The organism is Nonomuraea antimicrobica, from assembly GCF_039536965.1.
Taxonomy (GTDB): domain Bacteria; phylum Actinomycetota; class Actinomycetes; order Streptosporangiales; family Streptosporangiaceae; genus Nonomuraea; species Nonomuraea antimicrobica.
In genome coordinates this window covers 1-57,671 of sequence record NZ_BAAAZP010000077.1, presented here as the reverse complement: position 1 = coordinate 57,671, position 57,671 = coordinate 1, and the positions used below count along the sequence as shown (strand labels likewise).

Genomic DNA, 57,671 nt, shown 5'->3' with positions numbered 1-57,671 from the left:
CCTGCTGTGCGGCCCGATCCGATACTTCCTGCCGAACGCGGTGGTGATGTTGGCCAGCGATCGGTGGTCGATCATCGTCCCCTTGGGACGTCCGGTGGATCCCGAGCTGAACACCACGTAGGCGAGGTTGCCGGGACGCACCCGCCGTTCGAGGGCCGCCCCGTCCGTCTCGGGGAGGTCGCGGTCCAGGCAGATCGCCGTCACCTCGCTGCCCGCCAGGCGGTCGAGGAGCCGCGTGTGCGTGAGCACCAGCGCCGCGCCCGAGTCCTCGACCATGAGGCTCAGCCGTCTGTCCGGATAGTCGGGGTCGAGCGGCAGGTACGCGCCACCCGCGACGAGCACGGCCAGCGCGGCGACCACCTGGTCAGGCCCGCGTTCCAGGCAGACGCCGACCACGACCTCCGGCCCGACGCCGTGCCCGGTCAACTGCCGCGCCAGTCGTTCGGCCCGCGCCATCAGCTCGGCGTAGGTGAGCCGGTGCCGCCCGTGCACGACCGCGACGGCGGACGGTTGCCGCCGTGCCCGCTCGGCCACCAGCTCGTGCACGCACCGGTCCGCCGGGAACTCCCGCGCCGTGTCGTTCCACTCCACGAGCAGCCGGCGCTCCTCACGCTCCGGCAGCCAGGGCAGCCGCGACAACGTGCGCCCCGCTCCCGCCATATCGGTCGCCGGGCCGGACGCCGGGCCGGACGTCATGCCGGTCAGCAGGACCCGCAGGTGCTCGGCCAGCCGCTCGATCGTCGACGCGTGGAACAGGCCGGCGTCGAACGTGAACCGCAACGCCAGCCGTTCGTGCGGGTAGACCGCGACGACGAGGGGGAAGTTCGCGCGTTCGCGCACCCGTAGCTCCGACAGCCGCAGGCCGTACCTGGCCGCCGCGTCCTCGTCGACCGGATAGTTCTCGACCACCACGGCGCTGGTGAACAGCTCGGTGCCCGCGGGAGCCTCGCTCCAGGCGCGTACCTGCGCGAGCGACACGTGCTCGAACTGCCCGGCCCGCGCCTGCTCCGCCTGGAGACCGCGCAGCCAGGCCGTCAGGTCGGCGCCGGGGTCCACCGTCACGCGCACCGGCAACGTGGTGAGGAACATCCCCAGGATCTCGGCGGCGCCGGGCAGGTCCACGGGGCGGCCGGAGAGCGTCTTGCCGAAGCACACCTCGGATCTGCCGCTGTGGCGTGACAGCGCCAGCGCCCAGGCGCCCTGCGCCAGCGTGCCCACCGTGACCCGGTTGCCCCTGGCCCACTCGTACAGGGCCGCGCTCTCCCGTTCGGACAGGGCGAGCACGAACCGGCCGGTGGCGCCGGACGGCTGCCCGTCGACCGGCAGCGGCGTCGGCTCGTCGAACCCGGCCAGCGCACGCCGCCAGTACGCCTGCGCGCCCGAGGTCTCCTGGCCGGTCAACCAGGCCACGTGGTCCCGGAACGGCCGCCGCCTGGGCAGGTCCGCCGACCGCCCGCCGCACAGCGCGGAATAGGACGCGAAGACGTCTTCGAGCATCCGCGCCCCGCTCCACCCGTCCATCAGCAGGTGGTGGAAGCTCATGAACACCCGTACCGAGGTCTCCGACAGCCGGGCGATCGTCACCCGTGTCAACGGCGGCGCGGACAGGTCGAAGGGCTCGGCCAGGTCGCGCTCGAACAGCGCGTCCAGTTCCTGGGCCCGTTGCCGCTCGGACAGGCCGGTCCAGTCGGCGTGCCGGATCGGCACCACCGTGTGCCGGTGGACCATCTGCAGCGGCTCCCCGGCCTCCCGCAGGACCACCGACGTCCGCAGCACCGGCGTACGGTCCACGACCGTCTGCACGGCCCGGCCGAACAGCTCCGGATCGGCCACCCCGTGCAGGACGAACGCGTTCTGCTCGTGGTAGAAGCCGGACCCTGGCTCGTCGAGGCTGTGGAAGACCATCCCGGCCTGCGTCGAGGTGAGGGGGTAGACGTCGTCCACGCCGCGCCCGTCCCCGACCAGCCGATCCAGGGTGGCCTGGTCGAGGCGCGCGAGCGGGAAGTCCGACGGAGAGCGACCACCGGCGGCGGGCGACGCGCAGTGCCCGGCGATCTCCTCCAGCGCGGTGGTGAACGCCTCGGCCAGCCCGTGCACGGTCTCCTCGGTGTGGCACTCGGCGGAATACACCCAACTGGTCTCCAGCCGGCCGCCCCGGACCTGGCAGATCACGTCGAGCAGGTGCGGCCGGACCTCGGCGGGATGCTGGTCGAGCCCGAGCTCCACCTCCGTGCCGGGATCGAACTGGCCGAGATAGTTGAAGCCCACCTGGGCCCCCGGGGCGTCGAGACGCCCGCCGAACTGGCGCAGCGCGCCGAAGCCGAGCCCACGGCCGGGGACGGCACGCAGTTGTTCCTTGACCGACAGCAGGGTCGCCCGCCAGCCGCTCTCACCGGGTACGCGCAGGGCCACCGGATACTGGCTGGTCAGCCAGCCGACGGTCCTGGACAGCTCCGCGTCGTCGAAGATCGTCTCGCGGCCGTGTCCCTCCAGGTCGATCAGCACCCGGTCGCGGCCCGCCCACGAGGTCAGCGTCCGGCCGAGCGCGGCCAGCAATACCTCCTCCGCACCGGCGCGGTACGCCGCGACCGCCCCTTGGAGCAGGGCCCGGGTCCCGGCCTCGGACAGCCGTACGGTGTGGCTGCGCATGTCCGCCACCGTGTTGCGGCCGTGGCCGTCCACGGGAACGCGCGGGTCGCACCCCTCCAGGGCGGCCGTCCAGTACGCCACCTCGCCGTCGAACCCGCCGGAGGCGGTGTGACCGGCCAGGCGGGCCGCCCACTCTCGCGCCGGCATCCCGGCGGCGCCCAGGTCGGGAGCCTGCCCGCGAAGGGCCTGCGCGTAGGCGGTCTTCAGGTCGTCGAGCAGGATCCGCCACGACACGCCGTCCACGACGAGGTGGTGCGCGGTGAGCAGCAGCCGCGGCCGCCGCCCGTCGCCCAGCAGGAACAGCACCGCCGCCAGCAGCGGTGCCCGGTCCAGCGCGAAGCCAGGATCGTGGCCGCGCATCCGGCGGGACTGCTCGTCGGCCGCCAGCCCGGACAGGTCGACGCGCTGGAAGGGCACGTCCGTCTCAGGACCGGCATCGTGCTGCGCCCAACCGCCCTCGACCCGCCCGAACCTCGTCCTCAGCGCGTCGTGGCAGGCCGGCAGCGCGCGCACGGCCACGCGGAGCGCGTCCTCGTCCACGTCCGGGTCGAACTCGACCAGCGCCCACTGGTTGAACCGCTCGGGAGCCACTTGGAAGGTGTCGAAGAACCAGTGCTGAATCGGCGTCAGCGGCGCGGGACCGGTGTCCGCCTGACGGTCGCGCTCCACCGTCCGGTACGGCTGAGCCGCCGTGGCCAGCTCCGCGACCGTCTGCCCGAGGAAGACGTCCTTGGCCGTCACCGCGAGCCCGGCCTGGCGGGCCCTGGAGGCCACCTGCATGCTCAGGATCGAGTCGCCGCCGAGTTCGAAGAAGTTGTCCTCGACGCCGACGTCGTCCACCCCGAGCAGCTCTGCCCAGATCCCGGCGAGCAGTCGCTCGCGTTCGGTGCGCGGTGCGACGTACCGGCCCGAGGCGACGCCGGGGTCCGGCTCGGGCAGCGCGCGGCGGTCGACCTTCCCGTTGGGCCCGAGCGGCAGCCGCGTCAGCGTCACGAACGCCTGCGGCACCAGATGGGCGGGAAGTGACCGGCCGAGCGCCTGCCGAAGCTCGGCCGGGCTCGGCGCCCGGCCGTCGACCGGCACCACATATCCGATGAGCCGCTGGTCGGCGTGCACCGCCGCGACGGCCGAGGCCACCGAGGGGTGTTCGCGCAGCGCGGCCTCGACCTCGCCGAGTTCGACCCGCAGCCCCCGCACCTTGACCTGGTCGTCGCTGCGGCCGACGAACTCCAGGTTCCCGTCGGGTCGCCATCGCACGATGTCGCCGGTGCGGTACATCCGCTCGCCCGGCGGCCCGTACGGATCGGCGACGAAGCGCTCCGCGGTCAGCCCAGGCCTGTGCAGGTATCCGCGGGCGAGCCCGATTCCCGAGACGTACAGTTCGCCCGCCGTGCCGGGTGCGACCGGCCGCAGATGGGCGTCCAGGAGGTGGACGCGCACGTTGGCGAGTGGACGCCCGATCGGCACCGCGCCGCCCTCGTGCCGCCCGGCCCACCAGGTGGCGTGGATCGTGGTCTCGGTCGGGCCGTAGCCGTTGACGAACAGCCGCTCACGGGACCAGAACTCGGCCAGCTCGTCCGGCACCTGCTCCGCGCCGGTCAGCACCGCCCTCAGCCGGGGGAGCGCGACCCTGGGCAGGCTCGCCAGCACCGAGGCCGGGACGTGCACATGGGTGATCTCCCGTTCGGCGAGGAAGTCCGCCAGCTCCCGCCCCGCCAGCGCGCCCGGCGGGATCACCAGGCAGGCCCCTGACAGCGACGCGAGCAGCAGTTCGGCGACGGACACGTCGAAGCTCGGCGAGACGAACTGCATGACCCTGCTGGTGGGGTCCACCCGGTACGCGGCCCGCTGGTGCGCCGCCACGTTCGCGATCCCTCGGTGGGAGACGACCGTCCCCTTCGGCCGCCCGGTCGACCCCGACGTGTAGATCACGTAGGCCGCGTCGAGCAGCCCTGACCTGCCCGGCGGGCGGGCGGACGAGCGGGCGCGGATCGCGCCCGCGGTGGTCTCGTCGTCAAGCACGACGCGCGCCGGCCCGGCGTCCGGCAGCGTCGCCGCGATCGCCGCCGTGGTGATCAGACCTGCCGGTCCCGCGTCGGAGAGCAGGTATGCGATCCGTTCGGCCGGATACTCCGGGTCCACCGGGAGGTAGGCGGCGCCGGCCTTGAGCACGCCGAGCACGGAGACGAGCAGGTCCGCGGAACGCGGCAGCGCGAGGGCCACGAGGTCCCCTGCGCCGAGTCCGCTCGCAACCAGGTGCCACGCCAGCCGGTTCGCCCGCGCGTCCAGCTCCCGGTACGTGACCCGGAGCCCGTCGGCCTCCAACGCGTCCGCCATGGGTGTCCGGTCGGCCTGTGCCTCGAACAACTCCTGCCAGGTCGCCCCCGGCACCGCGCGCACCGGCCCGGTCAGCTCGGCGGCGACGCGGTCTCGTTCCGCCCCGGTCAGCGTCGGCAGGCCGGCCACCCGGCGGTCGGGGTCGTCGGCGATCGCCCGCAGCAGCACGCTCAGGTGCCCGGCCAGGCGGTCAATCGTACGGGCCTCGTACAGGTCGGTGTTGTACTCGATCACGAGCGTCAGCGAGTCGCCGTTGGGCCAGAACTCCAGCAGCAGGTCCAGCCGTGAGCCCACGCGCGGCATCTCGTACTCGCTGATCCGCACGTCGCCGCTCGGGCGCGGCTCGCACAGCGGGTTCTGCAGTGTCACGCCGACGTCGACCAGCGGGTGCCGGCTCGGGTCGCGTTCCGGCCCCACGGCGTCGACCACCTGCTCGAAGGGCACGTCGTGCTCGAAGGCCCGCAGCGTCGTCCCCCGCACCTCGTCGAGGAGTTCGCCGAACGACAGCGCCGGGTTCACGTCGCTCCGCAGGACGACCAGGTTCACGAACAGTCCGACGACCCGCTGCAGCTCCGCGAGGTCGCGGCCGGAGGTCACGGTGCCGACCGCGACGTCCCGTTTGCCGCTGTACCTGGCCATCAGCACCTGCACCGCGGCCAGCAACGTCATGAACGGGGTCGCGTGGCGCGCGTGGCTCAGCCGCCTGAGGTCCGCCATGAGTCCGGCCGGGAGCCGGAAGCTGCGGATCGCGCCCGCGGACGTCGACACCGCCGGGCGCGGCCGATCCGTGGGCAGGTCGAGCGGTTCCAGGCCCTTCAGCTCACCCTTCCAGTACGCCGCCGAGCCGGTGGTTCCCGTCCTGGCCCGGTGCCAGGCGGCGTAGTCGGGGTAGCCCACCGGCGGTTCCGGCGGCCACGTGTCCGCGTACAGGTCGCCCAGCTCGTCCACGAGCACCTCGGCCGATCGGCCGTCGCCGACGATGTGGTGCAGGGTCAGGCCGAGCACGTGCGCGTCGGCCGCCAGGCGGATGAGCACGGCGCGGATCAGCGGCCCGCGTCGCAGGTCGAAGGGGTGGGCCGCGTCTTCGGCCAGCGTCCGGCGCACCAGGGCGGCCCGGTCGTCGCCGGCGCCGGACAGGTCCAGCACCCGCGTCGGCACCTCACCGGCCTCGTGGACGATCTGGATCCCCTGGCCGTCCTGCCAGTCGAAGGTGGTGCGCAACGACTCGTGCCGGGCGACGAGGGCGTCGAGCGCCCTGGTCAGCGCGTCGGTGTCGAGCACGCCGTCCAGGCGCAGCGCGACGGAGGCGTTGCTCCCCCCGGCCTGGGAGGGGAACTGCTCCAGGAACCAGAGCCGCTGCTGCGCGAACGACATGGGCAGCGGCTGGTCCCTCGAAATCCGGGGGATCGCCGTTTCCTGCCCTGCCGTTTCCTGCCCTGCCGTTTCCTGCCCTGCCGTTTCCTGCCCAGCCGCGTCTTGGCGGGCCCGCAGCGTGGCCGCCAGCGCGGCGATCGTCGGGTGGTCGAACAGCGTGCGGGTGGTCAGCTCCACGCCGAGTTCCGCCCGTACGCGCGTCACCAGCCGCAGCCCGAGGATCGAGTCGCCGCCCAGCTCGAAGAATCGGTCGTGCACGCCGGGTTCCGCCACCCCGAGCACCTCGCTCCAGACCCCGGCGAGGGCCTTCTCGACGCGGGTGCGCGGCGCCGCGTACGCCGTGCTCGTCTCCGGCTCGGGCGCGGGCAGGCCGCGCCGGTCGACCTTGCCGTTCGCGCCGAGTGGCAGGGCCTCCAGCGCGACGAAGGCGGAGGGGACCATGTAGCCGGGCAGGGTGCGGCCGAGGAACTCCCGCAGCCGCCGCGGGCTCGGTGCGGCACGGCCCGGCCGGGGCACGACGTATCCGACGAGCCGCCGGTGGCCGCGCGTGCCTTCGACGGCGGTGACGGCGGCCTTGGCCAGGTCGGGGTGCCGCCACAGCGCGGCCTCCACCTCGCCCGGCTCGACCCGGAACCCCCGCACCTTGACCTGGTCGTCCACCCTGCCGACGAACTCCAACTGCCCGTCCGCGCGCCACCGCACCAGATCGCCGGTACGGTACATGCGCGTTCCCTTCGGCCCGTACGGCGCGGCCACGAACCGCTCCGCGGTCATGGCGGGGCTGCCGACGTACCCTCGGGCGAGCCCGGCCCCGGCGATGTACAGCTCGCCCGCGACACCGACGGGAACGGGGCGGAGCCTGCCGTCGAGCACGTAGTGCCGCACTCCCGCCAGGGGCGAGCCGATCGGCAGGCTGGTGTACGTGCCGACCTCGTCCAGCGGCCGATCCAAGGGGAACATCGTGGACACGAGGGTCGTCTCGCTGGGCCCGTAGATGTTGGCGAAGGAACGCCCTCGTGACCAGGCCCGCGCCACCGCGACCGGGCAGACCTCCCCGCCGGACATCACCGTGCGCAGGCTCGGCACGGTGTCGGGGTCCAGCTCCGCCAGCCGCATCGGCGGCAGGCCGACGACCGTGATCTCCTCCTGCCGGATCTGCTCGGCCAGGTCCACCTCGCCGTGCCGGTCGTCCGCGCGGCTCACGCACAGCGTCGAACCCGACAGCAGCGTCACGAGGACTTCCCACACGCCGCCGTCGAAGCTGAACGACAGGTGCTGGAGCACGCGGCTGGCCGGTCCGAGCCCGAACCGTCCGGCGAAGTCCGCGACGCTGCCGCAGAGCGACCCGTGCCGCACCATGACGCCCTTCGGCCGGCCGGTCGAGCCGGAGGTGAAGACCACGTAGGCGAGATTGTCGGGCCCGATCCGCGGGTCCGGCGCCCGCGCCGGGCGCCCGGCGATCCGGCCCTCGTCCCGTTCGAGGCACACGACGGCCACGTCGTCGCCGACGGGCAGCCGGTCGAGCGTCCGCTCCCGGTCGACGACCAGTACGGGCACGTCGCCCACGCCCACCATGTAGGCCAGCCGCTCGGCGGGATAGCCCGGGTCCAGCGGGACGTAGACCCCGCCGGCCTTGAGCGTGGCGAGGGCGCCGATCGCGAGGTCGAGGCCGCGTTCCATGGCGATCCCGACCAGGACCTCCGGGCCGACACCCAGCTCGACCAGGTGGTGGGCCAGGCGGTTGGCCCGTTCGTCCAGTTCTGCGTAGCTCAGGCGGTGCTCGCCGTGTACGACCGCGGTCGCGTCCGGGTGGGCGCGTACGTGCTCGGCGAACAGCTCCGGCGCACACGTCAGCGCGGCAGGACCGGTGTCGTTCCAGGTCACCAGCAGGCGGCGTTCCTCGGCGGGCGTGAGCAGGCGCTGCCGCCAGAGCGGCCGGTCGGGTGCGGCGGTGCCGCTGGCGAGGATCTCCCCGAGGTGCCCGGACATCCGCTCGATCGTCGCCGCGTCGAACACGTCGGCCCGATACTCGATCACCAGCGACGTGCGCCGGCACCGGATGACCAGGTCCACGGAGCCGGGCAGTTCCGGCGGGTCCCCCGCCCCGAACGTCACCACGCCCCGCGCCCGCTCCGCCACCTCCGCGTCGGCCCCGAGTTCGGTGCCGAGTTCGGCCCCGAGTTCGGCGCGGATCCGGGCCGTCAGGGCGGCGAACGACTCCTCCGGCGCGTACCGGCAGCGCAGCACCCGGAGGCGCGCGGCCTCAGGAGTCCACACGCCCAGCGCGAAATCGTCCTGGCCGAGGTGCCGGGCCAGCACCACCTGGCACGCGCCCACGATGACGGCCGCCGCGCAGCCGCCGAGGTGGTCGGGCAACCGAAGCTCATGGATGACCCGGCCGAGGTCGGCCGACGTCGCGTTACCAGTGATCACAATCCGTCCCCTTGTCGGCGTGCCAGGCGACCGCCCACCACGATCCGGTCGATCCGTCCCGTCCCGGCCTCACCGAGGAACCGGCCGGTGAACATCACCTGCTCCGTACGCAGATCCGCCATCGCGAACACCAGGCCGGGATAGAACGTCAACCGTGCGAACGGCTTCCCGTTGTTGGCGAGGTAGCAGCCGCCGTCCTGGTCGGTCACGAAGGTGTACTCGGTCTCACCGTTGACGTAGCGGCCGAGGCACTCCTGCGGAGGTTCGATCGGGCTGCCGTCGGGAATCCCCGCGTGGCTGCCCACGTCCAGCCCGGCCATCCGCAGCTCCGCCACGAGGTCCTCCCACAGGGCCAGTCCCGTGTTGGCATTGGTGGTCAGCGCCACCACGTGACGTCCCGCGGGGTCGAAGCGCAGGTGGCAGGACGTCCCGTCGGCCGTTCCTTCGTGGCCCCACCAGTCCGCCCCGCCGGTGCGGAACAACGCCAGGCCGAGGCCCCAGCCGTCGGCCGCGCCGAACGGCTCGGCCGACGGGCTCGCCGTCCGCATCTCGGCCAGGTGCGCGGCGTCGAGCGGCGCGGACCCGCCGCCGGGCAGGTGCAGCCGGGCGAGCCGGGCCAGATCGGCGGCGCTGAGTGCCAGCGCACCGGTCGGCCCCTCGGCGTACGAGATCATCTGATCGACCCGGACCGCCCTGCTCCTGGCGGTTGTGACGGAGTGCCCCGACACGTACGGACCGCTCGCGACCCGCGAAGGGGCCACCACGAAGGACGGTTCGATCCCCAGGGGCCGCAGCAGGATCGACTCCATCGCGGACCACCAGCTCATCCCGGTGATCACCTCGATCAGGTGCCCGGCGAGCACGTACCCGATGTTGGAGTACGAGAACGCGGTGCCCGGCTCGAACAGGGGTCCGCGAGCGCAGCACCCCATCGCCAGCCGCCGGGGCGTGGCGTGGTCGGCGCTCGCCGGTCGGTTCGCTATGACGCCACCGGTGTGGCTCAGGAGGTGGCGCAGCGTGGCGCGGGTCGCCAGCTCCCGTGAGGCGCGGTGCAGCTCCGGCAGGTACTCGCCGAGGGGAACGTCGAGCTCGATGTCCCCCTCGGACACCAGCGCGATCGCCAGCGTCGCGGTGAACGCCTTGGTGATCGAGCCGATCGGGAACCTGGAGTCCGCGGTGACGGGCTCGCCCGTTCCCGACTCCACCTCGCCCACGGCCGCGACAGCGCGCACGCCGTGGTGCTGGAGGACGAGCTGGGCGCCGGGCACTCCGTGCCGGGCGGTCAGCTTGGCCAGCAGCTCCGGCAGATCGAATTCGGTCACGTATCCCTCCCAGCCGGCTCAGTCGTCGGGCCACTCGGCATATCTGCGCAGTCCGTACAGCAGTGGTCGCCGCATCGACACCACGGCCACCCGGAGCACCTCGCCGAAGACGACCACGTGGTCGTTGATCAGCTCGGCCCTGCTGACCCGGCAGTCGGCGATCACGTGCGAGTCGTCCGGCAGGTGCGGACCGCCGCTGTCGGCGGGCTCGCTCCACCGGACCCGCGCGAACCGGTCCTGCGCGCCGGAGGCGAACAGCTCGGCGGTACGGCGAGCGCTGTGATGCAGCAGGTTCACCGTGAAGGTCTCCCTGCGCACCAGCGCGTCCAGGGTCGGGCTGCCGTCCCGCAGGCAAACCAGCAGGGTCGGCGGATCCAGCGAGACGCTGCACAACGACGAGCAGGTCATCCCCCACGGCCGCCCCTGCGCCCCCATCGTCGTCACCACGCAGACCCCGGTGGGGAACCCGGCCATCAGGGAACGGAACCGGTCGGCGGTGGCCCTCGGCTGGTCGACCGGCTGACTGATCGGTTTCACCATGACGCGCTCCGCTCCGACGCGGAAACCCGCAGGGCGGGCACCGGCACTCTCCCGGGCCGGTCGATGAGAGAGAGCAGCGGCCCGGTCATCGCGGTGGTGGTCAGCGCCATCACGACCAGGGCGAGGTACAGGACGGGCGTGAGGACGCCCAGGCTGTAACCCGCCTGCAGCACCGCGATCTCGGTGAGGCCGCGGGTGTTCAGCAGGACGCCCAGCCGGACCGCGGTCACCCGCGGCTCGCCGCCCCGCCGCGCGAGGACGTACCCACCGCCGATCTTGGCCAGGACGGCCAGGACGGTCGCCGCGACCGCCGTGACCAGCACGACCGGCAGGGGCACGCTCGCCGAAGCGGTCCACATCGTCAGGCCGGTCTGCACCAGGAAGACCGGCATCAACCAGCCGCCGACTCTGGACACCATCCCGGCCGGCAGCCCCCAGCGGGCCCCCTCGGGCCCGGTGGGAATCGCCAGTCCCACCACGAACGCCCCGAACACGGCGGTCAGTCCCCACGATTCGGCGGCGGCCGCGGCGCCGAGCGCGCACCCGGCGATCACCACGCCCACGCTCCTCGGTGCCCTAGCGCAGCCCGCCAGCACCCGAGGGGCCGTGAGCAGGCGGCGGACGAGCAGGGCGACGGTCAGGCCGACCACCACGATGCCCGCCGCGACCACGACGCCGCCCGCTCCCCCCTTGACGATGCCGGCCACCACCGCGAGCAGCAGCCACGCGACGGCGTCGACCGCGACGGCCGCGGTGATCGCCAGCCGGCCGGTCCGCGTCGCCGACAGGCCGCGGTCGACGAGGATCCTGGCCAGCACCGGCACGGCCGACACCGCCAGCGCGATCGTCATCAACAGGATGAAGGCCGCGGGCGGCGCGTCGCCGCGGAGCTCGGAGCGGCCGGTCCAGAGCACGACACCGCCGAGCAGCGCGCCGGCCAGCGCCGACGGCACCAGCGCGCCCACCGTCACCCACCCGACGGCCCTGTCCCGCAGCGCCTCCCGGTCGAGCCGCAGCTCGTGGGCGACCCCGACGATGAAGAGGGCGAGCCCCGCCTGCCCGACCAGGTGCACCAGGTCCATAACCTGCCCCGGCAGCACCACGTCACGGGCCAGCGGCCCGGGGGCGGTCAGCAGCGCGAGACCCAGCAGCAGACCCACGGCGATCTCGCCGACGACCGGGGGCTGACCGAGCCGGCGGGCGGCGGCCCGCCCGCCGTACGCGGCGAGCAGCACCGCGCCCAGCACGACCACCGCGTGGCCGACCGTCATCACGAGGCGTCCGCTCGTCGCTCCGGCGGCAGGTCGTGCAGGTGGGCGAAGTAGCTGTACTGGGACGGCAGCCGGTTGACCAGGTCGCGGGCCTGGTCGCCGATCGCCTGGAACTCCTTGGCCGCCGCCGTCCCGTCGAGGAGGCCCAGCGCGGGCGGCGGCCGCAGCGGGATGCCGCCGAGCCCCAGCAGCATGCTCGTGTAGGAGTAGGGCTCGAAGCCGTGGAAGTACGGGAAGATCGACTCGGTGTCGGGCAGCCTGGTCTGCCACTGTTCGAGCCGCTCGGCCAGCCCGTCCGGCAGCGTCCGGGTCTTCGCGTCGCGCCAGTAGGCGTTGTCCGCGCGCGCCGCGCCTCGATAGTGCAGCACCAGGAACTCGCGGACGCCGTCCATGCACCGGGCCATCCGCTGGTTGTAGGAGTCGCGCTGGCGCTCGTCCCAGGACTCGGCGGGGAAGTGCTTCACCAACTGCTCGATGGCGTGCTGGATGAAGAAGATGCCGGTCGACTCCAGCGGTTCGACGAACCCGCTGGACAGCCCGACCGCCACACAGTTGTGCACCCACGACCTGCGGCTGCGGCCGATCCGCATCCGGATGTGGTTGGCCTCCAGTTCGTCCGCCGCCGGGCCGACGAACTTGCGCAGCGTGCTCTCGGCCTCCTCGGGCGTGCAGTAGTCGCCCGCGTAGACGTATCCGGTGCCGATGCGGCCGTACAGGGGGATCGTCCAGATCCAGCCGGCGTCCATCGCGGAGGCGGTGGTGCACGGCCGGATGCCGGTCTTGGCCATGTCCACCGGCACCCGCAGCGCGACGGCGCGGTCGTTCGGCAGCGTGTCCTGGTAGGACACGAACGGCTCCGCGAGCGCCTGGTTGATCAGCAGGCCGCGGAAGCCCGTGCAGTCCACGAACAGGTCGCCCTCGATCTCGCCGAAGTCGCGCGTGACGATGTGGCTGATCCAGCCGCGCTCGTCGAGCACCACGTCCACCACGTCGTCCACCACGTGGACGGCGCCGCGCTGCTTGGCGTACTTCGCGAGGAAGCCCGCCAGCAGGCTCGCGTCGAAGTGGTAGGCGTAGGGGAACTGCGTGTCCTGCTCCGCCAGCGTGGTCCGGTACACCGGCTGGTCGCCGTTCTCCACGAAGTCCTGCTCGAACAGGCGGCCGCTCTGGTGCCGGGGCGAGCGCATGGCGTCGCACAACGACGCGATGACGAAGACGTCCTGGTCGAAACGTTCCGACGGCCGCTGGTGCAGCCACCACTCGCTCAGCGGGAACCCGTCGACCACGCGCAGCCGTTCGAAGGGGTGGTAGAAGTGGTGGCCGGGCCTGCGCCAGTTCTCGAACCGGATGCCCAGCTTGTAGGTGGCGTGGCACTCCGGCATCCACTCGCGCTCGTCCAGGCCGAGATATTCGAAGAAGTGGCGGATGGTGCTGAACGTCGCCTCCCCGACCCCGATGGTGGCCACGCCCGACGATTCCACCAGGGTCACCGAGATCCGGTCGCCGAACGTGGCTCGCAGGTAGGACGCTGTCATCCAGCCGGCAGTGCCCCCGCCGACGATCACCACTCTGCTTTGCATGTCACATCTCCTCCGACTGTGTCGGGCGACTTGGTCAGGACTTTTCGTGATTTGCTGGGTGGCTCACTCTCGGACGAGCAGATACAGCCAGGTCGACGGCGAGCCGAACTGCTCGCGGCGTTCGACCCGGAGCCCCGCTCCGGCGAAGGCGTTCAGGTACGTGTCCGCGCCCACGATCGGCGTCTCCATGTACGCGTGCAGCAGCTCGAACCCCAGCGAGAACGCCGGCAGCGGCCCTTCGTGCCCGGCCCAGTTCACGGCCGCGGTGTCGGCGATGAGGAATCGCCTGGCATCGGGGAACACCTCGATCAGCTTCCTGACCGCGTCGGCGGGCTCCTCGACCGCCGCGAACAGGTCGTGCAGCATCAGGAAGCAGGTCACCAGGTCGACGCCGGGGAAGCGACGGCCGTCCCACCGCCGCGCGTCGTCGCGAACGATCGTGACGCGATCGGAGAGCCCGGCCTCCGCGACGGACTTGGTGGCCGCCTCGCAGGCCCGCTCGTCCGCCTCGACCCCGAGCCCGCGCCGCGAGCCGTCACGGCACATGCGGATCAGGCGCGAGCCGTCCCCGCAGCCGAGATCGGCGACCGACTCGAACGCGATCCCGTCGAGCACCTTCTGCTCTATCGGACGCGTCAGCATCCGGCCGACCAGGCCCGACCCCTCGGCCACCTTCTCTCCGTCCCTGCCGAGGTCCCGCCCGAACGTCGCGGCGCCGAGCGCCACGTCGGCCAGCCTGCGGAGCAGCTCACCGTGGCCGCCGACGGCCCAGGTGAAGAAGCCCCGCTGGGCGGCGAGATCACGTCCTGCCGCCGTCAGGGCGACCGAGCCGGACCGCCACTCGACGTAGCCCAGCAACGCGGCCACCCGCACCAGTGGGAGGAGCTTGGCCGGATCCGCCCACGTCTCGGCGGCCAGCGACGCCACCGTCCGCGCGCCGTCGAGCAGGTGCTCCCAGACGCCCAGCTCGTTCAGCGCGAACACCGCGTTGGCTCCGACGTAGCTGTTGAACAGCTCCGTGGGGCCGACGGGCGCGAGCGTCGGGACCGGCGCGCCTGATCGGTCGCCCAGTCCCGCCGACGCCGCCGGCGAAGAGGGCTTCGACGTCGTGGCGGCCAGGGCGGCGCAGAACCGGTCCACCTGCTCCGGCGTGCCGACCGTCACGCGCAGGTGGCCGGGCAGTCCGAAGGCGGCGAGGTCCCGTACCAGCACTCCGTGCTCGTCGGCCAGACGGGCGGCCAGGGCGGTGCTGTCGGAGGACGTGCGGACCAGCACGAAGTTCGCCGCCGACGGCACGAACTCCGCCCCGAGCAACTCCAGCCCGGCACACAGCCGTTCGCGCGCCGCCACCGTGCGTTTCCGCATCTCCTCGACGAAGCCGTCGTGGTCGAGGGCGGCGATCGCGGCGCGCTGCGCGACCCGGTTGACGCCGAACGGCAACGTCTGCCGGCTCCGGCCGATCCGGCCGATCAGGTCGGGCGGGCCGAGCGCGTAGCCGACGCGGAGCGAGGCCAGCCCCCACAGCTTCGAGAACGTGCGCAGGACCAGCAGCCTGCGCCCGGCGCGAACCGCGTCGACGGCGTACTCGTACTCGGGCCCCGCGAACTCCATGTACGCCTCGTCGAAGACCGGGATCACGCCGGCCGCCTCGGCGCTGGTGAGGATCCGCTCCACCTCGGCCCGGTCGAGCACGGTCCCGGTGGGGTTGTTCGGGTTGCAGATGAAGACGAGCTTGAGCTCTTCGGTCAGGGCCGCGCAGATGGCCGGCGCGGAGATCCGATATCCGTCGGGGGGAACGGTGCGGACCTCGGCGCCCGCCATGGTGGCCGCCATGGCGTAGCCGGGAAAGCTCATCTCGCTCACCAGCACGGGGTCGCCGGGCCGCAGGAAGGTCAGCGCGGTCAACATGATCAGGTCCTCGGACCCGTTGCCGATCGCCACCGACTCCGGGTCCACGCCGACGTGCCGCGCGACACGGGCGCGCAGCGCCGTGCACCCGCTGTCCGGATACGCGGCGCACCAGTCCTCCAGCTCGGCTCCGGCCGCCAGGACGGCTCCGGGCGGCGGGCCGTACGGGTTCTCGTTGCAGTGCAGCCTCAGCAGGTCGGCGGCCGGGGCGCTCATCGCTCCCCCACCGGCTCCAGCTCGAAGACGACCTCGCCGACCGCGATGTCGATCAGGTTCCGCTCGACCACGCGCCAGCCGCTCTCCGCGAACGCGGATTCCCACTCCTCGACGGTCGGCAGGTAGACGCCCATCAGGTCATGACCGAACTCGAAGCCGAGCGTGAAGACCGGCAGCCGGTCGTCGGGGACCCCCACGGTCCTGGTGGCGTCGCCGAGCACGAACCGCCGTACGTTGGGGAACGCCTCGCGCAGCCCGCGCAGCAGCGGCACGCACCGCTCCTTCGGCCAGAAGTCGTGCCCCATCATGAAGCAGGTGAGCAGCTCGACCTCGGCGAAGTCCGGACGGTTCGGCAGGTCGAGCACGTCGGCCTCGATCAGCGTGACCCGGTCCGCCAGCCCGGCGGCCTCGACGTCCGACGCGGCCACCGCCAGGGACGGTCTGGCGATGTCGATTCCCAGCGTGCGGGCCTTCGGATAGCGCCGGCTCAGTTGGATGACCCGGCCGCCGCTGCCGCAGCCCAGATCGGCCACGGTCGTGACGTCGAAGTCCACCCGGTCCAGCGCGGCCAGGAACGCCGGGTCATAGCAGTGGATGTTGATCTCCCGGCAGGCGAAGGCGATCGCCGCGGCGTCCCGCTCGAAGAACTCGCCCGTCCTGTTCTCGTTGCGCATCACGTGGGGTATCTGGGTGAACAGCGCGGCGGAGCCGCGGCAGAGCCAGTGGAAGAACGCGCGGTTGCGCAGGACCTCCTCGAAGTTCGCCCCCACCCTGACCGTGTTCTCGCCCCGTTCGACCACGTGCACCGCGGCGAGCGAGCGCAACAGCCCGATCGTCGAGCGCAGGTCCAGGTCGTGGTCCTCGGCGAACTGCTCGACCTTGAGCTCTCCGCACAGATCCAGCTCGTCCAGCAGGCCGACCTCCCATGCGGCGCTGATCGCCCAGGCCGCCACGGTGGAGTTGTAGATGTCCGCGACGGCCCTGCTCCGGTCGTCGCTCACGATGTCCGTCACTGGCCCGGCCTTTCGCTCCGTCCGTCATGGGCAGTTCCGGCCGCGGTCTGCGCCATCGCGTCGCGCAGACTCTTCGGCCGCAGGTCGGTCCAGTGCTCGTTGACGTAGTCGAGAGCAGCGCTGCGCGCGGAGGGGCCGTACAGGGTCCGCCATCCCGCCGGGACGTCGGCGAACTCCGGCCACAGCGAGAACTGCTCCTCGTCGTTCATCAGGACGAGGTAGCTGCCCTCGGGGTCTTCGAACGGATTCGTCGTCACCAGTAGCCCTTTCCCGTGATCCGGAGAGACCCCAGGCGGCAGCGAGCCACCGCAGGGGGTAGCCGAACATTTGTCTGCATGCGTTTCCGGCCATGCCGCGGCCGACTTTGTCCGGGTTTACCAGGCGAAACGCGCTCTCAGTTCGTGCCTGTCCGTCCAAGCACGCCGAACCGATCTGGGGCAGACGTTACCCAGAGGGTGGGCCTAAAGGCACGACACTTGTTCAGGGAACACGGCGAAAAATGAAGAAGCAGCTTTCCACCGCTCATGTACTGTATTAACAGCAAAGCGTGCAAATCACTCCTGGGAAGCCGTGGCCGAGTGGAGAGCTCGACAATGACCCAGAGAACTGGTAGCCACCAAGCCCCCGAAGGTCCGGCGGCCGCCGGGGTTCAGCGGGTGGCGACGAACATCGCGGTATGGATACGACTCAGCAGCGCCGCGGTCGGGGGTCTCGTCGCGGTGATCGGCGCTGCGCCGCCCGCCCGTCCTGACTGGGTCACGATTAGCGCGACGACTTTTCTGGTGTGGGCGGGCACGTTCGCCTACATCGCGCTGAAACGCGGCCTGTCGATTCCCTTGGTCGGCGTCGATGTATTGGTGGTCGTGGGGATCTGCCTGGTGTACGGCAACGTCGTGCCCGCCGGAGCGCTGGCGTCCGTGGCCGGCACGAGCTGGGTGGATCTGATCGCGAGCACCGGCGTCTTCGTGGCGCACACCGGCCTGCGACTGGCGCACGGCGCGCTGGCCACGGTGATCATCGCGGTCGCGGCTGCCATCGGCAGGTCCGTGGTCAGCGAGGTGCCGGTCGTCCTGGTGCTCCAGGGTGTCCTCGCCGGCGGGATGATGGTGCTGCTGCGCAGCGGCGCGGAGGCTGCGGACACGGCGCTGGCGAAGCGGGCCGCCGCGTTCGTCGACGCGGCCTCGCGCGCCGCGGTGCGCGCCGACGAGCGCGACCAGCAGCGCCGCCTGCACGACACCGTCCTGGCCACTCTGACCATGATCGGTACGGGCGCGATCTCGCGGGGCTCCCCCATCCTGCGGGTCCGCGCCGCCGAAGACCTGGCCACGGTGAACCAGCTTCGCTCGTATCCCGACATGGAAGCAGGCGGCTCGCAGTGTTCGCGGCTCGATCTGGCCCTGCTCGCGGCGAGATCCGTGCCGCGGCCGGGGCTCAGGCAGCTCGACGTGGACCTCGACGCGCCGCCGATCGAGTTGCCCAGGCAGGTCACAGCCGGGTTCGCCGACAGCGTCGCCGAGGCGTTGACGAACGTGGCACGACACGCCGACACCGGCTCGGCCGTCGTACGCGCCAGCGATCGTCCTGACGGCGTCGTCGTCGAGGTCATCGATTCGGGCCGCGGGTTCGCCACCGACTGGATCCCCCCGTACCGGCGGGGATACCGCGACTCGATCGCCGCCAGGATGAGGGCGATCGGCGGCGACGCGCGGATCACCTCCCGCGAAGGCGTCGGCACCCTGGTGACGCTCTGGTGGCCGCATGATTAGCGGTCACGGCGATCTGGTCGCGGTGCGCATCACCCGCGCCGTGAACATCGGCGTGGCCGGGGTGGTCTCGATCTGGCACTTCGGCTACCACGGGTCGAAACTGATCACGCACTGGTCCGACTACCAGTCGCAGGCGACGACGCTCGCCTCGTGGACGGCCCTGGCCGTGATCGACGTCATAGGCTCGGTCGCCCTGCTGCGCCGCCAGTCGCACGCCGCTCTCGCCCGCACGCTCGCGGTGGCCATCCTGGTCGTCGGCTCCATCGGCACGGCGGCCGGTCCGCCGGGCGGCGCGATCGCCGACTCCAGTTGGGCGTGGAGTTCCGTGGGCTGGTTGGGAGTGCTCGTGCTGCTCCGCCGGCCGATCGTGGAGCTGGGCGTCCTGCTGACCGCCAACCTCGGTGTCACCGCCGCCTTCCTGGCACTCGACAACGCCTTCGACGAGCCGATGATCATGCGATTCGTCACCGTGACCTGCATCGCCGTCGGGGCGAACGTGATCGTCGCGCTGGCCGGCCGGTTGATGCAGGAGGCGGCCCAGCAGACCACGGAGATCGCGGAGGCGGAGGTCGAGTCGTACGCACACAAGCAGGCCGCGGACGAGGTGCACGCCAGGAGGCAGGAACGCTACGAGTACCTGCGCGGCCAGGTCGAATCGGTGCTTCGTGGCCTGGCCGACGGAACCCTCGACCCGGCCGACCCGGCGGTACAGCGCCGATGCGCGATCGAGGCTGCGCGGCTGCGCCGGCTGTTCGCGGAGAACGACGACGTGCCCAACCCGCTCCTGCACGAGCTGCTCACCTGCGTGGACATCGCCGAACGACGGCAGGTCGAGGTGGACCTGTCCACGTTGGGCGACCTGCCGTCGATACCCATCGCCATCCGCCGAGGGCTGACCGAGACTCCCCTGGCCGTCCTCGCCACAGCGGTGTCGAGCGCCCGGGTGACCGTGGTCAGCAACCGGGACGAGGTCATCGTCAGCATCGTCGCCGACGCTCCCCCCGATGCCCAGATCACCTGGACCACCTGCCCCGCTCTGTCCACAGTCCGCTATCGGGAAGGAGCCAATTTATGGGTGGAAACACGCTGGAAGCGCCCGTCACCGTTAGCATCGTTGACGACCATCCCGTAACCATCGAGGGAATCCTCACCTGGTTGCGGGCGGAGCCCAGAATTCAGGTGATAACGACCGGGGCGACGATTGAAAGTCTTGGGCCCAGTGCCATTCCACGGGCGCGGGTGCTGCTACTAGACCTTAACCTGGATGGCCGACTCGCCATCCCTCATGTTGCCGAGCTGGCCGACGCGGGGCACCGGATAATCGTTTATTCGCAGTTCACGGAACAGAAATTGATTATGGCGGCGCTGGACGCGGGCGCCCGGGAGTTCGTGGCCAAACGCGAAGGCCGAACCCACCTGGTGAATGCCATTCTTGCGGTCGCCGCCGACCACCCCTACGTGACGCCGACCGAAGCAGGGGTGCTGGCCGAGGACCACCGCGAAAATCGTCCCGTGCTGTCCGATCGCGAACGGACCGCGTTGCTGCTGTGGTTTCGTTCGACGTCGAAAGCGGCGGTGGCGCGCCGGATGGCCGTCTCACCGCACACCGTCGACATGTTCATCAGGCGCGCGCGGCTGAAGTACGCCCAGGTGGGCAGATCCGCGGTCACCAAGTCGGACCTGCTGGCCCGCGCCATCGAGGACGGCCTGATCAGTCCCGAGGAGCTGGCGAGCTGACGCTCCGCGGCCTCCCGGTCCCCGGAGGCCGCGTCACGCGCCCGCCAGGACCCTGATTCCGGCCGGGCGGCCACCCGACGACAGACGTCGCCGTTTCGAGGAGCTGTACCGGGCCAATCACGATCCGGTGCTCGGCTACGTGGTACGCCGGACGGCGAACGGCCACGACGCGGCCGACGTCTTCGCCGAGACCTTCCTGACCGTGTGGCCTGACCGTGTGGCCTGACCGTGTGGCCTGACCGTGTGGCCTGACCGTGTGGCCTGACCGTGTGACCTGACCGTGTGACCTGACCGTGTGACCTGACCGTGTGGCCTGACCGTGTGGCGGCGGCTCGACGACGTGCCCGCGGGCGAGAGTGCCCGCCCGTGGCTGTTCGGGGTCGCGCGGCGGGTACTCGCGAACCATCACCGCGGCGAACGGCGGCACACCGCGCTGACCGCCCGGCCGGCCTCCGAGCTGACCGCGTTCCGGCACCCCGGTCAGGAACCGGCCGGGACGGACGCCCTGGCGGAGGCGTTCGCGAAACTGCCCGACGGCTACCGGGAGGTGCTGTCGCCGGCCGACTGGGAGGGCCTGTCCGTCGCCGAGATCGCCGTGGTGCTGGGCTGCTCGGCCAACGCCGTACGGATCCGGCTGCACCGGGCCCGCCGCCGCCTGGCGCGCGCCCTTCGGGAAGACCCCGCGCGGCGCACGTCCCGCGCCCACGTACAGGAAGGAGACCTCGCATGACACGGATCTCGGTCGGCCGTCTCAACCCCGTCACCGACGACGAGGCCGCCGCGCTGGTGAGCACGCGGACCAGGGACGAACTGGCGGAGCACGTCATGGCGACCACTCCGGCCCTCGCGCCCCGGCCCCGGTGGCGCCGGCGCCTGCTCGTCGGCCTGCCCCTCGTGGCGGCGGCGACGGCCGTCGCGGTGGCCGCGTTCTCGTCCGGGTGGGTCGGGCCGCAGCGCGCCGAGGCGGCGGCCCTCTCGTTCCAGCGCGAGGACGGCTACCTCGTCGTCCGGGTCCAGGACCCGAACGCCGATCCCGAACGTTACCGGGAGGAGTTCCGGCAGCGAGGTATGGACATCCGACTCAAGCTGGCCCCCACGAGCCCCGACCGGGCCGGCAGGGTCCTCTTCCTGGAGGATCGTGCCGACGACCCGGCCGGCCGGATCGAGGCGGTCGAGGGGTCGTGCGGGGAGCACGCGTGCTCGGTGGCCGTCAAGGTGCCAGTGGGCTACCGGTCGTACGCCGGCATCGTCTTCGGCCGTGCGGCGGAGCAAGGGGAGATGTACGACACGGGTGCGGGCGACGAGCCGGGCGCGGGCATCGGCCTGCCCGGCATCGACAGGTACACCGTGGCGGAGGCGGTGGCCATCCTCCGCGCGAACCAGGCCATCCTGTTCGTGGGCCCGGAGCCCGAGGGCTGAGGCGGCACGCGGCGGGCTGGGCGATCGCCGGGCCCGGCCCGCCCGTGCTCTTCAGTGCGCGTCAGTGCTCGCCAGTGCTCGCCAGTGGTCTTCAGTGCTTGTCAGTGCCGCAACAGCCCGTCCACCTCGTCGGCGAACAGCAGCGAAGGGTCGATGCCCATCCCGCCGAAGTGGCCGGCCAGCTCAAGGGACAGCACCCCGTGCAGCCGGGTCCAGAAGGTCAGCGCCCGGCGCAGGACCGCCGCCGGCACCGACGGGTCGGCCACCCACTCGCGATGGCCGTCGAGATGGGCCTCCAGCGGACTTCCCGCCGACGGGACACCGGCCTTGCGGAACGCGTCGATCAGCACCGTCATGATCTCGTTCGAGATCGCGGTGGTGTCGGCGGGGGCGCGATAGCCGGGCACGGGGGTGCCGTAGATCAGGAAGTACCTGTGCGGGTCGCTCAGCGCCCATTCGCGCACCACATGAGCCAGCCCGGCGACGTCGGCGCCTGAGTCGTACGCGGCGCGGACGGCGTCGGCGAGGCTGCGGTAGGCGTCCCGGATGAGCTCCGTGACCAGTTCGTCCCGGCCGGCGAAGTACCGGTAGAGGGCGGGGCCGCTCATGCCCAGGTGCTTGGCGATCGCTTTGAGCGACAGCGCCGACACGCCCGTCGTGGCGATCTGCCCCCACGCGTGCTGCTTGATCTCCGCCTGCACCTGCGCTCGGTAGCGCTCGCGCGGGCTCGTCACGTCTGCGTCCATTGGCGCCTCGCCGTCCACTGCTCACCATGGCCGGTTACAGGCTATCACCGTTGTTATTGACGGCAACGGACTACGATTATAGCGTATAACTAACGCGAGCCCAGCTAACCAAGCCTCTCCGGATCCCACCCCTTTGCATCGAGGAGAAAACGCATGTCCAGCTTCCGCCGCCAGATCGGCCGCTCAGCCGCGCTGCTCCCCCTCCCGCTCGTCATGGCCGGCACCCTCGCCGTGGCCGCACCGTCATCCGCCACCACCCACCAAGCCCCGAACGCCACCACCAGCCCAACCCCGAACACGGCCGCCTCCGACCAGGCGCGGAACGCCACGGCGGAGAGCCACAGCCAAGCACCGCTGACCTGCGGCGGCCAGGGCGTCGACCCGGCCGCCAAGATCCGCTACCGCGCCGAGACCCTGATCAAGGCGCCGCCGCACACCATCTGGAAGCTGCAGACCGACGTGGAGCGCTGGCCGTCGTGGCAGCCGCCGGTCACCGGCATGAAGCGCCTGGACCCGGGCAGGCTGCGCCCGGGCTCACGGTTCCAATGGACCACCCCGGTGCCGGAAACGCCCACCACCCCCGCCACGACCCTGGTCATCACCTCCACCGTCCAGCAGATCAAGAACAACCGGTGCATCCGCTGGACCGGCCCCGCGATCGGCGAGGGACTGCGCATCGACCGGGGCGTCCACGTCTGGACCTTCACCAAGGTCAAGGGAGGCGTGCTGGTGCGTACCGAGGAGACCTGGACCGGCAACCAGGTGGAGGCCGACGTACCCACCTCCACCGCCTACCTAGGCGCCGGTCTCGAAGCCTGGCTGACCGACCTGAAGACCACCGCCGAGTCCATCCACCTCGGCCACCGGGCCAAGAGCTGAACGCTCCCCCGCCGAACGAGCCGCGGTGCGCGAGGCACCACTCGCGCACCGCGGGCCGAACATCAGACCGCCGAGGACATCCGGAACGCTGCGACAATGGCCGCGAGCAGCCTTTCCGCACGCCCTTCTCCGGTTTTCGCACCACCGAGACGGACTGCGCTTCGGGTCACCGACAAGGGCTCAAGGAATGAGCGGAAATTCCCCTGCCGCACAATTACCTGCGCGACCGCATCGGCGCACGGGCTCCGTCAGGGCTGAATATTGATGTAGGGGTCCCAGTAGTAGTAACCCTGCTTCTCACCACGGTGGTCGAGAATCATGAAGCTGAAGTTGTAGGTGACCGTCCCCGTGTCCAAGACCTCGCATTCCCAGTAGTAACTGCTGACCTTCTGGATCGTGGGGTTCAAAGGGTCATTACTGTTCGGCACCGGCTCGTTGAGAGCCACCGACCTCGGTACGGGGGCGCTGATCAGATCCTGTCCGGACAGGGCGTTGAACCTGTAGAGGACGCTGGTGTACTCCGAGTTCAGGGACAGCGTCGTCTCTCGCCATCTGATGATGTCCATGGGAGACGCGTTGACCGTCAGTTCGCTGCCCGGGCTGCTCCCGAGCTGGTTCTGCCGGGTGGTCATGTAGATCAGGTTGCTGCTGTCGGGGATCGACGTCGGCTCGTCCGGATCGGCGTTCTTGCCGAACTTTCCGATGATGGTTTCCGCGTCGATGGCGATGAGGACGTTGATGAACTCCGACATACAGAAATTCTCCCTGTCGTATCCGAAAACAGGCCGTAGCACAGAATCCGGCAACCATGAATGGGCCGCACACGTCACCACGAAGCACGCGGGAAGTGGGGGCGACGCGCGGGGCCGAAGGCTGCTGGACGAACTTCTCCACCATGAACTTTGCGTAAAGTGCTGTCAAGGCCGCATATCATGACGTAATAGGGTCGCATATCCTGTAACGCTTCGAGCCGACGCGATGAGCAGCTGGAATGCGTCATTGGAGACCACGAGCACGCGCCCCGCCCCGGGCAGATGTGGCAGGCAAGTCAGATGTGCATCACCTGGGCGTTCGACTCCGCTTTTAATATGTAAGTTTTTCAGGTTGAGAGGTGGAGCATTTCCCTATCCAGCGTGCGGGTTTTCCTGGGCCGTACGCCCGAGGTCTCCGGCCAGCAGGGCGCTGCCGCTCGGCGCGACCGCCTGCGGATCGCCGGCCCGTCGGTCACACCCGGCGCCCCCTGGGGCGGATCTTGATCTCGCGCAGGTCGGTCACCGCGAGCTGCAAGATCTCGTACGGGTGCCCGTGCGCCTCCAGCGCGACCATCGCGCCGAGCGCCGCCTCGTCCTGACCGTCGTCCGGGCCCGCCTGCACCTGGCAGCGGAACGTGAAGGCCGTGACGCCCTGGTCATGGGTGAACGTCCCGGCCTCGGTGTAGGCGGTGCCTCCCGCGTCGAGGACGGCGGCCCGCCCGGCGTCGTCGAGCCCGGTGAACTTCCCTCTGATCGTCACCCTGAACAACTGCTCACTCCTCTCGTACGGCATAGCCGAGCAGACGCTCCCCCATGAGCTCCGCCGCGGCGTCGATCAACTCCAGCACGTCCCCGGCGATGACACCCGGCCGATCACCGGCCGCGGTCCGCCGGCCGATCTCCGACAGGACCATGGTGTGCAGGCTGCCGAGCTGCCAGGCGACAGCCCTTGGCAACGGGTCGCCAGGCGCGGCACCGGTCTCAGCGGCCAGTCGGTCGGCCAGCTCGGCGATCATCTCGTGGGCGAGCCGCTCCAGCCGGGCGGTCAGCGTGGGCGCGGCTTGCATCATCTCCAGCACCCGGCCGAACCCCTCACTCAGCCCGAGCCTGCGCTCCCGCCCGCGCACCTCCTGCCGCAGCCGCTCCAGGACCGCGTCCGTCGCCGACTGGCCGACCCGACGCTCGCGCACGATCTCGGCCAGCCGCCGCGGGGACGCCTCCTCCGGCGGCAGGACGAGGTCCTCTTTCACCTGGAAGTAGTTGTAGACGGTGTTGACCGACACTTCGGCGGCCACGGCGACCTCGGCGATCGTGACGTTGTCGAAGCCGTGCGCGACGAACAGGTCGATGGCCACGCCGGAGATGCGCTGCCGGGTCTGTCGCTTCTTGCGCTCACGCAGCCCTTCTGACATAGCTGCAGTCTACTCCAAATTTGGAGTCGACTACAGCTATTCTCTCCATGGCCTTGACGTCAAGCCGAGGCGAGCATCCTCGCCCGCCTCGGCGCCCCACCACCACCTCGCCGACGCCCCCGCTGCCGATGGTCCGGCCTCGTCAGCAGGTCGTCGCTCCTGCGACCGCTAGACGAACTGACTCTTGTAGAAGACGCTGGCCTCCCGCACGCCGTCGGTGTTGGAGTGGAACCCGAACGCCAGCCTCGGGCCGCTGGAGTGCGTCCAGATGGCCATGCCCTGCGGCTCACGGCCAGGCAGCGACTGACCGGCCGTGGTCTGCGCCCGGTCGATCACGGTCGACTGCCCGACGCCGTTGAGGTCGATGACGGAGAGGTACGACGGGCCGTTGGCCCGGCCCTCCAGCAGGTACACGTAGCGGCCATAGGCGGCGAAGCCCTGGAACGGGTTGTCGCTCCCCCATGCGCCCCGGGACGGGAGGGCCCGCTCGGCCAGGCGGTACGAACTGGACAGCCGCCCGGCGCGGGCGTCGCTCAGCTTGAAGACGACGATGCGCGGCTGGTCGGCCCCGGTCTTGTAACGCACGAGCAGTCGGTCGGTCCCGGGGTCGATCGAGGGCTGCGGATTGACCATGGCGTCGCCGATGGAGGGCGTACGGTCCTGGATCGCACCACTGGTCTTCTCCAGGACGGCACCGTCCTGGAACGCGAACCGCCCGACCTTGGTGCCGAACCCGCTGCCGCTCGACATCCACTCCGTCCACAGGTACACCGACCCGTTGTACGGCTCGACCGCGATCGACACCCCGTGCCCGAAGTTGTGCAGCGCCATCGAGCCCAGTTGCCGTCCGGTCGTGTCGGTCTTGGTGATCCACAGGTCGCCGACGTGGTCCGGATCAGAGTTCTGGGAGTTCGTCTGCGCGAAGTAGATGTGCTGGTGGACGCTGTCGTACGCGAAGGACTGCATCACCCAGTTGGCGTGCAGCGACTTCTTCCAGACCGGGTTGCCGCCCGCGCCGCCCAAGTCGAAACGCACGGAATCCGGCACCTCCGCGTACGCCGGGCCGGCGCCCACGAGGAGACCGGCGGCAGCCGCCGTGAGGCCCCCGCCGGCTCTGAACAGCCCTCTTCTGCTGAGGGCGCGACGGTCTCCGAGAGAAGGGACGTGACTCATGGACTACCTCCATGGTGCAGGACGCTCTCTTTGACGATCATCGTCACACACGAGCGGCGGTCATGGTGAGCCTGCGCCGAACCGATGATCGTCTCCTGCCGTCGGCGAAGTGGCGCCGGCCGAGGAGGTGGCGGAGGAGGTGGCCGTACGGCCACGACCGGATCAGCCGTTGACGGGCGGCCCCAGGAGTTCGGCCAGGGCGATGTCGATCAGGGTCATGGGGTCCTCGTGCACGATGGCGAGCCGGCGCAGCGCGGCGATGCCGAGGTAACTGGCGTAGCCGGCCAGGACGCGGCGGCGCGCCTCGGGCTCTGGCCGGCCGGTCTCGACCAGGGTGGCGCACATGAAGGACATGCGCCGCTCGTTCACCCGCTTGGCCACCTCGGCGATCTGCGGGTCGTCGGCCTCGCTGATCAGGCGGAAGGAGATGGCCGCCGCCGCGGGATCGGCGAAGGCCCACTCCAGCAGGGTGCGCAGCCGTTCGCGCGGGTCGGGGATGCGGCCGAGGCGAGCGGTGATCTTGTCGGTGTCTCTTTCCCAATGCTCCAGAGCGGCCTGGACGAGCGCCTGCCGGTTGGGGAAGTGCCAGTAGAAGCTGCCTTTGGAGGCGCCCAGGCGAGCGGCGAGCGGTTCCACCGCCACCGCGGCGAGGCCGCCCTCCGCCAGCGCGGTCAGCGCCGCCTTCGCCCAGTCGTCCGCACTCAACCTACCCACCAGGACAGCCTGCCATACGGCAGCGTATAGTCGGAACCATACGCCACCGTATGGAGGTCCATTTCCATGGTCTGCAACGTGCACGAACGCGTCATACCCGGCAGCCCGGAAGAGGTCTGGACGGTCCTCATCGGCATCGAGAAGCTGTGGCCCGCGGACATCGGGTCGTTCCGCCTGCCGGACGGCGTCCACCCGGGCGCGCCGGTCCACCACGGCCCCTGGCGTTACGTCGTCGGCGCCGTCGAGCCGGGTCGCAGGCTCTGGTTCGACACCGGCAAGGTGCTCAGCGAGGGGCACGGGTTCGTGCTGATCCCCGTCGAGGGCGGCACGCTCGTACGGCACGAGCTCAAGGGGAGGCTGTCGGGGACGTTCAGGCTCCTGTGGCCGCTGGTCGTCCGGCGCCTCCACGACAAGGTCGTGGAGCACATCCTGGAGGCGCTCGAGCGCGAGGTGACCCGCAACCACGCGCGTTGAACAGTTCGCGCCGCTGCCGCGGAGCCGATCGGCCTCATTTTTCCGGGGCGGCTTGGGGAGGAAACGGTGATGGAGACGATATTCGACAGCGCGGACCTGCCGTTACCGAGCCGCGTGGATGCCTGGCATGACGTGATGTCCCGTACGCATGCGCCCACGGTCTTCAGCGTTGACCGCGCGGTCGCCTTTCGGGCCGCGCTGCGCGCCACGGATCTGGGGGCGCTGCGGGTGACCGCGATGACGTATTCGACGTTACGGTCTCAGCGGACGCCGAAGCTGATCCGCCGTTCCGACCCCGAGCTGTACGCGATCCACCTCATGACCCGGGGAAGGCAGCACCTCGGCCAGAACCACCGGGTGGCCGCCCTCGGCGTGCGGGACCTGGCGATGTACTGCTCGTCCAGGCCCTTTGACACCTGGACGGACGCCGGTGAGGGCACCGTCACCTCCGTGGTGGCGCAGATTCCGCGGGCGTTGCTTCCGTTGCCGGACAACAGGATCGACCGGCTGCTGGCCAGGCCCCTGCCCGCGCAGGCGGGAGTCGGTGCCCTGGTCGCGCGATTCCTCACCCAACTGGGCGACGATCCCGGCACTCTTCGGCCGTCGGACGGCGCTCGCCTGGGCATGGTGCTGGTCGACCTGGTTGCCGCGCTGCTGGCCCACCACCTCGAATCCGACGACGCGGTGCCGTCCCCGTCGCGCCGGCGTGCCCTGTATCTGGAGATCCGGGCGTTCATCTTCCAGAACCTGGGCGAGCCTCGGCTCACCCCGGACGACATCGCCGCCGCGCACCATATCTCTCCTCGCTATCTGCACCGCCTGTTCCAAGATCACGGGCTCAGCGTGAGCGCGTGGATCAGGGAGCAGCGACTGGCACGCTGCCGCCGCGACCTCGCGGATCCCGCGCTCGGCGGCCACCCCGTCCACGCCATCGCGGCTCGCTGGGGGTTGCCCTGCCCGCAGCACTTCAGCCGGGCGTTCAGAAGGGCATACGGCATCGCGCCACGGGACTACCGGCGGATGACCTTGTACGGCGGAGACGTTCGCGAAGGAGGTCTCACGTAAGGAGGCAGCGGCTGCGCGGACGCCTCCCGCCGCGCCACGCCGGGCGGTGTCCCATGTGCCGCGACCCGCCTGGCACCCGGAAGGCCGCTTCAGCCGAGTTCAGGTTCGCTTCAGGGTTCCCTGGCGAAGGTGAAGCCCTATGACCGATTTCCGAACGCCGCTCGCGATCGCCGCGGCGGCGGTTGCCGCCCTCACCGGTTGCGCTCCCTCCGGCGGGACCCAACCGTCGGCGACCCCCTCCGCGGACCGCGCCAACCAGCAGCGACAGAGCCAGACCCAGCTCGCCGCCTGCATGAAGGGCAAGGGCTTCGCCTACCACCCGATCGTCTCCACGCCGGAGCTGCCGGATGACGTCAAACAGGAGATGTCAGGCGAGTACTCCGCCATGCGGAAATATCGGGAAAAGTACGGCTTCGGGGTAGCCGCCTCCTTCGTCTACCCCAACGAGGGGATAGGCCGGGTGGCCCGTCAGGTCGGCGACGGCAGCGAGGGCGGCGAGAGCGACGACCCCAATATGAAGGTCGTCGCCGGGCTGTCGAAGCCGCAGCGCGAGGCGTACTTCAACGCGATGAACGCCTGCACGCTCGAAATGGTCAACAAGGCCACCGGCAAGAAGCTGAAGTCGATGGACGAGCTGGGCAAGGCCCAGGGCGAGCTGCTGAAGCAGGTCATCGGCCGCGAGATCGACGGCGACGCCAAGCTGGTGGAGCTGGCGGGCGCGTTCGCCGACTGCCTCAAGGGCAAGGGCTACCGGGTCACCTCGCAGCGCCCCTCGGAGATCGTGCGCAGCACCGAGGACCCGTTCATGAAGGAGCTGGGCACGTTCGGCCAGAAGAATCCCACGGCGGACGAGGCCCGGCCTATGCTGCGGCGCGAGATCAAGGCGGCCCTGGACGACCTGGAGTGCGGCAAGGAGTTCTACGCCGTCTACCGGCCCAAGGCGAACGAGGTCTACCAGCGTGCCCAGCTCATGCCCGGCGTCGGCATGGCCATGACGGTCTTCACGCAGTAACGTGCGCAGATCCAGAGTGCTCGCCCTCGTCGTGGCGGGAGTGCTGGTGGTCGCGGGCGCGGGCTGGGTGGTCGGTTCCCGGCTGCGTTCCCCGGCCGAGGAGGCGGCCGCGCGCCGCCCGCCCACGCCCTCCCTCGTCACCGCGCCGGTCGAGCGACGCAAGCTCACCAGCACCGTCACGGTCAGCGGCACGCTGTCGTACGGCTCGCCGCTACCGGTCACGCTGGCCGGGACGGTCGGCGGGACGATCGGCGGGACCGGCGGCGGTCCGAACGGTTCTCCGCAGCGCGTCACCAAGGCGCCCGATCCTGGGCCGATCCGCGAAGGCGACGTGCTGATGCAGGTCAACGGGCGACCGGTCTTCGCCCTGCGAGGGAAGCGGCCGATGTACCGGACCCTCGTGCCCGGCACCCAGGGCGACGACGTCAAGCAGCTCCAGCGCGCGTTGCGGGTGAAGGCGACCGGCGTCTTCGACGCGGCCACCGTGGCGGCGGTGAAACGCTGGTACGACAAGCGCGGATACCAGGCGCAGGAGCCCGACCTGGAGTCCCGCAAGTCCCTGCAGCAGCTCCGCCAGGCCGTACAGACGGCCGAGGAGACCCTGGCCGCCGACCGGAAGGCGCTGGACGAGGGCCTCGACGTGCGGCCGTTGCGGCTGCGCCACGACAACGCCCGCCGCGACCTGAAGGCCGCGGAGAAGGCACTGGCCGAGGCGCCGGAGGTCACGCCCGAGCAGGAGACCCAACTGGCCTCGCTGCGCCGTGCCGTGAGAACCGCTGAGGAGCAGGTTCTCGCGGCCGAGCAGGCACTGGCGGAGGCCAGGAAACCGGCGCCCACGCCGACCACGACCACGACCGCGACCCCCGCGCCCGCACCCAGCCCGGTGGACACGAGCCTGCTGGAGACGAAGCTGGCCAACGCCCGGCAGGATCTCGACGAGGCCCGGCAGGCGGTGGCCGCCTACGAGGAGCAGATCGGCGTGGATCGGGACAAGCGGCTGGATGAGCTGCGCAAGGCGGTACGCACCGCGAAGGAGGCCGAGGCCACCGCCGCCCAGGCGCTGAACCGGGCCAGGAAGGTCTCGCCGCTGCGCATGAAGGTCACGCACAGCAGGGCCAACCTCGCCGACGCGCGTACCATGCTGGCCGAGTTCCGCAAGACCTACGGCGTGAGCGTGCCGGCCGGCGAGATCGTCTTCCTGCCGAAGCTGCCCGCCCGCATCGACAAGGCGGAGGTCAAGCCGGGCGACACCATCGAGGGCAAGGTGGCCACCGTGACCAGCTCCGCCTTCGCGGTCAGCGCGTCGGTCGACGCCAAGGAGGCCAAGCTGCTGCGCCCCGGCCAGGAGGCGAGCATGGAGACCATGGACGGCACGCAACTGCCCGCCACGCTGACCGCGACCGGTGAGGAGGCCCGCCTGACCCCGGAGGAGGGGGAGAGCGGAGAGGAGGAAGAGTCGGACACCGGCTCGGTCCCCGTCCTGCTCACGCCCGAATCGGCCAAGGCGCTCAAGTCGCTGGTCGGTTCTGCGCTGACGGTGCGGATCTCGGTCGGCTCGACCGAGGGCGAGGTGCTGTCGGTCCCGGTGGCCGCCGTGGTCACCTCCGCCGACGGCCGACCACGGGTCAGGGTGGCGCTGGACGGCGACCGTACCCGCGAGGTCGAGGTGCGCACCGGGCTCACCGCCGACGGCGACGTGGAGGTCACTCCGGTCCGCGCGGGACAGATCAAGGAAGGCGACCGGGTCGTGGTGAGCGATGCCTGAGCCCGTCATCGCGTTGAGCGGCGTCTGCCGCGACTTCCCCACCGACCCCCCGGTACGCGCCCTGGCCGACGTGGACCTGCGCGTCGACCCGGGCGACTATCTGGCCATCGTCGGCCCGTCAGGTTCCGGCAAGTCCACCCTGCTCAACGTGCTCGGACTGCTCGACAGGCCGACCTCCGGCTCCTACCGCCTGGACGGCGTCGAGACCACGACGCTGCGCGACGGGGCGCGGACCCGGCTGCGCGGCACCCGTATCGGCTTCGTCTTCCAGTCCTTCCACCTGCTGTCCCACCGGACCGTCGTGGAGAACGTGATGCTCGCCGAGGTGTACGGCCCGCACCCGCGCGGCGGCCGGCGGGCCCGGGCCGAGCAGGCGCTGCGGCAGGTGGGCCTGGAGCACCGCATCGGGTTCGTCCCCGACCGGCTGTCGGGCGGCGAGCGCCAGCGCGTGGCGATCGCCCGGGCGCTGATGGCCAGGCCCGCGCTGCTGCTGTGCGACGAGCCGACCGGCAACCTCGACAGCCGCAACACCGGGGCCGTCCTCGACCTGTTCGACGGGCTGCGCGCCGACGGCCTGACGATTCTGGTGATCACGCACGAGGACGAGGTGAGCGCCAGGGCCAAGCGCCGGGTCCGGATCACTGACGGGGTGCTCCGTGAAACTCCGTGACCTGTGGGCCGAGTCCCTGGCCGGGATGCTCGCCCGCCCGGTGCGCTCAGCCCTGACCACCCTCGGCACGGTCCTGGGCATCACCACGCTGGTGGTCACCCTGGGCATAGCGGCGACCGCGGGCAACCAGATCGTCGGCCGCTTCGACGAACTGCTGGCCACCAGCGTCACCGTCGAGGTGCCGCGGGGCGGCTATCACGCCCTGGTGTCCTGGGACGCGGCCAAGGAGCTGCGCCGCCTGCGCGGCGTGACGTCGGCGACGGCGCTGGCGCAGAACGACGCGAGCTCCAACCTGGTCGTGACCGCCAACAACCTGCTCGACCCCACCCGGGTGTCCGGGCAGACCCTCGCGGTCGTCGCGGCCACCCCCGACCTGCCGGACACCACCTTCGGCCGGATGCGGGCCGGGCGTTTCTACGACGCCGGTCACGTCGCCCGCGGCGACCGGGTGGTCGTGCTGGGAGAGCAGGCCGCCGCCATGCTCGGCATCGACAGCCTGGAGGACGCGCCCGCCGTGTTCGTCAAGGACCGCGCCTACACCGTCATCGGCATCATCGGCGGACTGAAGCGCGAGCAGATCCTGGCCAGCGCGGTGCTCGTCCCGCCCGGGCTCGGGCCCGACTTCGGGCTGAAGGACGTCACCCGCGTCCTGGTCGCCACCCAGCTCGGCGCCGCCGAGCTGATCGCCCGCCAGGCGCCGCTCGCGCTCAGCCCCAACCGCAGCGGGGAGCTGCAGGTGAACGCCCCGCCGAGCCCGAAGCGGGCGCGCGACGGCGCCCAGGACGACGTCAACGGCCTCTTCCTCGTCCTCGGCCTGGTCTCCCTGGTCGTCGGCGCGGTGGGCATCGCGAACGTCACCCTGGTCACCGTCATGGAGCGGGTCGCCGAGATCGGTCTGCGCCGTGCGCTGGGCGCGGCCCGCCGCCACATCGCCGCCCAGTTCCTGCTGGAGTCCAGCCTGACCGGGCTGACCGGCGGGGTGATCGGGGCCGGCCTGGGCATGGTGACCGTCGTCGGGGTGGCCGCCGTACGCCAGTGGACCCCGGTGCTCGACGTACGGCTGGCGCTGGCCGCGCCCGTGGCGGGTGCCCTGGTCGGGCTCCTGGCGGGCCTGTATCCCGCGCTGCGGGCCGCGCGCATGGAGCCCGTCGACGCGCTGCGCTGAGCCCGTCCGGCCGGGGGCGCGACAGTTTCCTCATGGGCCGACGCTCTTACCGGGGCGGAAGATGAGGTGCGGCGTGTCGGTGCCCGGGGTGGAGGTGACGTGGGCGTCGACGCCACCCCGATGATCACCTCGGGCCCGCGCTCGCGTCCGCAGAGCACGAACGCCAGGACGAACGCCGCCACGGAGCCGGCGAACAACGTGGGCACCGCGACCGGAGCACCACCGGCGAGGACATGGCCGCCCGCGGACATGAAGACGCACACAGCCGCGAAAACAGCGGCTCGTGCGTGGCGCGAGACCCGTTCCAGGGCGGACACGGCACTCATCCTTCCAGCCCGACGTCGCGGTGAGAAGGCCGCGCCGCCCTCGCCGCCTCAGACGCGCGCGCGGCGGGAGAAGCCGCGGCTGCTGGGCACCAGGGCCGCCGCGGCGGGGGCCAGGAAGCACACCGCCGCGCAGCCGGCCAGGACCGGTTGCCAGCCGAAGACGTCGATGGCGGGCGCGAGAAAGGCCAGGCCGACGGGGGCCAGGCCGTAGGAGACCAGGAAGTCCAGCGAGGAGACGCGGGCCAGCAGGCGCGGCTCGACCTCGCGCTGGGTGGCGGTGAACCAGGGCACGTTGAACAGCTCGATGCCCAGCCCGGTCAGCGCGTAGGCGGCGAACACCACCACCGGGTGCACCGGCAGCAGCAGACTCAGCGGCGCGAAGCCGTAGAAGGCCAGACCGGCCAGCGCCACCCATCCCTGAGCGCGCGGCTTCCACCGGGCCACGAGCACCGCTCCGGCCAGGGCGCCGACCGTGTACGCCGTCAGCGCCGCCGCCAGCACCGCCTCTGTGCCGTAGCGGTCGCGGCTGACCAGCGGAAGCGCCACCCCCGTGACGGAGTAGCCGGTGAAGACGACGGCGGCCAGCGCGCCCAGGCCGGCGAAGAACCAGGGATGCCGGCGCGCCTCGCGTACGCCCTCGCCGAACTCCTTCAGCAGCCGCGGCCGCTCCCCCGTGGGCGCCGGCGCGGGCAGCCCACGGGGCGGCAGGAACGCGGCGAGCAGCCACAGCAGCCCGGTGCCCACGACCAGCAGCCCGGTGTCGAGGACGACCGCCAGCAGCGCGGTGCCCGCCGGCGCGACCAGGGTGGTGACGCGTACGGCCAGCGTGATGGCGGCGTTGGCCTGCTGCCGCCGCTCCGCTTCGACCACCTCGGCGGTGAGTGCCTGGAACGCGGGCCGGCACGCGCCCTGACCGGCCCCGACGACGGCCGCCGCGACCGCCATGACCAGAACGGAACCGCCCAGCCCGAGCGCGATCACCGGAGTGGCCACGGCGGCGGCCAGCCCGGCCCACAACACCACCGCCCGGCGCGAGTACCGATCGGCCAGAACGCCGCTGACCGGCACCGCGAGGAGAAAGCCCACCGTACGGGTGGCCAGGACGACCCCGAGACCGGCCGCCGTGAGCGTTCGGTCCAGCACGGCGAGCCCGAGCACGAAGGGCAGCGCCCAGGTCGCCAGGCCCGAGGCGGTGGTGCCGCACCACAGCCGGATGAAACGCCCGTCGCGAACGACGGACCGTGTGGGAGGCCGGGACGTGTCCGAGTCGGAGGGCGTCGGCACGGTCACAGGATGCACTCCTCCGGAGCCGTTCAGTTGCAGATCATATGCAGAAACACAATCTTCGCAGATGTGCCGCCACGAGACGGGCCTCGATGGCCAGGAGCCGAGCGGATGCCGCCACCGTTGTCGGCACGCCGCCCGGGACGTCGACAAGTTGCACAGCTATTGTTGTTGCAAGATATATGCAAGTAGGAGCTTTGGAGGATAGACGTCATGGGTCGGTACACCCTTCCTGACATGCCCTACGACTACGCCGCGCTGGAGCCCGCGATCACCGGCGAGATCCTGGAGCTGCACCACGCCAAGCACCACGCCGCCTACGTCAAGGGCGCCAACGACACCCTCGACCGGCTGGCCGAGTCCCGCGACAAGGGCGAGTTCGGCGGGCTGGTCGGGCTGGAGAAGACGTTCGCGTTCAACCTGTCCGGCCACGTCCTGCACACGATCTTCTGGCAGAACCTCTCCCCCGACGGCGGCGACCGCCCCGACGGCGAGCTGGGCGACGCCATCAACGAGCACTTCGGCTCGTTCGACGCGTTCAAGAAGCAGCTCACCACCGCCACCGCCACCGTCCAGGGCTCCGGCTGGGGCGTGCTCGCCTGGGAGCCGCTGGGCCGCCGCCTGGTCGTCGAGCAGGTCTACGACCACCACGGCAACGTCGGCATGAACACCACCCCGCTGCTCGTCTTCGACGCCTGGGAGCACGCCTACTACCTGCAGTACCGCAACGTGCGCCCCGACTACGTCGAGAAGCTGTGGGGCCTGATCAACTGGAACGACGTCATCGCCCGCTACGACGCCGCCCGCGGCGCCTGAAACACCCCATGCCGGCGACGCCCGCCCGGCCCGAGCTTGGTCCGCGGGGCCAGGCGGGCGCCGCCACCTTCGAGATCCGGCTCGTCCCGGCCGACGAGGTGCACCGCATCCTGACCGCCGTGACCGACACCGCGGACGAGGTCTTCACCCGCCCGCCGTGGACGGAGCCCCACCAGACCGCCCGAGCGCTCGCCGACCGCCTGGCCGCGGACGCTCTCGGCCTGTACCGGCGCCGCGGCCGGCGGGTGGCCGCCCTGCACGGCGCCGAGGACCGCACTCGCTTGATCATGCTCCGCGAGTCCCGCCCCGGCGGGGTCGCCTGATCGGGATCGGGCGGTGTCAGTCAGACGGTCTTGTGGCGTTGGTAGTGGCGGGCGACGCGGACCCGGTTGCCGCAGCGGGCGGCCGAGCACCAGCGGCGGCGCGGATGGGCGGGCAGGAACAGCAGGACACAGTCGTCGGCCTCGCATTGCCGGATCCTGGTGACCGCCGGGTCGGAGAGGAGGTCGGCGGCCGCCTCGGCGAGCCAGGCGGCCAGCGGCGCGCCGATCGGGCCGGTGCGGCGACGCTGAGCGGTGATCGCCGAGCCGTTCCAGGTCAGCTCGCTGATGGCGGGCGCGGCGCGCTGGATGTCGTTGAGCGCCGTGAGGTCGGCCTCGGCAGGAGGTTCACCGCGCAGGACGCGGTGCAGGGCGTTGGCCGTGTGCTCGCGCACGGCACGCACCGCGGCGAGGTCGTCGGGGCCGGGATCTGCTGCCGCTTGCGCGTCCGGCAGCCGTCCGGCCTGGAGTTCCAGCCAGGCGCGCAGGTCGTCGGAGGTGGTGAGGAGATCACCGACGGCCGTACGGGTGTTGACCAGATCCAGGGCCAGGGGTTCTCCGGTCAGCGGGACGATGGCGCTCACGGGCCTAATACTACTTCCCTGGATTGACACGTTAGTTAGAGGGCCGCAAGATGTAACATATCTTCCTGACGGAAAGGCATTAGAGATGCTGCTCCCTCCGATTGCCCGGACCGTCCACCGGCAGGTGGACGTCGACGGTGTCCGCGTCTTCTACCGCGAATCCCTCCCCGACCGCGCCGACGCGCCCGTGCTGCTGCTCCTGCACGGATTTCCCTCCGCGTCGCACCAGTTCCGCCGTCTCATCGACGTGCTGGGCGGCCACTACCGGCTCATCGCCCCCGACTACCCCGGCTTCGGGCACACTCAGGCCCCCGACGACTTCACCTACTCCTTCGACCGGCTCGCCGACGTCACCGAAGGCTTCGTCCAGCGGCTCGGCCTGACCCGCTTCGTGATGTACGTCTTCGACTTCGGCGCACCGGTCGGCTTCCGGCTCGCCGAACGTCATCCCCAGTGGATCGCCGGCCTCGTCGTCCAGAACGGCAACGCCTACGCCGACGGCCTGTCGGACGGCGCACGCGACTTCATCGCACTGCGCCCCGGCCGGCCAGGCGCCGAGGAGACGATCCGCGGCCTGCTCACGCCCGAGGGAACGCGCGGCCAGTACGAGATCGGCGTCACCGACCCCGAACTGATCGCCCCGGACGGCTGGACGCTCGACCAGCACTTCCTCGACCTGCCCGGACGCAAGCAGGCCCAGGTCACGCTGGCGTTCGACTACCACTCCAATGTCGAACGCTACGACGCCTGGCAGACCTGGCTGCGCGAGCACCAGCCGCCCATGCTCATCACCTGGGGCGCCGGCGACCCGTTCTTCCCGGAGCCCGGCGCGCACGCCTATCTACGCGATGTCCCCGATGCCGAACTTCATGTCTTCGACACCGGCCACTTCGCCCTCGAAGACCACCTGCCGCGGATCGCGCCGCTCATCGCCGACTTCCTCGACCGCGCCTGGAAATGACAGGAACGCGCGATCGGTTGGGGCACGTCGGGGAGGCTGCGCCCACCACTCCCCGCCACTTTCAGCTTATATCAGACTCGCGCGCCTCATGAGGCACCGAAAAGTGCTCCATACTTGCCCGTTGCGAACCGACCCGGCGAACGATGGGGCATCGGAATTGGGCTACGTGATGGGTTTCCAGCAAATCGACTCGACGGATATCGCGGACGTCGGCGGAAAGGGCGCGCACCTGGGCGAGCTCTCGCACCTCGACGGCATCCGCGTGCCGGACGGCTTCTGCGTCACGACGGACGCCTTCCAGCGGGTCGTGGCCGCGGCGCCGTCGTTCGACGCCCAACTCGACCTGCTGGCGCGCGTGAGACCGGACGACCGCGCGGCGATCAGCACGGTGAGCGCCGACCTCCGCCGCGTCGTCGAAGGCGTGGCGATTCCCGACGATCTCGTGGCAGCGATCGGCGAAGCGCTCGCCCGGCTCGGGGAGCAGGCTTCCTACGCGGTACGTTCCAGCGCGACGGCCGAGGACCTGCCGACCGCGTCCTTCGCGGGCCAGCAGGACTCGTACCTGAACGTCGTGGGCCTGACGGAGATCCTGCGGCACGTCAGGCGGTGCTGGGCCTCGCTGTTCACCGAGCGGGCGGTGACCTACCGGTGCCGCAACGGCTTCGACCACCGGAAGGTGCGGATGGCCGTGGTCGTCCAGCGGATGGTGTTCCCGGACGCGGCCGGGATCCTCTTCACCGCGGACCCCGTGACCTCGAACCGGAAGATCGCCACCGTGGAAGCCGGTTGGGGGCTCGGCGCGGCGCTCGTCTCCGGCCTGGTCGCCGGGGACGTCTACACGGTGCGCGACGATCAGGTCGTCACCACGGCGGTCGCCACCAAGCCGCGGCTCGTACGGGCGTCGCCGGGAGGCGGTACCCAGGACGCGCCGATCGAGCCGCGGCGGCAGACGCAGCCGGCTCTGACGGAGACGCAGGTCGTACGCCTGGTGCGGCTGGGCCGGCGCATCGAAGCGCACTTCGGCCGGCCCCAGGACATCGAATGGTGCCTGACCGGCGACGACTTCCACATCGTCCAGAGCCGGCCGATCACCACCCTGTTCCCCGTCCCCGCGACCGATGACCAGGAGAACCACGTCTACGTCTCCGTCGGTCACCAGCAGATGATGACCGACGCGATGAAGCCGCTGGGGCTCTCCCTGTGGCAGTTGACGACCCCGCGGCCGATGCACGAGGCGGGCGGACGGTTGTTCGTCGACGTGGCCCCCATCCTGGCGACGCCCGCGGGTCGCGCGATCCTCATCGGGACCATGGGAAGGTCAGACCCGCTCGTCCGGGACGCGCTGCAGACCGTCCTCGACCGCGGCGACTTCGTCCGCTCGCTTCCGGCGGAAAGCCCTGGCACCGCGCCCGCCGGTGACCCGCCCGCCCCGATCGAGACCGATCCGGCCGTCGTCACCCAACTGATCCGGGACAGTCAGGCGTCCGTCGCCACCCTGCAGCACAAGATCCGGAGCCTGTCCGGGCCGGCGCTGCTCGACTTCATCCTGGCCGACCTCGCGGAGCTGAAGCGCGTCCTGTTCGCGCCGCGGAGCAACCAGGTGATCATGGCGGCGATGGAGGCGACCTGGTGGCTCAACGACCACGTCGAGACGTGGCTGGGCGAGAAGAACGCGGCCGACGCACTCACGCAGTCCGTCCCGCACAATGTCACGTCGGAGATGGGGCTGGCGCTCCTCGACGTCGCGGACACGATCCGGCCGCACGCGGACGTCGTGACGTTCCTGCACCGGGTCGTGGACGAAGGCCGGGAGGACGACGGCTTCCTGACCGAGCTGGCCGGGCTGGCCGGCGGCCGGGAGGCGCATGACGCCATCCGGGGTTACCTCGACGAGTACGGCATGCGCTGCGCGGGCGAGATCGACATCACCAGAACGCGCTGGAGCGAGCGGCCCGCCACGCTCGTGCCCGTCATCCTCGGCAACATCAAGAACTTCGAGCCGGGCGCCGGCAAACGACACTTCGAACAAGGACGTCAGGAGTCACGGCGGAAGGAACAGGAACTGCTGACGCGACTGCGCGCCCTGCCCGACGGCGAGCAGAAGGCCGAGGAGACCAAGCGGATGATCGACCGCGTCCGCACCTTCGCCGGCTACCGGGAGTACCCCAAGTACGGCATGGTCAGCCGCTATTTCGTCTACAAGCAGGCGTTGCTGCGGGAGGCCGATCGCCTGGTCCGGTCCGGCACCCTGCGCGAGCGGGATGACATCTTCTTCCTCCGGTTCCAGGAGTTGCAGGAGGTCGTACGCACCGGCGACGCGGACGCCGAACTCGTCCGCGAAAGGCGGGAGGCGTTCCGGTCGTACGAGGCGCTCACACCGCCCCGGGTCCTCACCTCGGACGGCGAGGCCATCAGTGGCCGGTACCGGCGTGACGACCTCCCGCCCGGCGCGCTGGCCGGCCTCCCGGTCTCGGCCGGGACCGTCGAGGGCCGTGCCCGGGTCGTCATGGACATGGCGCGGGCCCACCTCGATGCTGGCGACATCCTGGTCACCACCTACACCGACCCGAGCTGGACTCCTCTGTTCGTCACCGTCGCCGGACTGGTGACGGAGGTGGGCGGTGTCATGACGCACGGGGCGGTGATCGCGCGTGAGTACGGCTTGCCGGCCGTCGTGGGTGTGGCGCAGGCCACCCGGCTGATCAGGGACGGGCAGCGGATCCGCGTTCACGGCGCCGACGGATACGTCGAGATCCTTGACTGAACCACCGCATCGACCTCTCTCATGAGCGCGGAGAGACGGTCGGGGCGCTCCCATCCCACGGGTCCCAGGCCGCCCTGACCGCCGCACTGACGACGGTCCTGGGCGGAGGCGTCGCCCACGCGGCCACCAGCGACCGGCCGGACCCGGTTGACTGGGCGTCCGTGGCCAGCCAGACCTACCGGTGGGACGGCACGAAGTTCCGCGGGACGGCGGAGAAGGCGACCCGCGTCTCCTGACCGATCCGCGACGGCGGTTCGCAGCCAACCGGTGAACGACTCACGGTGCACGATGTCCTGCGGTGGAACAGTTCGGCGTCGCCGAACCCGGGCCGGCCTGACACCGACCCTGGTTGACCTGGGATTTGTGCCGCGGACCTGCGCTCAGGGCCGGGTGTGTCCCCGGGCGTGGGGCGGGGCTGATTCTTGACGGTCCGCCACTGCTGCGCTGATGCTTGAAGGCCGGTCCGATCATGTCGAGGACTCATGGTCAACGAGCTGGATGCTGGAGCTACTGGTGCCGCCCCGCGGCTGCTGACGTCACCGGTTCTGGTGGGGAGGGAAGCCGAGCTCGACACCGTGGTGGCGGCGATGCTGGCGCCGCCGGTGGTGGTGGCGGTGGAGGGCGAGGCGGGCGTGGGCAAGACCCGCCTGGTGACCGAGCTGCTGGGCCATCGTGACGTCGCGGAGTCGCGTCGGCTGGTGGGCCGGTGTCACCCGATCCGTGAGCTGTTCCCGCTGGGTCCGCTGGTCGAGGCGGTGCGCGGGCTGCGGGACGAGCTTGACGGCGCGCGGCTGGGTGCGGTGGCGGGGGCGTTGCGTCCGCTGCTGCCGGAGCTGGCCGACGTACTGCCGCCGATGCCGGAGCCGCTGGACGATCGCGGCGCGGAGCGGCATCGGGTGTTTCGCGGCCTGATCGAGGTGCTCGCCTGCCTTGGTCCGACGGTGCTGGTGGTGGAGGACCTGCATTGGGCCGATGAGCAGACCTGCGACTTCATCGCCTATCTGGTGTCGCAGTTGCCGCCGCGGTTGGCCCTGGTGGTGACGCATCGGGTCGAGGAGCCGACGGTTCCCGCGGTTCGCGCGCTGACGGCCAGGGTCCCCGCCGGCGTCCGCCGTGAGCGGGTCCGCCTGGGGCTGCTGGACAGGGAGCGCACGGGCGACATGGTGGCGGCGATCCTGGACGGCCAGACGGTGTCGGCGGACTTCGCCGGCTATCTGTGGGAGCGGACCTCGGGGCTGCCGCTGGCGGTGGAGGAGGTGCTGGCGCTCATCCGTGCCCGCGGCATGCTGGTCCGTCACGGCGGGCGTTGGGAGCGCAAGGCGCTGGACACGCTGGAGGTGCCGACCGGGATCCGTGACCCCACCCTGGAGCGGGTGGCCAGGCTGCCGGACGCGGCGCAGCGGCTGGTCCAGGCGGCCGCGGTGGTCCAGGTGCCGGTTGTACCGGACGTGCTGGCGGATGGGGCGGCGGTCGACGAGAGCGCCACCGAGGACGCCCTCGGCTCGGGGCTGCTCGTCGAGCACGACGGCCTGATCGGGTTTCGGCATCAGTTGGCCGCCCAGGCCGTCTATCACGACATGTCGGGGCCGCGCCGCCGCGAACTCCATGGACGGGTCGCTCATGCCCTGCGGGCGCTGGTCCCGGTTCCGCTCGGCCAGGTCGCCCATCACCTGAAGCAGGCCGGCCGGTTCGACGACTGGGCACACGCCGCGGAACTGGCCGCTGATCACGCCGTCGGATTGGCGAATGAGGTGGAGGCCGTTCGCCTGCTCGAGGACGTCCTGCGTACGGCGGCGCTCGATCCCGTACGGCGCGGCCGGCTCGCGGTGAAGCTGGGCCGCGCCGTCGAGGAGACCCTCAGGGCCGGCGACGTCGTCGATCTGCTGACCGCTGCGCTTGACGGGGAACTGCCCCGTCAGCTCCGCGGCGAGTTGCGGCTGTGGCTGGCGATCGCCCTGAACCGGTGCGGTGACGACCCGCCGCGCCAGCTCCGATTGCTCGCCGGTGCGGTGGACGACCTGGTCGACCGCGCCGATCTGCGCGCCAGGGCCATGGTCGGACTCGGCGTGATGTCCCCGCTGACGGTCCCGCTGGCCGAGGACCTGAAGTGGTTCGGCCGGGCCGTCCGGCTGGTCACCGAGTTCGACGATCCCCAGCTCGAGACCTTCGTGCTGGGGAAGGTCGGCATGTCCCTGGTCGTGTACGGAGATCCGGCCTGGCGCGGCCTGGCGGATCGTGTCATGGAGCGCGTCGGCGGAGCGGCTCGGCAGCGCCGGGAGGTGGCCGCCCTGTGGTCCATCGGCGCCTCCGCGTGCTGGGCAGGGCACCTGGACATCGCGGAGCGACTGCTCGGCAAGGGCCTCGACGCCCCGATGGCGCAGGAGAACAGGCGGCTCGAACTCGCGCTGCAGGCCAGCTCGGTCCTGCTGGCCTACTGCCGCGGGCAGTGGGAAGGGCTGGCGGCCGAGATCGCGACGCTGGTCGACGAGCTGTCCGACTCTCTCACCTCGGAGGTCGGGGTGGACGTGCAGTTGGTGGCCGGTTGCCTGGCCCTGGCGCACGGCGAGGTCGACGACGCGCGCCGGCGGCTGTCCGAGGTGCTCGGCGCGGCGGAGAGGCCGGTCGATTTCCTGCTGCTGCCGATCGCGGTGGCGGCGTTCAGCCGCGTCGCCCTGTTCCGTGGCGACGTCGAGGAGGCCGTGGACCAGGTGAACCGGTGTCTGGAGGTGCTCGCGGCCAAGGGGGTCTGGGCTCCCACCGGTCGTCTGCTCCCGTCCGCCGTGGAGGTGCTGGTGGCGGCCGGCGAACCTGCCCAGGCCGCCGACCTGGTCGACCGCGTGGAGCGGCAGGTTCGCGGTCTGGACGCCCCGCTGGCGCCGGCCGCCGTTCGTCATGCGCGCGGGGTTCTCACCTCTTCTGCCGACGAGTTCCTCGCGGCCGCGACGTTGTACGAGGCCGCGCGGGCCCCGTACGAGGCCGCCCAGGCGGCGGAGCGGGCCGCCCGCTGCCTGGCCGAGGCAGGCCGCCTCGTGGAGGCCGGTGACCCGTTGCGTACCTCGGTGACGGTCTATGAGCGGCTGGGCGCGACCTGGGACCGGGGACGGGCGGCGAATCTGGCTCGCCAGTACGGCATCTCCCTGCCGTCCCCCCAGCGCGGCGGGCGACGCCCGGCGTACGGATCCGAGCTGTCGCCACGTGAGCGGGACGTGGCGGAGCTGGCGAGCAGAGGCCGGACCAACAAGGAGATCGCGGCGGAGCTGTTCGTGTCGCCCAACACCGTTCGCAAGCAGCTCGCCGCGGCGATGTCCAAGCTCGGGGTGCACTCCCGCATGGCCCTCGCGGTTCGCCTCGCGGCATCGAACCGTGCGAATGGTACAGACGGACCATAGGTCTGCGATCGTCCCGCTGTGCATGGTGTCGGCATGAGCACGACCGATCCAGCTACGCCACGGACCCCCACCGGGCCCGTGTCTCCTGACCCCGACACGCAGGACGTGACCGGCCACGCCGGCGACGCTCCTGGATCCCTGCAAACCGACGGCCCGGCCGTGCCATCGCCCGGCGAACCGTCCCCGGACACGCCGGGGACGGGTGAGACGCACGACGGTGACGGATGGGTGCCGGCGTGACCTCTGTCCGAGTGCCGTGCGTGGTGGACCGCGACGCTCGTCGTCGGGTGTCGCCGCGATGTTCTCCGTGTTCTCGAGTCTGAAGGAATTTTCATGCGATCAATGCGAATCGGCAGGCGGGGCGGGCTGTTGCTCGCCTGCGGCCTGTCAAGTGTCTTGGCGCTGTCCGTACTGGCACCGCCTGGAGTCTCCGCGCAGGTGCAGGCCGCCCCTCCGCTCGGCGGCGCCGCCCAGGGCGGGGCCGCGACGGCCGGGCAGCCGGGTCCTGACGGCCCCGCGGCAGGTGACTCGCACCTGGTCACGCTGGTGACCGGTGACGTGGTGCGGGTGAGCGGGAAAGGGAAGGACAGCACGGCCCAGGTGGTGACCGATGTGGCGCCACAAGGCGATGTGCGGATCATCACCCAGGGCGATGAGTTGTTCGCGTTACCGGGGGTGGCGGCTCCGCTGCTCGCGGCGGGGCAGCTCGACGTGCGGTTGTTCAACCTGTCGCTGCTGGTCCGCGACGGGTACACCGATGACAAGATCAAGCAGTTGCCGTTGATCGTCGACTACAAGGTCCCCGACGGCGCCCAGCCTCCCACAGAACCGGTGGACGGTGCGCAGGTCAGGCGCCGGCTGCCGATCGCGGGCGCGGTCGCGATGGGCGTGGACAAGAAGCAGGGCACGAAGTTCTGGTCCGCGGTCACCGAACCGGTGAAGGGAGCCAGGTCCGGGGCTGCCGCGCCGTTGACGATGGCCCCCCGGATCAAGAAGGTGTGGCTGGACGGCAAGGTCAAGGCGTCCGACGATGTGTCCCGGGTGGCGATCGGCGCGGACAAGGCGTGGACGGCCGGGTTCGACGGTGCCGGGGTGCCGGTGGCGGTGCTGGACACCGGGGTCGACGCCGGCCACGCGGACCTCGCGGGCAAGGTGATCGAGGCACAGAACTTCGTACCGGCCGACCAGCCGGGCGGGGACAGCCCGACCGACCGGTACGGGCACGGCACGCACGTGGCGTCGATCATCGCCGGGACGGGTGCCAGGTCCGACGGGAAGAACGCGGGCACTGCGCCGAAGGCGGGCCTGTTCAACGGCAAGGTGCTCAACGACGACGGCGGCGGGTACGACTCCTGGATCATCGCCGGCATGGAGTGGGCGGCCGGCAAGGCCAAAATCGTCAACATGAGCCTCGGCGGCTGCTGCACCGACGGCACGGACCCGATGTCCCAGGCCCTGAACGAGATCAGCCGGCGCACCGGCGCCCTGTTCGTCACCTCCGCCGGCAACAGCGGGCCCGTCGTCCACGCGGTCGGCACCCCGGCGGTGGCCGATGAGGCGCTGGCAGTGGGGGCCAAGTCCCGCGACGGCGCCTCGTGGGCCGCCTACTCCTCGTGGGGCCCGCGCGCCGGAGACTTCGCGATCAAGCCCGAGATCTCCGCGCCCGGCACCAACATCCTGGCGGCCAGCGCGAACAACGACGACAACGTCATCTGCTCGACCGACCCGGTCTGTGACGGCAGCGGCTACATGCAGATCAGTGGTACGTCGATGGCGGCGCCGCACGTGGCGGCGGCAGCGGCGATCGTACGGCAGCAGCACCCTGACTGGACCGCGCAGCAGATCCGCGACGCGTTGACCAGCACGGCCACCCCCAACGAGGAGTTCGCCTGGGTGCAAGGGGCCGGGTTGGCTGACGTCGGCCGCGCGGTGACCCAGAAGCTGCACGCCACCGGGATACTCAACCTGGGGGTGGACCTGTTCCCGTCCGAGACCCAGACCGGCACGATCACCTACACCAACAGCGGTGACGCGCCGGTGACCCTGGACCTGACCAGCCAGTTCTGGCGGCCGAACACCGGCACGACGGCCCAGTACTTCAGAGGTCAGACCGACTGGACGCCCCCGGCGGGGGCGGTCAAGGTCGAGCCCGCCCAGGTGAGCGTGCCGGCCGGTGGCACCGCCACGGCCACGGTCAAGATCGACAACACCCTCACCCCGTTCGGCACCTTCTACGGCAGGCTGACCGCCGACGGGCCCAACGGCGTCAAGGTGGCGACCACGCTGAGCTTCACCCACGACCCGGAACGCCACAAGCTGGTCGTGAACGCCACCGACATGGCGGGCAACGCCCCTGACCCGCTTCGCTCCCTCGCCATCGCCAAGGGCGGCGACGTCTCGAGCCTGTGGGTGCAGTACTTCGACGAGGGCGAGTGGTGGCGCGACAAGTGGATCAACATGCAGAGCGGGGTCGTCGGCGACCTGCCTGCGGACACTTATCGCATCTTCGGCAGCGTCGGGCAGTTCCTCGACCGGATCGCGATATTCGCCGGTTGGACGGTGCAGCACGACCAGGACCGCGTCCTGCCCATCGAAACCCGGCAGGCCAGAGAATTCCAGATCCGCACCGATCGTCCCTCGATCAACGAGGCGACCACGGTCACGTACGCCGATGGGGACGTCGAGTACTCGGAATTCGTCGGTCAAGGTTACGGGCTCTACCAGGCCCTCGGGCCACAGCCGGCCGGGGTGACCGTCAAATACGCATCGATCCGTATCCCCCAGCCCCTGGAGCTGCGCAGCGGCGACAGCCGTCAGCGAATCCCGGCGTTTCTTCCCCGGGACGAGCAGGCCGTCTACACGGACAACTGGACCTGCTTCGGCTGTCGGAAGAAGCTCCCCACCGATGGGGACATCGTGCTGGTCGACGCCGGTGACGGCAGCCCGCAGTCGCTGGCCGGGGCGGATCTGCGCGGCAAGGTCGCGCTGATCCGGGAGAAGCCTCGCACGGACGGCGAAGACGACGCGCTCCTCGCCCTGATCGATGACGAGGTCCGGGCCGCGACCGAGGCGGGGGCGGTGGGAGTGGTCCTCGCGGTCGATGCCGGCTCGCCGGTCAGATACGCCGCTTGGGACCACAAGATCTGGGTGACCGTGGTCTCGCCCGCGGACGGTGCGGCCCTGGCAAAGCTGGTCGGCAAGCGGCCGGCGAAGCTGAGGGCTGACTCGAACACTCCGGCGGCATATGACTACCAGGTCCAGTCCAGCCCGGCACAGGCGGTGACCGATCCGGTCTACACGATCGCTCAGGACAGCCTGGCCACGGTGACGACCCGCTTCCATGCCGCCTACCCGGGAGAACCGGGCGACGACACCGTGCGGTTCGGCGTCGGGCCCCGGATCACGGCGGGAACGCTGCCGCTCGTCCGGACAGAGTATGTGATGCCCGGCAGTGAGAAACTGACGGACAGCCACTGCTCCGTCACCCGCGAGCTCCCGGCTCCGGCGCAGTGCAGGTGGACCGCGGCCGGGTTCAGACCGGCGGTGGCCGCGGGCCAGCAGGTCACCCGTAACTTGATGAAGGCGCCGATGGTGCCGCAACAGGCACTCGACCTTCCGTTCGCCATGCACGGCTGGGCCGGACTCTACTGGCGGCACGGCGTGGGCGACTACAACGACCCCGTTCTCGGTGCCGGCGAGGGTTCCGGCGGGCTGTGGTTCTGGGGCAACAACGTCACCAACCGAACCCGGGTTTACCGCGGTGACCAGCAGCTCTGCGACACGCCGAGCTTCCCCAAGGCTTTCGGGCCCGCCGAGTGCCACATCAAGGAGCCTGGCTCGTACCGCGTCGTGGTGGACACCACGCTGGACCCGTATCCGCTGTCGACCCGTACGAGCACGGAGTGGTCGCTGAACTACAACCCCGACCCGGAAACCCGGATCCCGCTGGTCATGACCGAGTACCGGCTGCCGGTGGATCTGAACAACGCCGTACCCGCCAAGCGGCACCAGGCGCCTATCCAGCTCGGCTACCAGCGTGGCGGCCCGGCGGCGCCGGCGAAGTGGGCGGTCAAGGTGTGGGCGACCTTCGATGACGGGGCGACCTGGCAGCCCGTCTTCGACGGCAAGGCCGGGTCCAAGGGCCTGGTCGAACCGACGATCAATCCGCCGAAGAAGCACAACGGGTTCGTCGGGCTGCGGGTCAAGGCCGACGACGGTCAGGGCAACGGCATCGATCAGACCGTGATCCGCGCCTACTACCTCCGGTAACCAGCAAGGACGACCGCCGAAACCCGGAGGGCGGTCGCGAGAACGTGGTCCCACCGGCCTCACCAAGGCCGGTGGGACCACGGCTGTTGGGGCGACTTCACGGGGAACACGTGGAAGTTGGGGATTTCTCCCCTAACGCCGCGACGCCAGGTCACCCAGACTGTTCGGCGAACCCGTGAGCTGATGTCAGCCGTGGCTCGTCCCTGCGAGGCGCTCGCGGACGAGATGCTGCGTCGGCCCGGTTCGTGTGTCCGAGAGAGGAAGTGAGATGGGCAAGCGTGCCATCTCTGTCGCAGTTGAAGCAAGGGGGAGGGCACTGTGATGGCCCACGACGATCGTTCACCGGTCACCGTCATCGGTCTCGGCCTGATGGGCTCGGCTCTGGCCCGGGTCCTGGTGAAGAACGGACACCCGACCACCGTGTGGAACCGCACCGCCGGGAAGGCCGATGAGCTGGTGTCTTTGGGGGCGACCCGAGCCGCGACCGTTCGCGACGCCGTCGCGGCGAGCCCAACGGTGATCGTTTGCGTGACGGACTACCCGGCCGCGTACGAGGTGCTGGAGTCATGCGGTGATGCCCTCTCGGGGAGACACCTCGTACACCTGAGCACGGGCACTCCCGAACAGGCCCGCGAGGCGGCCGCGTGGGCGGCAGAGCGCGGCGTCCACTATCTCGACGGGGCTGTGATGGCGACGCCGAGCGGTGTCGGGGGGTCTGAGGCCGTTCTCTTCTACAGTGGATCAGAGGCGGTGTTCGCGGCCGAGCGAGAGATGCTGAACGTCCTGGGCGGCGCCACGTCTTACCTCGGAGCCGATCACGGCATGGCCTCGCTGTACGACTCGAGCCTGCTCGGCGTGGAATGGGGTGTCCTGAGCGGCTATTTCCACGCCTTCTCCCTGGTCGGCACCGAGGGGAGCAAGGCGTCGACGTTCCTCCCCGTCGCCATTCAGTTTCTCAGGTCCATTGAAGCGGTCTTCCACGAAGTCGCCAGGCAGGTCGACGAGGGCAGGTATCCGAGCGACGAAGAGACCCTCGAAATTCACCTGAACGCGATGGATCGCCTGATCGAGACCAGCCGCGCCCGTGGCATAGGTGTTGACGTGCCGGAATTCTTCAAGTCCATCATCACGCGCGCGGTCGCCCTCGGCCACGGCGCCGACGGCCTGCCGAGCGCGTTCGAGGCGGTCAAGCGACCGGCTTGACCCGGGCCGGAAGTACCGCACGCCGGGAAGCCTGACCTGCACCGGATCCGCCGCCCGCGACCCCGAACTACAATCGCCGGATTGGACAAAGGGTCCCGGAGGCAGGAGGACACGAGCCGGTGGCAGCATCTCACGGTCGAGTCGCGTGCTCCCCGCCGAACTGACCCCCTTCATCGGCCGCCGCAAGGAGGCCACCGAGGTCCGCCGCCTGCTCGAGTCGAGCAGGCTGCTGACTCTGACAGGTCCAGGCGGCATCGGCAAGACGCGGCTCGCGCTGCACACGGCGCGTAAACGGCACCGGGCGTTCCCCGGCGGCGTCTGGTACGTCGACCTCAGCACGCTGACGGACCCGAGTCTCCTCCCGCAGACGGTGTCCGCGGCGATGGGCCTTCCCGACGTGTCCACCACGTCGCGGACGGAACCGCCGACCGACCACCTGGCCGGTCGGCAAGGGCTGCTGGTCCTGGACAACTGCGAGCATCTGGTCGACGGCTGCGCCCATCTCGCCCGCACCCTGCTCCGGGCGTCCGAGGGTCTTCGGATCCTCGCGACCAGCCGTCAGCCGCTCGGCCTGGAGGGTGAGCAGATCTTCCAGGTCCCGCCGCTCACGGTGCCGCTGGAGCCCTCGGCAGGAGAGCCCGCCGAGGTCCTGATGCGCTACGAGTCCGTCAGCTTGTTCGTCAGCCGGGCACAGGCGGTCTTCCCGGAGTTCCGACTGGATGCCGACACGTGCCCGGCGGTGGCACGTCTGTGCCGCGATCTCGAAGGGATCCCCCTCGCCATCGAACTGGCCGCGGTTCGTATGCGCTCACTGTCCGTGGCGCAGATCGCCGCCCGGCTTGATGATCGATTCAAGCTGCTGACCATCGGGCACCGGGCCCACGACACCCGGCAGACCTCGCTCACGGCGATGGTCGAGTGGAGCTACGACCTGCTGGATCCGCTCGACCGTACGCTGTGGGCGAGGCTGACCGTCTTCGCCGGCGGCTTCGACCTGGCGGCGGCGGAAGCGGTGTGTTGTGACGACGACCTCCCCGCGGAGGAGTTGCTGGATCGGCTGCACAGTCTCGTCGAAAAGTCGATCGTGATCCGGGATGACGACAGCACGGGTGTGCGTTACTGCATGCTCGACACCTTGCGGCAGTTCGGCCGTGGCCGCCTGGACGAATCGGGCGAGCTGGAAATGATCAGGGCGCGGCACCGCGACTGGTGCGGCGCGCTCGCCTCACAGGCGACCACCGGATGGGCGGAGTCGGAACAACGTCACTGGAGCCGGCGGCTCAGGTCTGAGCGGCACAACCTCCGGGCCGCGATCGAGTACTGCCTGACGACTCCGAACGAGGCCGTCAGCGGCCTGCACCTCACCGCGGACCTCTGGCCCTTCTGGCTGGCGCACGCGGTGGGCGAGGGCCGACGCCACGTGGAGCGCCTGCTGGCCGCCCTGCCGAGGGGCGCCGCGGCGGACGCGGCCAGGGCCCGAGGGCTGTGGCTGGCCGGCTGGCTGGGGTTCTATCAGGGTGACGTCGAAGCCGCCCGCCGCCATGGCCAGGAGAGCCGTGCCCTGGCCGAGCGGCTCGGCGACGACCGCAGCCGGGCGTACGCGACCTATGTCCTGGGGCTGAGCGCGGCCTGCGACCACGACTACCCGGAGGCCAGGAGCCTCTTGAGCGCGGCGCGTGATCATCACGAGGTGACGGGCGACCTGCCGGGACGTTGGCTCGCCACCGCGGACCTGGCGGGCGTGCTGGGCGTCCTGGGCGAGATCGATGCGGGCGTGGAACTCTGCGGTCCGGTGATCGAGCAGTGCGCTCGCCGGGGCGCACGCTGGAACCAGTCGTATCTCCTGTGGGTCCTCGCCGACCTCAGGCGCCGGCAAGGAGATCTCGACGAGGCCACGCGCCTGCTCAAGGAGATTCTCGACATCAATCGCGACTTCGAGGACCCGACCGTCATCGGTGCGTGCCTGGAGTCGCTGTCCTGGGTGGCGACTCGGCGAACGGAGGCGGCGTCGGTGGCCTGGCTGCTCGGCGCGGCACATGCGACCTGGGGCAAGGCGGGGATCTCTCTCCTGCGGTACGCCACGTGGGGAGAGGAACACACGAACGCCTGTGAGTACGCGCGTGAATCGCTGGGCGAGGCGGCGTTCGAGGAGGCGTACCAGCGGGGCGCACGGATGACGCCCACGGCCACGATCGACCACGTTCTCGCGAAACCGACGAAGGCGTCGCCCCGCGAGCCGCGCGTCACGGCGAACGTCGAGCAGCTCACACCGCGAGAGCTCGAGATCGCCGAGCTGATCACCGAGGGACTGACGAACAAGAAGATCGCCCAACGACTGATCATCGCGCAGCGCACGGCCGAGGGCCACGTCGAGCGGATCCTGCGCAAGCTCGGATGCACCTCCAGGGCGCAGGTGGCGGCCTGGTGGACATCGCGCACCGCGTCATAGGGCGCGATCCGGATAGGCCGCCGCCCGCGCCCTGTCACAAGGGCTGCGGGTCAGGCGCGCTTGGCCTTGCGCCAAGAGCGGTCGTAGAGCGTGGCGCTGTCGAGGGTCGAGGAGCCGCCCTCGTCGCCCAGCGTCGGCCCGTCGACCGTCTTACGGCTGGAGATGAACCGGTGTTTGCCGGTGGAGTCGATTCCCAGATAGATGCCGACATGGTCGATGGCTGTGCCGTCGTCCGTGCCGGCGTCCCAGAACAGCAGGTCGCCCGTCTGCAGCTCCGCGTAGGACGTGGGCTTGGCCGTGCCACCGTCGATCACGGTGATCCCCGGGGCGTTGTCGTCGGCCATCTGCACGGCTCGGCGGGGAATCGCGGACTTGCTCAGCGTGTCGCCGATGCCCAGGGGGTAGCCGCCGCGGTAGCCAAGGACCATTCTCACGAAACCGGAACAGTCCAGCGATTCCTTCTGCCGGGCCTCCGGGGGGTCGACCCTGTCGTCGTAGGTCCATGAGAGGCCGAGGTAGTCGTTGAAGTCCGAGCCCTCTTCCCGGGTGCCGTCCGGGAGCAGGGGACCGTAGTGGGCGTCGCCCGCGTAGCGCAGGCCGTCGCGGACTTTGGCGGGGGCGTCCACGAGATACTGCGTGGCGATCTCCAGCAGATCCTCGTCGGTCCTGGCGATGTTGGCCGCCGGCCACGAGGCCGCCCAGGGCGCCGAGGGTGACCACGGGCCGGGTAGCAGGCGGACCCAGGCTCGGGTGGAGACGGTCGCCTCGGTCGTCGGCTCGGCGAACTTGCGTTGCTGGCCGTAGGTGACGGCGGTACGGGCGCCTTCCGTCAGGACGGCGCCGACCCGGCCTTGGCTGTAGTAGAGGTTCTGGCCGGATTTGCCGGGGGTGTAACCGGTGAAGGACTGCCCCTGCGCGCAGGCGGCGGCGTCGGCGAACAGGGTGGTGAAGGAGGCGAATCCTTCGTTCAGGGGGCGGCGGTCGTGCCAGACCGGTGCCCCGGCGAGGGGGTCGGCATGGTGGTTCCACCACATCCGGCCGGACGCGTCGAGCGCGTAGACGACTCCCGCTCCGGCGCCGGACGGGCTGCGGTAGTCGTTCCAGCCCTCGCCGGTCACCAGCCCTGTGCCCAGGCCGAAGGTGGTGCCGCCGGCGACCGGGTCGGTGTGGTCGTACCAGCGGACCTGTCCCTTGGTGTTCACGCCGTACAGCGTGCCGTCGCGTCCGGTCATCAGAGTGGTGATCGCCGTCCAGCCCGAACGGATGACCTTGCCGCTCCCCGCCGCCCAGCGGGCCTCGCCGGTCGTCGGTGAAAGATGGCGGTACCAGTGCAGGTCTCCGGCTTTGTCGAGGGCGTAGATGACCCCGGAGCCGGCCGACACGATGTCCACGAAGTCGCCCCAGCCGTTGCCGATGACCGTGCGCTCGCCGGGAGCCCAGCCGCGCTCGCCGGTCGCCGGATCCAGGTGGCGGTACCACTTCAGGTTTCCGTCGGCGTCGACCGCGTAGATCACGCCGTTGCCGCCGGAGAACACCTTGGCCAGCGTGTTCCAGCCGTAGCCGATCTCCTTGCCGCTGTCGGCGACCCAGGAGCCCCCGCCGGAGGCGCCGGCGCGGTGGCCGTACCAGCGCAGTTTTCCCGCACCGTCGATGCCGTACACCGGCACGACCGCCGAGCAGGTCAGGGCGGAGGCGGCCACGGCCGGTCGCGGATCGGCCAGGGACAGCACGGAGGCTCCGACGATTCCCGCGGTCAGGACGGCCAGAGGGGTACGGAGCATGTCCACAACCTTTCGATCTCACGCCGAGACGGACTCCACACGCCTCGAAGCCGCCAGACTGATCGCAGGAATGATCTCACGGATGCGGCCGGGCCGGGCCGCCGCCTACCACGTCGGCCAGTGTCAACGCACCGGCCTGCTCGGTCCCGGGGACAGCCGTCACGCCGGGCGCGGGGCGATCGGGGCTATCGGGGCGAGGAACTCGCGGACGAGTCGCAGCCAGGTCGCGCGGTCGGGCTCCGCCAGAATGTGCGCGGCGCCGGGGAGTTCGACGAGCTTGGCCTCGCGGATGCCGGCGGCCAGGCGGTAGGAGCTGTCGGGGAGGACCAGCCGGTCACCGGTCGGCACCACGACGAGGGTGGGTACGGCCACGTACGCGAGGTCTTCGCGCACGTCCACCCGCGACACCAGGTCGAAGTGGTCCACCGTCCCCGGTGGCATCCCCTCCTGGGCCAGCGCCACCATGGCGTCCAGGTCGGCCGGGGAGATCTCCGCCAGGCGCGCCGGTGACAGGCACGACAAGCAGGCCAGGCGGGCCAGGGCGCCCCACTCACCGGCACGGGCCAGCGTCTTGATGAGCTGGGCGGCCAACGCCAGGACCGGGTCCGCGACGGGGAACCCCGCGGTGAGCACGAGTGCCGTGACCCGCTGGGGGTGCCGCCTGGCGGCCCGGACCGCCACGGCGCTGCCCAGCGACTCGCCCAGGACCGCGAACGAGTCGTGTCCCCGCGTGACGGCGGATGCCACCAACTGGTCGGCCAGCTCGTCGAGGTGCAGCGGTTCCGTGGCGACCGGGGTGGCGCCGGAGCCCGGGTAGTGCGGGCCGATGACGGTGTGGTCACGGGAGAGGTCGTCGAGGACCAGGCCGAAGTTGCCGTGGATGCTGCCGCCGGCGCCGTGGGCGAGCAGGAGCGCGGGGCCGTCGCCTTGCACCAGAACGTCGAAGCGAGGCTGAGGAAGCGCGTATTCGTTCGTCATGCCGCCGACGCTAAACTCCGACATCAATGTCAGAGTCAAGCCCGGCCGGCACCGTGTCGGACACGATGTGGAGGCCGTCAGAGCAAGGCGGCGAGCTCCGCCGGTCGCGAGAACATCGGCCAGTGGCCGGTCGGCAGCTCGACAAAGGTCCATTCGGGTGTGCCGAGCGGGGCGAACGCCGGGTTCCCCGAAGCGATCAGCTTACGGATCAGCGCCACCGGCATCGTCGAGGCGACCATGGTCTTCGGCGTCGCCGGGATCTGCTCCGGCCGCTGAACCGACTGGGTGGCCGCGCCCCACGGCTGCGGCGTCGCCTTCGCGAGGATCTGCGCCCAATCCTCCTCGGTCAGTCCCGCGAACTGCCTCTCCCCCTGCTCGAAGGAGGGCGCGTCGAGCGTGTGACCGTCCCCGACCTGAGCGCGCCAGTCCTTCTGGGTGTCCTCGTCATTGAAGTCGATCACCGCCACACCGGACGGCAGTGGCGCGGTGTCAACGTAGACCACCCGGCTGAGCCGCTCGGGATGCCGGTCGGCGACCGCGGTCACCGGGACACTCGCCCCGCTGTGCCCGACCAGCACGACCTCCTCCCATCCGTCCATCGCCGCGAGGATGTCGACGACATGGGTCTCCACGCCGACCTCCGGCGACAGCTCCCCAGCCCGCTCCGCCAGCCCCGTCAGGGTGACCGCCCGCACCTGGTGTCCGGCGGCGCGTAGGCTCCGCGCCACCTGGTCCCAAGCCCAGGCGCCGAGCCAGAAGCCGGGAACCAGCACGTAGTTCGCCATCTCATCGTCCTTCCAGTGAGCCGATGTCGCTACGCTAATGCCGATAGCGGACAGAATCCGCCCGGATTAAGTGGGTGACCTGTGTCATATCCGGCGACCCGGATGCTGGCGATGCTCGAACTGCTCCAGGCGCACCACGGGCTGGGCGGCCGCGACCTGGCGCAGCGACTCGGTGTGGACGAGCGGACCGTACGGCGCTACGCCGCCCGACTCGCCGAGCTGGGCATCCCGGTCGCCGCCGAACGCGGCCGCTACGGCGGCTACCAGTTGATGCCCGGCTACAAGCTGCCACCGCTGATGCTCACCGACGACGAGGCCACCGCCGTGGTCCTCGGCCTGCTCGCCGGACGCCGCCTGGGCCTCGCCGCCGAGGCCACCGAGGCCGCCCTGGCCAAGATCCGGCGGGTGCTGCCGAGCACGCTGCGAGAACAGGTCGGCGCCCTGGAGGAGACCCTCGACTTCACCCTCGCCGAACGTGCGGCGCCGACGCCCGCGAGCCGGGCCGTGCTGACCCTGGCCGCCGCCATCCGCGACCGCCGCCGGGTCACCCTGCGCTACCGCTCCTGGAAGGACGCCCGGACCGAACGCGAGCTGGACGGCCACGGCCTGGTCTTCCACTCCGGCCGCTGGTACGTGACCGGCCATGACCACCGGTCCGGCGAGATCCGCACCTTCCGCGTCGACCGGATCTCCGCTGTCGTCCCGGGGACGGCTTCCTATGAGATCCCCGAGGAGGCCGACCCGGTGCGGCAGGTCACCGCGTCGCTGGCCCAGGTGCCGTACGCGCACGTCGTCGAGGTCATCCTGCACGTTCCCCTCGCCGAGGCGTCCCGCCGCATCCCGCCGTCGGTGGCCACACTCACCGAAACACCGGACGGAGTCCTCCTGCGCACGCGTGCCGAGTCCCTGGACGGCATGGCCGCCATGCTCGCCGGGCTCGGCTTCCGGTTCACGATCTCGTCGCCGCGGGAACTGCGCACCGCCGTCCGACGCCTGGCCGAGCGCCTGCTGGACCAGACATTGGACTGAGCACTCCCCGCGACCGGTCGACGCCGACCAGCGCGCCACACGCTACTCGCGGGCCCCGAGGGCTTCGGCCGGGTGCACGCGGAGGGTGAGGCGAGCCGGGATGGCCGTCGCGGCCATGGCCAGCGCGGCGGTGACCGCGATGATCGCGACGTAGGTGAGGGGCGGGACGTAGGGAAGAGGCGTACGGGTCATCCCGTTGCTGAAGGCGGTCAGGACGGCCAGGGAGATCAGCGTGCCGATGGCCACGGCCACCGCGGTGGCGGTGAGGGTTTCGACGCGGAGCATGCGCAGGAGCTGCCGGCGCGTGGTGCCGACCAGGCGGAGCAGGGCGAGTTCGCGGGAACGGGCCGAGATGGACATGGCCAGCGTGTTGACCACGGCGATGGCGCAGAAGGCGATGATCAGCCCCATCGCGACGTAGTTGACCTCCGCGCCGCCGGTGCCCGCCGCGCCGGCCTGGGCGTGGTCGAGTACGGCCACGCCGGGGAAGGCCCGCTCCAGCGCGGCGCGGTCGCCACCGGCGACGAGCACGGTGGGCCGCGGGTCGTCGACGTGGCCGGCGACCAGGGCGCGGGAGAGCGTCAGGTCGCCGAAGCCGAGGCCGCGCTCGTAGATGGCCGCCACGGTCACGGTGGCGGGCGAGCCGTCGCCGAGCACCAGGTCGATCCGGTCGCCGACGGTGACGTCGAGCCGGTCGGCGGCGGTGCTGCTGACCGCGGCCGAGGTGGCGGCGCCGCCGGCTGCGGCCGAGGCGTCGGCGAAGCCCTTCAGGGTCCCGGACACCACACCCAGATCGGCGAGGCCGTCCAGCGCGGTGACGGCCTGCGCGCCGTACTTGGTCAGGTCAATGCGGACCGAGGTGCGCAGGATCTCGGCGGCGGCCGTCACGCCGGGCACCCGGCGCGCGGCGGCGGCGGACGCGCCGGGCGCGAGCACGTGATCGGCCGTGATCCCGGCGTCCAGCTCGCGTTGGGCGGCGTGCCCGGTCGTGGTCTGGGAGAACAGGATCGTGCACGTCAGCGCCGTCAGCAGGGTGAGCGGCGTGATCACCGACGCCATCCGGCCGACGGAGGCGCGCAGGTTCTTGCTCGCCAGGTATCCGGCGGCGCCGGGCAGCCGTAGAGGGAGCGCGGTCACCGCCCGTGCGATCAGCGGGCCGAGCAGGGCCACGGCCGTCGTCCAGAGCAGGGCCGTGAACATGGTGACCGGGCTCGCGGCCGCCTCTGTGGTCAGGCCCGACAGCACGACCGTCAGCACCACGCCGCCCGCCGCGGCGAGCACGCCCGCGCCGAGGCGCGCCCACGGCAGCCGCGTGCCGGGCAGCACGGCCTCGCCCAGCGC

At 71.0% G+C, this 57,671-nt stretch carries 42 protein-coding genes (1 of these 42 running past the window's edge); 22 read left to right on the top strand and 20 right to left on the bottom strand.

Annotated features, from left to right (window positions below; translation table 11 throughout):
• The 8 genes from ABD844_RS20265 to ABD844_RS20230 form a co-directional block, all read right to left on the bottom strand.
• On the bottom strand, positions 1-8,793 hold the 5' portion of the coding sequence (locus ABD844_RS20265; RefSeq protein WP_344879802.1) for an amino acid adenylation domain-containing protein. The gene continues 1,218 nt to the left of window position 1, outside the view; 8,793 of the gene's 10,011 nt are visible here — the first part of the coding sequence; the start codon lies at positions 8,791-8,793; its stop codon lies off the left edge, out of view.
• Positions 8,790-10,115: a serine hydrolase domain-containing protein gene (locus tag ABD844_RS20260; protein WP_344879799.1), complete on the bottom strand. Its 1,326-nt coding sequence runs from the start codon at positions 10,113-10,115 to the stop codon at positions 8,790-8,792. Before ABD844_RS20260 ends, ABD844_RS20265 begins: the two co-directional genes overlap by 4 nt.
• A gap of 18 nt (positions 10,116-10,133) precedes the next feature.
• Positions 10,134-10,655 (bottom strand): flavin reductase family protein, encoded by a 522-nt coding sequence (locus ABD844_RS20255; protein ID WP_344879796.1) that lies wholly within the window; start codon positions 10,653-10,655, stop codon positions 10,134-10,136.
• Entirely contained in the window at positions 10,649-11,926 is a 1,278-nt protein-coding gene (locus ABD844_RS20250) for a cation:proton antiporter (RefSeq protein WP_344879793.1), read from the bottom strand. Before ABD844_RS20250 ends, ABD844_RS20255 begins: the two co-directional genes overlap by 7 nt.
• A complete protein-coding gene (locus ABD844_RS20245) occupies positions 11,926-13,506 on the bottom strand; it encodes a tryptophan halogenase family protein (protein ID WP_344879790.1) in 1,581 nt (526 codons plus the stop codon). Before ABD844_RS20245 ends, ABD844_RS20250 begins: the two co-directional genes overlap by 1 nt.
• Positions 13,507-13,569: 63 nt before the next feature.
• Positions 13,570-15,630: a histidinol-phosphate transaminase gene (hisC, locus tag ABD844_RS20240; protein ID WP_344879787.1), complete on the bottom strand. Its 2,061-nt coding sequence runs from the start codon at positions 15,628-15,630 to the stop codon at positions 13,570-13,572.
• On the bottom strand, positions 15,627-16,643 hold the full coding sequence (locus ABD844_RS20235; protein WP_344879784.1) for an SAM-dependent methyltransferase: 1,017 nt from the start codon (positions 16,641-16,643) through the stop codon (positions 15,627-15,629). Before ABD844_RS20235 ends, hisC begins: the two co-directional genes overlap by 4 nt.
• Positions 16,640-16,900, bottom strand: a complete 261-nt coding sequence (locus ABD844_RS20230) for an MbtH family protein (protein ID WP_344879781.1) — start codon at positions 16,898-16,900, stop codon at positions 16,640-16,642. Before ABD844_RS20230 ends, ABD844_RS20235 begins: the two co-directional genes overlap by 4 nt.
• Before the next feature lie 399 nt (positions 16,901-17,299).
• Here ABD844_RS20230 and ABD844_RS20225 point away from each other — a divergent pair, with 399 nt between their 5' ends.
• From ABD844_RS20225 to ABD844_RS20200, 6 genes are all read left to right on the top strand, one after another.
• Positions 17,300-18,409, top strand: coding sequence for a sensor histidine kinase (locus ABD844_RS20225; protein WP_344879778.1), 1,110 nt, complete (start codon positions 17,300-17,302; stop codon positions 18,407-18,409).
• A complete protein-coding gene (locus ABD844_RS20220) occupies positions 18,402-19,541 on the top strand; it encodes a hypothetical protein (RefSeq protein ID WP_344879775.1) in 1,140 nt (379 codons plus the stop codon). The genes ABD844_RS20225 and ABD844_RS20220 overlap by 8 nt, the downstream gene beginning before the upstream one ends.
• A complete protein-coding gene (locus ABD844_RS20215; protein ID WP_344879772.1) occupies positions 19,481-20,146 on the top strand; it encodes a response regulator in 666 nt (221 codons plus the stop codon). Before ABD844_RS20220 ends, ABD844_RS20215 begins: the two co-directional genes overlap by 61 nt.
• Before the next feature lie 52 nt (positions 20,147-20,198).
• Positions 20,199-20,372, top strand: a complete 174-nt coding sequence (locus tag ABD844_RS20210; RefSeq protein WP_344879955.1) for an RNA polymerase sigma factor — start codon at positions 20,199-20,201, stop codon at positions 20,370-20,372.
• 93 nt (positions 20,373-20,465) lie between these two features.
• Positions 20,466-20,876: an RNA polymerase sigma factor gene (locus ABD844_RS20205; RefSeq protein WP_344879770.1), complete on the top strand. Its 411-nt coding sequence runs from the start codon at positions 20,466-20,468 to the stop codon at positions 20,874-20,876.
• Positions 20,873-21,565: a hypothetical protein gene (locus ABD844_RS20200; protein WP_344879767.1), complete on the top strand. Its 693-nt coding sequence runs from the start codon at positions 20,873-20,875 to the stop codon at positions 21,563-21,565. The genes ABD844_RS20205 and ABD844_RS20200 overlap by 4 nt, the downstream gene beginning before the upstream one ends.
• A gap of 101 nt (positions 21,566-21,666) precedes the next feature.
• Here ABD844_RS20200 and ABD844_RS20195 read toward each other — a convergent pair whose 3' ends face one another.
• Positions 21,667-22,311, bottom strand: coding sequence for a TetR/AcrR family transcriptional regulator (locus tag ABD844_RS20195; protein ID WP_344879764.1), 645 nt, complete (start codon positions 22,309-22,311; stop codon positions 21,667-21,669).
• A 153-nt stretch (positions 22,312-22,464) separates the two neighbouring features.
• On the opposite strand from ABD844_RS20195, the gene ABD844_RS20190 reads away from it, so the two are divergent.
• Positions 22,465-23,190 carry an SRPBCC family protein gene (locus ABD844_RS20190; RefSeq protein ID WP_344879761.1) on the top strand — a complete coding sequence of 242 codons (726 nt, stop codon included), beginning with the start codon at positions 22,465-22,467 and terminating at the stop codon, positions 23,188-23,190.
• Between the two features lie 248 nt (positions 23,191-23,438).
• On the opposite strand, the gene ABD844_RS20185 is transcribed toward ABD844_RS20190, so the two are convergent.
• From ABD844_RS20185 to ABD844_RS20165, 5 genes are all read right to left on the bottom strand, one after another.
• Complete coding sequence (locus tag ABD844_RS20185) at positions 23,439-23,942, bottom strand: inclusion body family protein (protein WP_344879758.1); 504 nt, start codon at positions 23,940-23,942, stop codon at positions 23,439-23,441.
• Between the two features lie 472 nt (positions 23,943-24,414).
• Entirely contained in the window at positions 24,415-24,735 is a 321-nt protein-coding gene (locus tag ABD844_RS20180; protein WP_344879755.1) for a DUF6204 family protein, read from the bottom strand.
• Positions 24,716-25,354, bottom strand: coding sequence for a TetR/AcrR family transcriptional regulator (locus ABD844_RS20175; protein WP_344879752.1), 639 nt, complete (start codon positions 25,352-25,354; stop codon positions 24,716-24,718). The genes ABD844_RS20180 and ABD844_RS20175 overlap by 20 nt, the downstream gene beginning before the upstream one ends.
• Positions 25,355-25,522: 168 nt before the next feature.
• The gene (locus ABD844_RS20170; RefSeq protein WP_344879749.1) at positions 25,523-26,389 is read right to left on the bottom strand and encodes a phage baseplate protein; all 867 of its coding nucleotides are present in this window, start codon (positions 26,387-26,389) and stop codon (positions 25,523-25,525) included.
• Between the two features lie 300 nt (positions 26,390-26,689).
• Positions 26,690-27,241 carry a TetR/AcrR family transcriptional regulator gene (locus ABD844_RS20165; RefSeq protein WP_344879747.1) on the bottom strand — a complete coding sequence of 184 codons (552 nt, stop codon included), beginning with the start codon at positions 27,239-27,241 and terminating at the stop codon, positions 26,690-26,692.
• 66 nt (positions 27,242-27,307) lie between these two features.
• Here ABD844_RS20165 and ABD844_RS20160 point away from each other — a divergent pair, with 66 nt between their 5' ends.
• The 6 genes from ABD844_RS20160 to ABD844_RS20135 all read left to right on the top strand — a co-directional run bounded on the left by ABD844_RS20160 (position 27,308) and on the right by ABD844_RS20135 (position 33,392).
• On the top strand, positions 27,308-27,715 hold the full coding sequence (locus ABD844_RS20160; protein WP_344879744.1) for an SRPBCC family protein: 408 nt from the start codon (positions 27,308-27,310) through the stop codon (positions 27,713-27,715).
• Between the two features lie 69 nt (positions 27,716-27,784).
• Positions 27,785-28,780: an AraC-like ligand-binding domain-containing protein gene (locus ABD844_RS20155; protein WP_344879741.1), complete on the top strand. Its 996-nt coding sequence runs from the start codon at positions 27,785-27,787 to the stop codon at positions 28,778-28,780.
• A 139-nt stretch (positions 28,781-28,919) separates the two neighbouring features.
• Entirely contained in the window at positions 28,920-29,792 is an 873-nt protein-coding gene (locus ABD844_RS20150; protein WP_344879739.1) for a hypothetical protein, read from the top strand.
• A gap of 1 nt (position 29,793) precedes the next feature.
• Entirely contained in the window at positions 29,794-31,557 is a 1,764-nt protein-coding gene (locus ABD844_RS20145; RefSeq protein WP_344879736.1) for a peptidoglycan-binding domain-containing protein, read from the top strand.
• A complete protein-coding gene (locus ABD844_RS20140) occupies positions 31,550-32,227 on the top strand; it encodes an ABC transporter ATP-binding protein (RefSeq protein WP_344879733.1) in 678 nt (225 codons plus the stop codon). The genes ABD844_RS20145 and ABD844_RS20140 overlap by 8 nt, the downstream gene beginning before the upstream one ends.
• Positions 32,214-33,392, top strand: coding sequence for an ABC transporter permease (locus tag ABD844_RS20135; RefSeq protein WP_344879730.1), 1,179 nt, complete (start codon positions 32,214-32,216; stop codon positions 33,390-33,392). Before ABD844_RS20140 ends, ABD844_RS20135 begins: the two co-directional genes overlap by 14 nt.
• A 374-nt stretch (positions 33,393-33,766) precedes the next feature.
• On the opposite strand, the gene ABD844_RS20130 is transcribed toward ABD844_RS20135, so the two are convergent.
• On the bottom strand, positions 33,767-35,008 hold the full coding sequence (locus tag ABD844_RS20130; RefSeq protein WP_344879726.1) for an MFS transporter: 1,242 nt from the start codon (positions 35,006-35,008) through the stop codon (positions 33,767-33,769).
• Between the two features lie 207 nt (positions 35,009-35,215).
• Here ABD844_RS20130 and ABD844_RS20125 point away from each other — a divergent pair, with 207 nt between their 5' ends.
• Both ABD844_RS20125 and ABD844_RS20120 read left to right on the top strand, forming a co-directional pair.
• On the top strand, positions 35,216-35,818 hold the full coding sequence (locus tag ABD844_RS20125; RefSeq protein WP_344879723.1) for a superoxide dismutase: 603 nt from the start codon (positions 35,216-35,218) through the stop codon (positions 35,816-35,818).
• An 8-nt stretch (positions 35,819-35,826) separates the two neighbouring features.
• Positions 35,827-36,141, top strand: coding sequence for a hypothetical protein (locus tag ABD844_RS20120; protein WP_344879719.1), 315 nt, complete (start codon positions 35,827-35,829; stop codon positions 36,139-36,141).
• Between the two features lie 20 nt (positions 36,142-36,161).
• Here ABD844_RS20120 and ABD844_RS20115 read toward each other — a convergent pair whose 3' ends face one another.
• A complete protein-coding gene (locus tag ABD844_RS20115) occupies positions 36,162-36,722 on the bottom strand; it encodes a CGNR zinc finger domain-containing protein (protein WP_344879716.1) in 561 nt (186 codons plus the stop codon).
• 85 nt (positions 36,723-36,807) lie between these two features.
• On the opposite strand from ABD844_RS20115, the gene ABD844_RS20110 reads away from it, so the two are divergent.
• The 6 genes from ABD844_RS20110 (at position 36,808) to ABD844_RS20085 (ending at position 51,757) form a co-directional block, all read left to right on the top strand.
• Complete coding sequence (locus ABD844_RS20110) at positions 36,808-37,683, top strand: alpha/beta fold hydrolase (RefSeq protein ID WP_344879713.1); 876 nt, start codon at positions 36,808-36,810, stop codon at positions 37,681-37,683.
• A 169-nt stretch (positions 37,684-37,852) separates the two neighbouring features.
• Positions 37,853-40,447, top strand: coding sequence for a rifamycin-inactivating phosphotransferase (gene rph / locus ABD844_RS20105; RefSeq protein ID WP_344879710.1), 2,595 nt, complete (start codon positions 37,853-37,855; stop codon positions 40,445-40,447).
• 482 nt (positions 40,448-40,929) lie between these two features.
• On the top strand, positions 40,930-43,836 hold the full coding sequence (locus tag ABD844_RS20100) for a helix-turn-helix transcriptional regulator (RefSeq protein WP_344879707.1): 2,907 nt from the start codon (positions 40,930-40,932) through the stop codon (positions 43,834-43,836).
• Between the two features lie 333 nt (positions 43,837-44,169).
• On the top strand, positions 44,170-48,105 hold the full coding sequence (locus ABD844_RS20095; protein ID WP_344879704.1) for a S8 family peptidase: 3,936 nt from the start codon (positions 44,170-44,172) through the stop codon (positions 48,103-48,105).
• A 321-nt stretch (positions 48,106-48,426) separates the two neighbouring features.
• Positions 48,427-49,308: an NAD(P)-dependent oxidoreductase gene (locus ABD844_RS20090; protein ID WP_344879952.1), complete on the top strand. Its 882-nt coding sequence runs from the start codon at positions 48,427-48,429 to the stop codon at positions 49,306-49,308.
• 145 nt (positions 49,309-49,453) lie between these two features.
• Positions 49,454-51,757 (top strand): ATP-binding protein, encoded by a 2,304-nt coding sequence (locus tag ABD844_RS20085; protein WP_344879701.1) that lies wholly within the window; start codon positions 49,454-49,456, stop codon positions 51,755-51,757.
• A gap of 50 nt (positions 51,758-51,807) precedes the next feature.
• On the opposite strand, the gene ABD844_RS20080 is transcribed toward ABD844_RS20085, so the two are convergent.
• The 3 genes from ABD844_RS20080 to ABD844_RS20070 all read right to left on the bottom strand — a co-directional run bounded on the left by ABD844_RS20080 (position 51,808) and on the right by ABD844_RS20070 (position 55,301).
• Positions 51,808-53,538 carry a tachylectin-related carbohydrate-binding protein gene (locus ABD844_RS20080; RefSeq protein ID WP_344879698.1) on the bottom strand — a complete coding sequence of 577 codons (1,731 nt, stop codon included), beginning with the start codon at positions 53,536-53,538 and terminating at the stop codon, positions 51,808-51,810.
• A 159-nt stretch (positions 53,539-53,697) separates the two neighbouring features.
• Complete coding sequence (locus ABD844_RS20075) at positions 53,698-54,516, bottom strand: alpha/beta fold hydrolase (protein WP_344879695.1); 819 nt, start codon at positions 54,514-54,516, stop codon at positions 53,698-53,700.
• Between the two features lie 77 nt (positions 54,517-54,593).
• Entirely contained in the window at positions 54,594-55,301 is a 708-nt protein-coding gene (locus ABD844_RS20070; protein ID WP_344879692.1) for an alpha/beta fold hydrolase, read from the bottom strand.
• 81 nt (positions 55,302-55,382) lie between these two features.
• On the opposite strand from ABD844_RS20070, the gene ABD844_RS20065 reads away from it, so the two are divergent.
• A complete protein-coding gene (locus ABD844_RS20065; protein WP_344879689.1) occupies positions 55,383-56,330 on the top strand; it encodes a helix-turn-helix transcriptional regulator in 948 nt (315 codons plus the stop codon).
• A 42-nt stretch (positions 56,331-56,372) separates the two neighbouring features.
• Here the strand turns inward: ABD844_RS20065 and ABD844_RS20060 are convergent.
• Positions 56,373-57,671: ABC transporter permease (locus ABD844_RS20060; RefSeq protein WP_344879686.1), on the bottom strand; the 1,299-nt coding region annotated here is incomplete at its 5' end.

Coding starts and splice junctions, on each gene's coding strand:
- ABD844_RS20090 (WP_344879952.1), top strand. CDS start 48,427: ATGGCCCACGACGATCGTTCACCGGTCACCGTCATCGGTCTCGGCCTG.
- ABD844_RS20080 (WP_344879698.1), bottom strand. CDS start 53,538: ATGCTCCGTACCCCTCTGGCCGTCCTGACCGCGGGAATCGTCGGAGCC.
- ABD844_RS20110 (WP_344879713.1), top strand. CDS start 36,808: ATGCTGCTCCCTCCGATTGCCCGGACCGTCCACCGGCAGGTGGACGTC.
- ABD844_RS20195 (WP_344879764.1), bottom strand. CDS start 22,311: ATGGACGCAGACGTGACGAGCCCGCGCGAGCGCTACCGAGCGCAGGTG.
- hisC (WP_344879787.1), bottom strand. CDS start 15,630: ATGAGCGCCCCGGCCGCCGACCTGCTGAGGCTGCACTGCAACGAGAAC.
- ABD844_RS20185 (WP_344879758.1), bottom strand. CDS start 23,942: ATGTCGGAGTTCATCAACGTCCTCATCGCCATCGACGCGGAAACCATC.
- ABD844_RS20155 (WP_344879741.1), top strand. CDS start 27,785: ATGGAGACGATATTCGACAGCGCGGACCTGCCGTTACCGAGCCGCGTG.
- ABD844_RS20160 (WP_344879744.1), top strand. CDS start 27,308: ATGGTCTGCAACGTGCACGAACGCGTCATACCCGGCAGCCCGGAAGAG.
- ABD844_RS20140 (WP_344879733.1), top strand. CDS start 31,550: ATGCCTGAGCCCGTCATCGCGTTGAGCGGCGTCTGCCGCGACTTCCCC.
- ABD844_RS20180 (WP_344879755.1), bottom strand. CDS start 24,735: ATGCCGTACGAGAGGAGTGAGCAGTTGTTCAGGGTGACGATCAGAGGG.
- ABD844_RS20245 (WP_344879790.1), bottom strand. CDS start 13,506: ATGCAAAGCAGAGTGGTGATCGTCGGCGGGGGCACTGCCGGCTGGATG.
- ABD844_RS20175 (WP_344879752.1), bottom strand. CDS start 25,354: ATGTCAGAAGGGCTGCGTGAGCGCAAGAAGCGACAGACCCGGCAGCGC.
- ABD844_RS20095 (WP_344879704.1), top strand. CDS start 44,170: ATGCGATCAATGCGAATCGGCAGGCGGGGCGGGCTGTTGCTCGCCTGC.
- rph (WP_344879710.1), top strand. CDS start 37,853: ATGGGTTTCCAGCAAATCGACTCGACGGATATCGCGGACGTCGGCGGA.
- ABD844_RS20075 (WP_344879695.1), bottom strand. CDS start 54,516: ATGACGAACGAATACGCGCTTCCTCAGCCTCGCTTCGACGTTCTGGTG.
- ABD844_RS20070 (WP_344879692.1), bottom strand. CDS start 55,301: ATGGCGAACTACGTGCTGGTTCCCGGCTTCTGGCTCGGCGCCTGGGCT.
- ABD844_RS20255 (WP_344879796.1), bottom strand. CDS start 10,655: ATGGTGAAACCGATCAGTCAGCCGGTCGACCAGCCGAGGGCCACCGCC.
- ABD844_RS20220 (WP_344879775.1), top strand. CDS start 18,402: ATGATTAGCGGTCACGGCGATCTGGTCGCGGTGCGCATCACCCGCGCC.
- ABD844_RS20250 (WP_344879793.1), bottom strand. CDS start 11,926: ATGACGGTCGGCCACGCGGTGGTCGTGCTGGGCGCGGTGCTGCTCGCC.
- ABD844_RS20215 (WP_344879772.1), top strand. CDS start 19,481: ATGGGTGGAAACACGCTGGAAGCGCCCGTCACCGTTAGCATCGTTGAC.
- ABD844_RS20100 (WP_344879707.1), top strand. CDS start 40,930: ATGGTCAACGAGCTGGATGCTGGAGCTACTGGTGCCGCCCCGCGGCTG.
- ABD844_RS20150 (WP_344879739.1), top strand. CDS start 28,920: ATGACCGATTTCCGAACGCCGCTCGCGATCGCCGCGGCGGCGGTTGCC.
- ABD844_RS20190 (WP_344879761.1), top strand. CDS start 22,465: ATGTCCAGCTTCCGCCGCCAGATCGGCCGCTCAGCCGCGCTGCTCCCC.
- ABD844_RS20120 (WP_344879719.1), top strand. CDS start 35,827: ATGCCGGCGACGCCCGCCCGGCCCGAGCTTGGTCCGCGGGGCCAGGCG.
- ABD844_RS20200 (WP_344879767.1), top strand. CDS start 20,873: ATGACACGGATCTCGGTCGGCCGTCTCAACCCCGTCACCGACGACGAG.
- ABD844_RS20125 (WP_344879723.1), top strand. CDS start 35,216: ATGGGTCGGTACACCCTTCCTGACATGCCCTACGACTACGCCGCGCTG.